The 55,486-nt window shown below is 43.3% G+C and carries 48 protein-coding genes (1 of these 48 cut by a window edge); 22 read left to right on the forward strand and 26 right to left on the reverse strand.

All coding sequences use genetic code 11. The features are described from left to right. On the forward strand, positions 1–499 hold the end of the coding sequence (locus BLS28_RS15370) for an ABC transporter permease (protein WP_091168875.1). Its footprint begins 3,128 nt before the window's first position; only the last 499 of its 3,627 coding nucleotides appear in the window; the start codon falls outside the window, past its left edge; its stop codon occupies positions 497–499. Positions 500–1,286: 787 nt separating this feature from the next. Here the strand turns inward: BLS28_RS15370 and BLS28_RS15380 are convergent. Together BLS28_RS15380 and BLS28_RS15385 are read right to left on the reverse strand one after the other, a co-directional pair. Further along, on the reverse strand, positions 1,287–1,724 hold the full coding sequence (locus tag BLS28_RS15380; RefSeq protein WP_091168882.1) for a nuclear transport factor 2 family protein: 438 nt from the start codon (positions 1,722–1,724) through the stop codon (positions 1,287–1,289). 4 nt (positions 1,725–1,728) lie between these two features. After that, a complete protein-coding gene (locus tag BLS28_RS15385) occupies positions 1,729–2,769 on the reverse strand; it encodes an NADP-dependent oxidoreductase (protein ID WP_091168886.1) in 1,041 nt (346 codons plus the stop codon). Between the two features lie 151 nt (positions 2,770–2,920). On the opposite strand from BLS28_RS15385, the gene BLS28_RS15390 reads away from it, so the two are divergent. The 3 genes from BLS28_RS15390 (at position 2,921) to BLS28_RS15400 (ending at position 5,189) form a co-directional block, all read left to right on the forward strand. After that, the gene (locus tag BLS28_RS15390; protein ID WP_091168890.1) at positions 2,921–3,328 is read left to right on the forward strand and encodes a winged helix-turn-helix transcriptional regulator; all 408 of its coding nucleotides are present in this window, start codon (positions 2,921–2,923) and stop codon (positions 3,326–3,328) included. Between the two features lie 125 nt (positions 3,329–3,453). Further along, positions 3,454–4,350, forward strand: coding sequence for a helix-turn-helix domain-containing protein (locus BLS28_RS15395; protein WP_091168895.1), 897 nt, complete (start codon positions 3,454–3,456; stop codon positions 4,348–4,350). 71 nt (positions 4,351–4,421) lie between these two features. Beyond that, complete coding sequence (locus tag BLS28_RS15400; RefSeq protein WP_091168898.1) at positions 4,422–5,189, forward strand: alpha/beta fold hydrolase; 768 nt, start codon at positions 4,422–4,424, stop codon at positions 5,187–5,189. 433 nt (positions 5,190–5,622) lie between these two features. Here the strand turns inward: BLS28_RS15400 and BLS28_RS15405 are convergent, their stop codons facing one another. Both BLS28_RS15405 and BLS28_RS15410 read right to left on the reverse strand, forming a co-directional pair. Next, complete coding sequence (locus BLS28_RS15405; protein WP_091168902.1) at positions 5,623–6,474, reverse strand: dioxygenase family protein; 852 nt, start codon at positions 6,472–6,474, stop codon at positions 5,623–5,625. Positions 6,475–6,563: 89 nt separating this feature from the next. Then, positions 6,564–7,094, reverse strand: a complete 531-nt coding sequence (locus BLS28_RS15410) for a YceI family protein (protein WP_091169087.1) — start codon at positions 7,092–7,094, stop codon at positions 6,564–6,566. 120 nt (positions 7,095–7,214) lie between these two features. On the opposite strand from BLS28_RS15410, the gene BLS28_RS15415 reads away from it, so the two are divergent. The 6 genes from BLS28_RS15415 to BLS28_RS15440 all read left to right on the forward strand — a co-directional run bounded on the left by BLS28_RS15415 (position 7,215) and on the right by BLS28_RS15440 (position 13,211). Then, the gene (locus tag BLS28_RS15415) at positions 7,215–7,556 is read left to right on the forward strand and encodes a winged helix-turn-helix transcriptional regulator (protein ID WP_091168905.1); all 342 of its coding nucleotides are present in this window, start codon (positions 7,215–7,217) and stop codon (positions 7,554–7,556) included. Positions 7,557–8,020: 464 nt separating this feature from the next. Next, on the forward strand, positions 8,021–9,004 hold the full coding sequence (locus BLS28_RS15420) for a helix-turn-helix domain-containing protein (protein WP_091168909.1): 984 nt from the start codon (positions 8,021–8,023) through the stop codon (positions 9,002–9,004). 95 nt (positions 9,005–9,099) lie between these two features. Then, positions 9,100–10,170, forward strand: coding sequence for an alkene reductase (locus BLS28_RS15425; protein WP_091168913.1), 1,071 nt, complete (start codon positions 9,100–9,102; stop codon positions 10,168–10,170). Positions 10,171–10,192: 22 nt separating this feature from the next. Then, complete coding sequence (locus BLS28_RS15430) at positions 10,193–11,080, forward strand: NmrA family NAD(P)-binding protein (protein WP_091168917.1); 888 nt, start codon at positions 10,193–10,195, stop codon at positions 11,078–11,080. 530 nt (positions 11,081–11,610) lie between these two features. Beyond that, positions 11,611–12,441, forward strand: coding sequence for an SDR family oxidoreductase (locus tag BLS28_RS15435; protein WP_091168922.1), 831 nt, complete (start codon positions 11,611–11,613; stop codon positions 12,439–12,441). Positions 12,442–12,800: 359 nt separating this feature from the next. Further along, a complete protein-coding gene (locus BLS28_RS15440) occupies positions 12,801–13,211 on the forward strand; it encodes a DUF2000 domain-containing protein (protein WP_091168925.1) in 411 nt (136 codons plus the stop codon). Between the two features lie 63 nt (positions 13,212–13,274). Here BLS28_RS15440 and BLS28_RS15445 read toward each other — a convergent pair whose 3' ends face one another. The 3 genes from BLS28_RS15445 to BLS28_RS15455 form a co-directional block, all read right to left on the reverse strand. After that, a complete protein-coding gene (locus BLS28_RS15445; protein WP_091168928.1) occupies positions 13,275–13,871 on the reverse strand; it encodes a short chain dehydrogenase in 597 nt (198 codons plus the stop codon). A gap of 549 nt (positions 13,872–14,420) precedes the next feature. Then, positions 14,421–14,759, reverse strand: a complete 339-nt coding sequence (locus BLS28_RS15450) for a hypothetical protein (protein WP_091168932.1) — start codon at positions 14,757–14,759, stop codon at positions 14,421–14,423. A gap of 93 nt (positions 14,760–14,852) precedes the next feature. Beyond that, positions 14,853–15,785: a helix-turn-helix domain-containing protein gene (locus BLS28_RS15455; protein WP_091168935.1), complete on the reverse strand. Its 933-nt coding sequence runs from the start codon at positions 15,783–15,785 to the stop codon at positions 14,853–14,855. Between the two features lie 303 nt (positions 15,786–16,088). Between BLS28_RS15455 and BLS28_RS15460 the strand changes: the two genes are divergently transcribed. Together BLS28_RS15460 and BLS28_RS15465 are read left to right on the forward strand one after the other, a co-directional pair. Then, a complete protein-coding gene (locus BLS28_RS15460) occupies positions 16,089–16,907 on the forward strand; it encodes an SDR family oxidoreductase (protein ID WP_091168939.1) in 819 nt (272 codons plus the stop codon). A gap of 94 nt (positions 16,908–17,001) precedes the next feature. Continuing rightward, positions 17,002–17,913, forward strand: coding sequence for a helix-turn-helix domain-containing protein (locus BLS28_RS15465; RefSeq protein WP_091168943.1), 912 nt, complete (start codon positions 17,002–17,004; stop codon positions 17,911–17,913). Between the two features lie 360 nt (positions 17,914–18,273). On the opposite strand, the gene BLS28_RS15470 is transcribed toward BLS28_RS15465, so the two are convergent. Continuing rightward, the gene (locus BLS28_RS15470) at positions 18,274–19,818 is read right to left on the reverse strand and encodes an IS630 family transposase (RefSeq protein WP_091168947.1); all 1,545 of its coding nucleotides are present in this window, start codon (positions 19,816–19,818) and stop codon (positions 18,274–18,276) included. Positions 19,819–19,959: 141 nt separating this feature from the next. On the opposite strand from BLS28_RS15470, the gene BLS28_RS15475 reads away from it, so the two are divergent. Beyond that, positions 19,960–20,292 (forward strand): hypothetical protein, encoded by a 333-nt coding sequence (locus BLS28_RS15475; RefSeq protein ID WP_143020780.1) that lies wholly within the window; start codon positions 19,960–19,962, stop codon positions 20,290–20,292. Positions 20,293–20,416: 124 nt separating this feature from the next. Then, positions 20,417–21,094, forward strand: a complete 678-nt coding sequence (locus tag BLS28_RS15480; protein ID WP_176844481.1) for an SGNH/GDSL hydrolase family protein — start codon at positions 20,417–20,419, stop codon at positions 21,092–21,094. 69 nt (positions 21,095–21,163) lie between these two features. Here the strand turns inward: BLS28_RS15480 and BLS28_RS15485 are convergent, their stop codons facing one another. From BLS28_RS15485 to BLS28_RS15500, 4 genes are read right to left on the reverse strand one after another with little or no spacing between them, the layout of a single operon-like run. Beyond that, positions 21,164–21,589, reverse strand: coding sequence for a hypothetical protein (locus tag BLS28_RS15485; RefSeq protein WP_091168958.1), 426 nt, complete (start codon positions 21,587–21,589; stop codon positions 21,164–21,166). Positions 21,590–21,594: 5 nt separating this feature from the next. After that, a complete protein-coding gene (locus BLS28_RS15490) occupies positions 21,595–22,092 on the reverse strand; it encodes a hypothetical protein (RefSeq protein ID WP_091168963.1) in 498 nt (165 codons plus the stop codon). A gap of 15 nt (positions 22,093–22,107) precedes the next feature. Continuing rightward, positions 22,108–23,163, reverse strand: a complete 1,056-nt coding sequence (locus BLS28_RS15495) for a glycoside hydrolase family protein (protein WP_091168967.1) — start codon at positions 23,161–23,163, stop codon at positions 22,108–22,110. A 40-nt stretch (positions 23,164–23,203) separates the two neighbouring features. After that, complete coding sequence (locus BLS28_RS15500) at positions 23,204–24,649, reverse strand: arabinose isomerase (protein ID WP_091168970.1); 1,446 nt, start codon at positions 24,647–24,649, stop codon at positions 23,204–23,206. 355 nt (positions 24,650–25,004) lie between these two features. Between BLS28_RS15500 and BLS28_RS15505 the strand changes: the two genes are divergently transcribed. After that, the gene (locus BLS28_RS15505; protein WP_091168974.1) at positions 25,005–25,889 is read left to right on the forward strand and encodes an AraC family transcriptional regulator; all 885 of its coding nucleotides are present in this window, start codon (positions 25,005–25,007) and stop codon (positions 25,887–25,889) included. A 127-nt stretch (positions 25,890–26,016) separates the two neighbouring features. After that, positions 26,017–27,510: a family 43 glycosylhydrolase gene (locus tag BLS28_RS15510; RefSeq protein WP_091168977.1), complete on the forward strand. Its 1,494-nt coding sequence runs from the start codon at positions 26,017–26,019 to the stop codon at positions 27,508–27,510. Between the two features lie 84 nt (positions 27,511–27,594). Here BLS28_RS15510 and BLS28_RS15515 read toward each other — a convergent pair whose 3' ends face one another. Beyond that, the gene (locus BLS28_RS15515) at positions 27,595–29,139 is read right to left on the reverse strand and encodes a RagB/SusD family nutrient uptake outer membrane protein (RefSeq protein ID WP_091168979.1); all 1,545 of its coding nucleotides are present in this window, start codon (positions 29,137–29,139) and stop codon (positions 27,595–27,597) included. Between the two features lie 26 nt (positions 29,140–29,165). Further along, positions 29,166–32,261 carry a SusC/RagA family TonB-linked outer membrane protein gene (locus BLS28_RS15520; protein ID WP_091168982.1) on the reverse strand — a complete coding sequence of 1,032 codons (3,096 nt, stop codon included), beginning with the start codon at positions 32,259–32,261 and terminating at the stop codon, positions 29,166–29,168. A 552-nt stretch (positions 32,262–32,813) separates the two neighbouring features. Between BLS28_RS15520 and BLS28_RS15525 the strand changes: the two genes are divergently transcribed. From BLS28_RS15525 to BLS28_RS15535, 3 genes are read left to right on the forward strand one after another with little or no spacing between them, the layout of a single operon-like run. After that, entirely contained in the window at positions 32,814–33,629 is an 816-nt protein-coding gene (locus tag BLS28_RS15525) for a phytanoyl-CoA dioxygenase family protein (RefSeq protein WP_091168986.1), read from the forward strand. A 52-nt stretch (positions 33,630–33,681) separates the two neighbouring features. Further along, positions 33,682–36,204, forward strand: coding sequence for an alpha-L-rhamnosidase-related protein (locus BLS28_RS15530; protein WP_091168990.1), 2,523 nt, complete (start codon positions 33,682–33,684; stop codon positions 36,202–36,204). After that, on the forward strand, positions 36,194–37,012 hold the full coding sequence (locus tag BLS28_RS15535; RefSeq protein ID WP_091168993.1) for an apurinic/apyrimidinic endonuclease family protein: 819 nt from the start codon (positions 36,194–36,196) through the stop codon (positions 37,010–37,012). The genes BLS28_RS15530 and BLS28_RS15535 overlap by 11 nt, the downstream gene beginning before the upstream one ends. Here the strand turns inward: BLS28_RS15535 and BLS28_RS15540 are convergent. Continuing rightward, on the reverse strand, positions 37,004–37,894 hold the full coding sequence (locus BLS28_RS15540) for a helix-turn-helix domain-containing protein (protein WP_091168994.1): 891 nt from the start codon (positions 37,892–37,894) through the stop codon (positions 37,004–37,006). The genes BLS28_RS15535 and BLS28_RS15540 overlap by 9 nt on opposite strands. Before the next feature lie 267 nt (positions 37,895–38,161). Beyond that, positions 38,162–38,401 carry a hypothetical protein gene (locus BLS28_RS15545; RefSeq protein WP_091168997.1) on the reverse strand — a complete coding sequence of 80 codons (240 nt, stop codon included), beginning with the start codon at positions 38,399–38,401 and terminating at the stop codon, positions 38,162–38,164. Between the two features lie 167 nt (positions 38,402–38,568). On the opposite strand from BLS28_RS15545, the gene BLS28_RS31685 reads away from it, so the two are divergent. Further along, the gene (locus tag BLS28_RS31685) at positions 38,569–38,871 is read left to right on the forward strand and encodes a hypothetical protein (RefSeq protein ID WP_256337451.1); all 303 of its coding nucleotides are present in this window, start codon (positions 38,569–38,571) and stop codon (positions 38,869–38,871) included. Positions 38,872–39,205: 334 nt separating this feature from the next. On the opposite strand, the gene BLS28_RS15560 is transcribed toward BLS28_RS31685, so the two are convergent. The 9 genes from BLS28_RS15560 to BLS28_RS15605 form a co-directional block, all read right to left on the reverse strand. Beyond that, the gene (locus BLS28_RS15560; RefSeq protein ID WP_091169006.1) at positions 39,206–40,720 is read right to left on the reverse strand and encodes an alpha/beta hydrolase; all 1,515 of its coding nucleotides are present in this window, start codon (positions 40,718–40,720) and stop codon (positions 39,206–39,208) included. Between the two features lie 368 nt (positions 40,721–41,088). Continuing rightward, on the reverse strand, positions 41,089–41,634 hold the full coding sequence (locus BLS28_RS15570) for a hypothetical protein (RefSeq protein WP_143020781.1): 546 nt from the start codon (positions 41,632–41,634) through the stop codon (positions 41,089–41,091). 70 nt (positions 41,635–41,704) lie between these two features. Continuing rightward, the gene (locus tag BLS28_RS15575; RefSeq protein WP_369596628.1) at positions 41,705–42,067 is read right to left on the reverse strand and encodes an nSTAND3 domain-containing NTPase; all 363 of its coding nucleotides are present in this window, start codon (positions 42,065–42,067) and stop codon (positions 41,705–41,707) included. Positions 42,068–42,447: 380 nt separating this feature from the next. Continuing rightward, entirely contained in the window at positions 42,448–43,500 is a 1,053-nt protein-coding gene (locus tag BLS28_RS15580; RefSeq protein ID WP_091169017.1) for a LamG-like jellyroll fold domain-containing protein, read from the reverse strand. Between the two features lie 24 nt (positions 43,501–43,524). Further along, the gene (locus tag BLS28_RS15585; protein WP_091169021.1) at positions 43,525–45,021 is read right to left on the reverse strand and encodes a RagB/SusD family nutrient uptake outer membrane protein; all 1,497 of its coding nucleotides are present in this window, start codon (positions 45,019–45,021) and stop codon (positions 43,525–43,527) included. Between the two features lie 17 nt (positions 45,022–45,038). Next, on the reverse strand, positions 45,039–48,236 hold the full coding sequence (locus BLS28_RS15590; protein WP_091169022.1) for a SusC/RagA family TonB-linked outer membrane protein: 3,198 nt from the start codon (positions 48,234–48,236) through the stop codon (positions 45,039–45,041). A gap of 209 nt (positions 48,237–48,445) precedes the next feature. Continuing rightward, entirely contained in the window at positions 48,446–49,609 is a 1,164-nt protein-coding gene (locus tag BLS28_RS15595) for a beta-1,2-mannosidase (RefSeq protein WP_091169025.1), read from the reverse strand. A 129-nt stretch (positions 49,610–49,738) separates the two neighbouring features. Next, a complete protein-coding gene (gene fucP, locus BLS28_RS15600; protein WP_091169028.1) occupies positions 49,739–50,974 on the reverse strand; it encodes an L-fucose:H+ symporter permease in 1,236 nt (411 codons plus the stop codon). Continuing rightward, a complete protein-coding gene (locus BLS28_RS15605) occupies positions 50,971–51,867 on the reverse strand; it encodes an ROK family protein (RefSeq protein WP_091169030.1) in 897 nt (298 codons plus the stop codon). The genes fucP and BLS28_RS15605 overlap by 4 nt, the downstream gene beginning before the upstream one ends. A gap of 387 nt (positions 51,868–52,254) precedes the next feature. On the opposite strand from BLS28_RS15605, the gene BLS28_RS15610 reads away from it, so the two are divergent. Both BLS28_RS15610 and BLS28_RS15620 read left to right on the forward strand, forming a co-directional pair. Further along, a complete protein-coding gene (locus BLS28_RS15610; RefSeq protein WP_091169089.1) occupies positions 52,255–53,274 on the forward strand; it encodes a LacI family DNA-binding transcriptional regulator in 1,020 nt (339 codons plus the stop codon). A 1,178-nt stretch (positions 53,275–54,452) separates the two neighbouring features. Beyond that, the gene (locus BLS28_RS15620; protein ID WP_091169036.1) at positions 54,453–54,722 is read left to right on the forward strand and encodes a hypothetical protein; all 270 of its coding nucleotides are present in this window, start codon (positions 54,453–54,455) and stop codon (positions 54,720–54,722) included. Between the two features lie 449 nt (positions 54,723–55,171). Here the strand turns inward: BLS28_RS15620 and BLS28_RS15630 are convergent. After that, positions 55,172–55,486, reverse strand: a 315-nt coding sequence (locus BLS28_RS15630; protein ID WP_176844482.1) for a molybdopterin-dependent oxidoreductase, incomplete at its 5' end; no start/stop codon positions are given.

A 55,486-nucleotide genomic window follows, 5' to 3' on the forward strand; every position in this document is an offset into this window, starting at 1 on the left:
TGATCAAACGCTTTCAACTATTGAACGGCTATGGAACAAAACTTATCCTGCTGGAGTCTATGAGTATCAGTTCCTGGACCAGACCATCGCCAATTTTTATAAAAAGGAAAATGCGCTTGCGGTGCTGTATGAGATCTTCGCATCGGTTGCCATTTTTATATCTTGCCTTGGCCTCTATGGTTTGGTTTCGTTCATGGCGGTACAACGAATCAAGGAAGTCGGCATCCGTAAAACACTGGGCGCTTCGGTGATCAATATCGTCTTTTTGTTTTATAAAGAATTCACAGTGCTCATTCTAATTGCCTTTGCCGTCGCTGCGCCGATCGGCTATTACTGCATGGAAAAATGGCTGCAGGATTATACCTACCGCATTCAGATAGGACCCGGCGTATTTGTGATAGCCATCGCCAGCTCCGTTTTTATTGCCTGGGTTACTGTCGGCTCAAAGGCGATCAAGGCGGCGTTGACCAATCCGGTAAAGAGCCTAAAGAGCGAATAATTTTTTAATGTTACCCAGATCAACAGGATTGTAAGAGGCACTATAACCGGCAACATCTAAAGTATATAATGGCCATAGTCATCCCAGCCATCTTTGCTAAATAAAAAGCACGGATATTTTTTAGAAATGTAAGATTCTATCTGTTATCCGAATCAGCAACTTACCCTGCTTTTCAGGGGCGGAGCCAAAGCATGAGGTGAAAAGATCAAAGAGAAAGGCACCAGGATAATGGTTGGGCAAGCTGATGGAATTTTAAGGAAAACTTAGGTTGATAAACAACAAAGCCCGGTCGGCGCCGGGCTTTGTCATTGGAGGCATCAAGAACCGCCTTCCACCTCTCAGTACAATCTTTCCCAGCGTCCTGTGATAAGTGTAATATTCAATTTTCTTTAGTTTTTCATTTTCAAAGACATGCTTAAAACCGCGGCAACGCTGAATTTGGATGTCAGCCTGAATGGTCCGCGCTAAGCGGACCGAAACTTTGTTCAGCACTTTTACTGATCACTGCAGGATCAGTAAAGAAAAATGAACAGGGTATTAAATTGGGGTTATTTGACACAGATAAGGTATTTCAATTTGATATAGATGGTTGGCCAATGATAGCCGCGCCTGTCCGGCACCTACCGGCTGGGCTTCGGCTACCCGCAATCGTTCAATAAGCTATTCAAGAACAAGACCAAGTTATCGCCCCTGGAATTCCGGGCGATGTTTAATTAAGCGATTGACCGGATCAATATATCTTCGCAACCTGGTATGTGAAATAGATCTGAAGGAATATCCGGTAACGTCAACTCAAAGCCCTTTTGTCCTGCCAAACAAAATCCCCCTTCCTTTCGCATAACAACCATTTGCCATTTACCCGTATATATTTATCATGGTAAATGGCCCCGATGGTCGACTTTATCTTGACTCCGTTTTCAATGCTGATCGTAGTTATCTGACTATACAACGTACCCTCGGCATCTTCGTTCTTTATAAAAACCGTATGCTGCCCGTTGAGATGGAAAGCAACCTCAAAATTCCTGTTGAATTCTTTGAACGCTTCCGCCATGGCTTGCCGCCCCTGTAATTGCATGATGATTTTTCCGTCAACGGTCATCTCCGTAATGGCATCCTCGGTAAATTGCTGAACTTGCGAAGAAAAATCCTTTTTATCTGCCAGTATAGAAATCTGATCAACCAGTGCGCTAAGCTCGAGGCGATCTGCTAATTCTTGTATATCCATGATGTTAGGCTACCGTGAGTACAATCTTTCCCTGGATATGACCTTTAGCAGCACGTTCATGTGCTTCGCGAGCTGCTGACAACGGGAATGTACTGTCTATGAGCACACTAATACTTCCGTCATTCAATAATTCAGCCAGCTTTGCGAGTTGTACCCCGCTGGAACGGACTTGTACCGATGATACGGTGATACCAAGCTTTTCTGCTTCATCATAATCCGCAAAACCCAAAGGATAAACCGGGAATAATGCACCCCCACGTTTTAACGTTTTCAAGAACCGGCCTGATGATGCCCCGCCAATGGTATCCACCACCAAATCTATATCCCGTACCACTTCGTCAGCGGGTGTTTGCGTATAGTCGATGAATTCGTCTGCACCCAGATTTCGTACAATTGTTTCATGCTGCCCGGCCGCTACTGCTATTACCTTAGCTCCGTGAAGCTTGGCTACCTGGACTGCAAAGTGACCAACACCCCCTGCCGCGCCATTGACCAATACCGTCTTGCCTTTCAACGGTACCGGAACATGCGGATGAGGTTGTAATGGGTTGGGGTGATTATGGCCAACCTCCACCAAGAATTGCCAGGCAGTCAACAGCGACATTGGCGCTCCCGCAGTATGTACATGATCAATACTGGCAGGTTTAATTGCAAGATCAGATACAGGTACGCTCACATATTGAGCATATCCCTTACTTTCCCCGATGCTGAAAAAGCGGACCATAGCATAAACCTCATCGCCTATCTTAAAGTCTTTCACGTCGTTTGCAACAGCGGCTACAACCCCTGATATATCAGTACCGAGGATCATTGGAAAATCACCTTTTGGTTGCCACTCGGGCGGCAGCGAATGATAGCCATCGCGCAGATACCAGTCGGGAGGGTTCAGGGCAGATGCGAAAACTTTTACCAACACCTCACCGGTTTTTAGCTTGGGCATTGGTGCATCCTCGTAACGAAGTACTTCCGGCCCGCCAAATTCATGTAACCTTACTGCTTTCATCAGCCTCCCGGTATGATCATTTGTATTTACTAACTCTTCCATTATTAATTTAATTTCATGTCTATTAATGACTTGTTAATGATGATACAATTGTCGGATAAATAGGTACTTTTGACAAGTATGTACTTTTAAGTATCTTATATACCAAAAAGTATGCAATGCTGAATACCAGAATTTTATACAATTGCAAGAAATGAAAAATGATCAAATGGTGACGAATGAAACCCAACTATGTGCTGTAGATTATGCATTCAAACGGATAGGTGGAAAGTATAAAGCCCGTATCTTATGGTACCTGGACATGAAAAAAGTACTTCGCTACGGAGAACTGACCCGGACGCTTCCTGACATTACTACAAAAATGCTAACGCAGACCCTGCGCGAGCTTGAGCAGGATAAATTGATCATCCGGCAGATGTACCACGAGGTTCCTCCTAAAGTGGAGTATTCGCTTAGCGAGACCGGACAGGAATTGATACCTTTCATCGCTCATTTGCATAATTGGGGGAAAAAGCAAATCGAGCTGGAGATGCATAGCAGCGGTAAACAAAATGACGAACGAACAGCAAGTGTGTGCCGCACGGTATGCAATACCGACTAATCAGGTTCGGTTTCCAGTAATCTAACTAGTCGTACAATAGCTAATTGTATAATAACTATCCCTCATTGGCTTTTCGCTTCAGGCACCGAAATGTAGCTTAAAGCAATAATGTTTAAAATTTATAAATGAAGCTGCCGATCAGAAAAGTAGTTTTTGATGAAAAAATCCCCTTTGGATTTGAAATTCTTTCGTTAGACAGTGCGGATGCCAGGTCCAAAGAGAATTTAAGAGCGCCGCACCGGGCATCCTTCTACCTGATTATTTGGTTTCAGAAGGGAACCCCAGTCCATATAGTCGATTTTAATCCGGTAGCCGTTAAACCAGGTTCTTTTTTATTCATCAGAAAAGATGCGGTTCAGTTTTTTGACCAAACGAACGACTTTACCTCGCGGATAATACTTTTTACGGAGGATTTTTATGGTTCAACAGAACAGGACCATCAGGCGCTAAACACAAGCCCGTTGTTCATCGATCTCTTGGGTAATGGGGGGCATATTAACATAGCTGCCACGCCCAGGCTAAAAGAGTTATGGACGTTACTGGAAAATGAAGTTATCGTGGAAGCAGACAGTATACAGCCTGCGCTGTTGCAAAAACTTTTAAGCAGCTTTTTGCTGCTGTCAGAAAGGGAGCGTCTAAAGCAGGGGATCCCTGTCATCTCCCGCGGTGCGCAGGCAGATCTTTTCATGGCATTTAAAAGCCTCCTGGAAATTGATTTTAAAACAGAGAAAACCGTCGGCTATTATACCGAAAAGCTCTTTGTTTCAGACAAGGTGCTGACCCATGCCCTAAATGCAATGATCGGCAAAACGCCTAAACAGGTGATTGATGAACGGGTAATCCTTGAAGCCAAAAGACTGCTGGTTCATAACCGGATAGCAGTGAAATCCATTGCACTGTCCCTGGGCTTTGAAGAACCTACCAATTTCAATAAGTTTTTCAAAAAACATTGCGGTAAGACACCTGTCGAATTCCGCCTTGGATATAGCGAACCCCCAAAAGGCGCAAAAGTATCATCATAAGTCGGTAATCTACCTTTACGCTTATTGATTAGTCACCGAATTTTGTGCCATACATCAAAAAAGGAGTGACTATGTATTATGCTGTTAATAACATCAATCTATATGTAAAGGAAGAAGGCCACGGTAAACCTGCGTTACTGTTCCTTCACTTTTGGGGAGGCTCAGCCGATACCTGGAACGGCGTAACCGGTATATTGAAGCATGATTTCAAGTGCATCAGTTATGACCACCGGGGATGGGGCAGGTCAGATAAGCCGGCGGGCGGCTACAGTATTCCGGAACTGGCACAGGATACCCTTGCACTTGTTAAAGCGCTCGATCTTCAAAATTATATCCTCATCGGGCATTCCATGGGCGGTAAGGTTGCCCAATATATTGCGGCACAAAAACCGGATGGTTTGCAAAAACTGGTTCTGGTTGCGCCGTCTCCATCTTTACCCACTATTCCGCCTGCGGAAATACTGGAAGGTATGAGAAGCGCCTATACCTCATTAGAAAACATCAACGCTACAATTGACCATGTTTTCAAGGCCGGAGATATTGGCCCCGATATCAGGGAACAACTGATCAAAGACATCCAAAGCCACAATGAATCATCGCGTTTAGGCTGGACAGACACCGCCCTGCAGGAAGACGTTTCAGCCGGGGTAGCGCAAATCGCCGTTCCAACCCTGATCATTGCCGGGGAGAATGATCTTGTTGATCCACCGCAACGCCTGGAAGCAGAAGTGAAAGCACTGATACCCCGGTCGGAAATGACAATTATTAACGGTGCAGGTCACTTAATTATGCTGCAGAAACCCGGGCAGGTGGCAGCCTTAATTAAAGACTTTATATAGGCGCTGAGTCACGTCGCCTCCAACCTTTATTGTTTGAACAGGGGCATGAACAGGCGCGTTCAAGACCTGCACTGTAAAGTTTACACCCAATATCGGGAATACAGTAAAGCCCTTCCGACTTCGCGACAGGGCTTTACCCAATCTGTTAAGCATCAATGAATTGTTTATCTCGCTGCGTTTCTTTTTTACTCACCTACCGGCAATATTGAATTGCAATTTTCTAATTGACTGTAAATGATGTTAATTGGGTCGGCGTGCTTACAAAAGCATCGAACCCTTTCATGTTACTGGTATCAAGCTGAATCGCCTTTTATAATGCAAATTTGCGTTGCGATCATAAAATGCACGTATCCAGATTAATGCTTCTTGTATCCAAATCTTTTATTTGAAAGCAGCGGCTAATTTTAGACCCACTTTGTTTATCTTATTTATCTCAATTATCACTGATAATAAAACTGCGATCACTGAAGGCAGGCAGTTTTGATGCAGTTTCATAGAAATATTTTACTTCGTCCCTGTTATCCATTAGCCCTAAACTATAAAGTGCAGGAACGAAATGATCCGGAGTCGGTGCGGCCAGTTTTCCAAGCTGATGGCTTGTTTCATAATTTATAAAAGACGCCATTTTTCTTTCGTCAATTTGTTTTTTCAGCCAGCGATCGTATTCCGCTTCCCAACCGAAAGGGGTCATATCGCCTGTTTGAAATTTCTGACGCACTAATGGCAAATTATGAATGAGCGATCCGCTTCCGATGATCAATACCCCTTTCTCCCGTAAAGATTTTAATTGCTTACCCAATTCATAATGATAAACCGGCTTGGCATAATAATCAATGCTCATTTGAAAAACAGGAATGTTCGCATCAGGAATCAGATGCATGAGCATTGGCCATGCACCATGATCCAGCCCCCAGTCGGTTGTTTCGGTAACTGATGGAACAATCTTCGTTATTTCATGTGCAATTTCCGGCGCTCCATGTGCGTGATATTTTACATCGTAATATTTTTTTGGAAATCCATAATAATCATAGATCTGTTCCTGTTCCCTGGAGATATTTACAAATGTTCCTCTTGTACACCAATGAGCGGAGACCACAACCACTGCTTTTACATCGTAACGCTGTTGCAGCGTATTGCCTAATTCAAAGAGCGAATTCCAAAAGGGGTTTTCATCCCTTGACATCGGTATATTCATTGGATTGCCATGTGAAGTAAATAAAACCGGCAGTTTTTTTCCCTGACCAGGCAATCCGTCAGTATATTTTTCAAATTCCCGTAGATCCATCGCATTTAGAGATAAGGGAGCTAAGGCTAATAATTTGAATAAACCTTAGCACTCCATAATTATTGGTTTGATAATAAAATGGAAAGATCTTATTGTTTCACAAATTGAACGTTCGCAATCAATTTCACCTCGTTGCTCACCACGGCACTTGTCGCTTCGCTAAGCAGGCCAAAACTGACATCGAAATCTTTCCTGTTGATCTTTCCGGTTAACGAAAATCCCATCCGGGTGTTACCCCTTTGATCCTGGTTAATACCACCGAATTCGGCATTAAGTGTGATTTTCTTGCTTACACCCCGTAAAGTGAAAGTCCCGTGCACTTTATAATTCTCGTCATCTGCCTGCTCTACGCTTTCAGTGACAAACGTTAGTTTGGGATGGTTAGCTGCATCAAAAAAATCAGCACTATTCAAATGCCCGTCACGTTGTTCATTGAAAGTTGTTATGGAATTTATGTCTGCTGAAAAACTTCCTTTTGCTGTTGCAAAATTATCGTCCTCTGTTTCCAATGTAGCCTCAAACTTTTTAATATTTCCGGTTACAGTTGAGATCATCAGGTGTTTTACTTTGAATTGAATTTCCGAATGCATCGGGTCAATTATCCATTTTGTTGTTGCCATTTTGTTTATCGATTTAAGAATCATTTAGGGTACAAAATTACCTATCTTTGCTAACTAATATATAGTAGTTACCTAAAGGGAAGTAGTTACCGTTGGGTAAGTACCAAATAAATTGACATTATGAGCCAAAAGGAAAAAGTTTGCCAGCAAAAACTGATTGTCACGAGAGATGCACTGGAGGTGATCCAGGGTAAGTGGCGGATTCCCATTGTTCTTGCCCTGACTTTTGGCGATAAAAGGTTCGGTGAAATACAAAGGGACATTGTGGATATATCGCCTAAAATGCTGTCACAGGAGTTAAAGTCACTGGAGACCAACAAAATTATCACCAGAACACTTTATGACAGCATGCCGGTTACTGTTGAGTATTCTTTAACCCCGCTGGGGCATTCCATGAAGAAGCTGTTGGATGAGTTGTTAAACTGGGGCGTCACATTCCGTAAAGAAGTTGTGGGGAGGTAGAAATATTGCCGGGGATTTTAAAAAAAGTGAGTCCCGGCACTGATTTTTCAGCAACCGGAACTCGCTTTTTAGTTATTGTTACTGCAATTGTCAGCTGCCTGGTATTTACCAGATATTCGTATGGGCAATTAGGCTTTAGAATATGATCACTCTGCTAAATTAACGTTAATCAGCTGGTAACAGACTTCTTCATTAGTGTCTTTAATTAAAGATCGTTGCGCAATGCCCGTATTATTGGCAGTCGATCAGGTGAAACTCTAAAAAAATGGCATAGTACCCGCGCAAAACTGAGTTCTTTTCTGCAGCATCAATATCTTTGTCTACGCCTAACAGCGCCGAGATTATTCCATCTACTAAGAATGAAACGGCTAGGCATGATCCATAAATCGCATCAGTAAGTCGGTTACCAACTCGTAAAAATTGCCGGAAATAATTTAATTTAGGCATCACAAGCTACTTGTTACATGTTGTTTACTTTTTCTGCCGGCCCTGATTTCGATTTTATGACGCATTTCGCCCGGCATATCGGAGAAAAGGTGGAAAATGGTCTGCTGAATATTCCAGATAGCCTCGGGCAGGGATATATACGCAAAATATCCTTCGGGCCGGACTTCAAGATTACCTTGCATAGTTATACATTAAAAGAAGAACTGGTTATCAAACGTAAAAATGGCGGAACAGGACATGACCTGCTGACCGTCTTTTTTTACAATAATGAACAAGTACTTGAGATCGCTTTCGACGATAAGCCTCAGGTGCGTTTTTCGCAACGTGATGATTCTGCTATTCAGGTGACTTCCAATGACCTTAGTTCCACCATCCGTTTTCCCGCGCACCATGTTGTTCATTATGTGGTGGTTGCTATCAAGCCGCCTTATTTGAAATCATTGCTTGCCTTGCAGCAGCCTAAAGCCATTTTTGATACTATCACAGGCCAGGGCAATTCCTTCCTTTTTTTTGAAAGCATGACTGGTGAGACTAAACAAATACTCAAAAACATTGCAGCCGTTAACGTGAATGAACCTTTGGGCCATTTCTCCATGCACATCAAAGTACAGGAATTACTGTATCTGCTTTTCCACCAGTTGTCGGCACGTGAAAGTAACACTCACCTCAGTATTAACAGCGTCGATGCCGAACGGCTGTTACATATCCGTAATGAAGTGATCAGTGATCTGAGCGTACCGCCTATCTTGAGCGAACTTTCGCAAATCGCGATGATGAGCGAAACTAAACTCAAGCAATTGTTCAAGCAAACCTTCGGCAGCACTATCTACAATTACTTTCAGCAGGCGCGGATGGAAGAAGCCGCTTTCCTGTTAAAACAGGGAACACATTCGGTTGCCGAGGTGGGCTATGAACTTGGATTTACCAATCTCAGTCACTTTAGCCGGCTGTTTGAAAAGTACTATGGCCTCAACCCCAAAAAATACTCTTACCTGTCTTAGCTCCGTCGCATCGGACTATTTTAATGTCATATCGCGCTATTTTACGCTACTAAATCGGGGCAATTTTGTGATGTCAATCAAAACAGACATTCAAAATGAAAAAGATATTTGAACCATTTAGTAAAGGCACATTACAATTAAAAAACCACGTAGTGATGGCTCCTATGACCCGTAGCCGGGCCATAAACAATATCCCCAATAATCTGATGGCAACTTATTACGGGCAACGCTCCGGTGCTGGGTTGATCATTACCGAAGGTACCGCACCAACACCGGAAGCTTTAGGATACCCGCGAATCCCCGGCATTTTTTCTGTAGCCCAAATTCAAGCCTGGCAAGCAGTGACCAAAGCTGTACACGATGGCGGATCAAAAATATTCCTGCAACTGATGCATACGGGCCGCATCGCTCATTCTGCAAATTTGCCAGAAGGATATCAGCCGGTAGGCCTATCAGACATCCCTGCAGCCGGTGAGATTTTTACTGACAGCCTGGGCATGCAGCCACATTCTGTACCTGTTGCTTTGAACCAACAAGGCATCAAGCGGGTGATCGAAGGTTTTGTAAAAGCTGCCAAAAACGCCATTACAGCTGGCTTTGACGGCGTGGAACTGCATGGTGCCAACGGCTATTTATTGGAACAATCCCTGAATCCACAGGTCAATAACCGAAATGATGATTACGGAGGATCTATTATTAACCGCAGCCGGTTAACGCTGGAAGTGGCTCAAAAGATTGCCGACGCTATTGGCAGCGAGAAAGTTGGTCTGCGCATCTCGCCCTATTCAACCCTAAGTGATATGCCGGTTTATGACGAAAGTGAGGTTCATGACACCTACGTTTACCTGGCCAAAGAGCTAAACCGCATCGATATAGCTTACCTGCATATCTCGGACAATCCTACAATCCCGATTAAAACTCATGAGGAAATACGGAAGGCATTCAATAACACGCTGATCTATTGCAATGGATTAACGGCAGACACTGCAGAGGAAAAATTACAGAACGGCTCGGCTGATTTAATAGCTTTTGGTCGCAGTTTTTTGGCTAACCCGGATTTTATCGAAAGGGTTGCGCAAAACGCAACCCTGAATGAAGTTGATTATGCGACACTTTACACTCCCGGTGAACAAGGCTACACCGATTATCAAACTTTGAAATCGTAAACACTCAAAACATAAAACCATTATGAAAATAACTACTACGGGCTCATTAGGAAATGTAGCCAAACCACTTGTACAAAAATTAATAGCGGCTGGTCATCAAATAACCGTCATCACCACCAAAACAGACCGCAAAGCAGAAATCGAAGCCTTAGGCGCGAAAGCTGCCGTCGGCTCAATCAGCGATCAAGGTTTTCTGACCGCGGCATTTAAAGATGCAGATGCTGTTTACACCATGCTGCCACCAGCCATGGGGCCGGGCAATATGATCCAAAACATTGCAGATGCAGGACAAGCCTACGTAGAAGCTATTGAAGCAGCCGGTGTAAAACGCGTGGTGATGCTCAGCAGCGTCGGTGCCGATGCAAATGAAGGCACCGGACCCGTGCAAGGCGTACATCGCGTCGAACAGATATTTCAGCACTTAACTGATGTGAACATTACTGTCCTTCGCTCCGGCTTTTTTTTCGTCAACTTTTTCAGGGATATCCCGTTAATCAAAAGCAGGGGTTTATTTGGCAACAATTACAGCGGCGATGAAAAACTGGCCTTTACCCATCATGAAGATCTTTCCTCGGCTATTGCTAAAGCATTACAACAAAAAGGCAACGGCTTTGAAGTTAAATACCTCATTAGCGATATCTCCACCGGCAACCAGATTTCAGCACTTTTTGGGCAGGCCATAGGTAAACCGGAATTAAGCTGGACAGAAATTCCTGACGAACAACTCAGGCAAGGGATGCTTTCGGGTGGACTGCCAGTGGAATTAGTTGGTCTGATCGTCGAAATGGGACAAGCCGTAAGGGCCGGGAAGATTACCAAAGATTTGTTTGCCACCGGCGCTCCAGTGACCGGCCAACATAAACTCTCCCAATTTGCTAGCGAATTCAAAACCAAATATGAGCAAGCTTAAAACCCTTTCAACAAGCAATATTTATCGGTTAAATCTGACAATTAGTAAAGAGAAACCATTATCACAATAAAAAAGAAGTATCTAACCGGCTGAGCATTGAGCCGGTTTCCATTATTAATTTTAAATAACGTTTAAATTTTTTATTAAATCTACATTACCGCCATCCAGACACGTCTAACGCAGAAATGATTTGCGGTAAATGGACGGCATAACCCCGCTGATCTTTTTAAATATTTTGATAAAATGACTGTGAATTAAATTATTCAATTGCATTTGAGTGTTTGGACTCCATCACTGGCATTGCACCTGCTCGTGCTCCGCATTTCCCATAGCAGATTGCCTGGAGACAATGCGCTTTCCTGTCCCCTGCTACCACTTTTGATTTGAATTTACCATAACGTTCGTGTTTGACTTTTTTACATAAAAGTTAAAACGTCCCTAAATAATATTTGTTAACCTCCTGTACTAAACACCCACAGTTGCGACCGGTATTTAAATCAACTTTTTAAACACATTAATAATGATCAATTATGAAAAATAAAACATGGTTCATAACAGGCTCATCACGCGGGTTTGGGAATGAATGGGCGACTGCCGCACTGCAACGCGGGGACAACGTTGCAGCCACCGCCCGCAATGTGGATGACTTAGCCGATCTGAAAAGCCGGTTTGGGCATCAGGTACTGCCGTTACAATTAGATGTCACTGACCGCGCTGCTTGTTTCGAGGCTGTTGAACAGGCAAGGGCTCATTTTGGGAGACTGGATATTGTTGTCAATAATGCGGGGTACGGCCTCTTCGGTATGGTGGAGGAAATCAGTGAGAAAGAAGCCCGTGATCAGATGGAAACAAACTTCTTCGGGGCATTGTGGGTAACCCAGGCCGCGCTTCCGATTATGCGCGAGCAACAAAGCGGCCGGATCCTGCAGGTATCCAGTATCGGCGGGATTATCGCCAATATCAGTTTGGGCTTATACCATGCCTCTAAATGGGCGCTGGAAGCTTTTTCTGAATCTTTAAGCAAAGAAGTAGCCGGAATGGGGGTTTTCGTTACCCTGATTGAACCGGGCGGTTATGGTACGGATTGGAGTGGGAGTTCTGCTATACATGCGTCAGCCAATCCCGCTTATGATGCCCTAAGAGCCGAACGCGCCAAACTTCGCGGAACCTTTAAACCGGGCGATCCCGTCGCGACAAGGGAAGCCATACTGCAAATAGCAGATGCGGACGAACCACCTTTAAGAATTTTCTTAGGCGAACAACCCCTCGGTTGGGCTAAAGACGCGTATCAAAAACGCCTGGAAACATGGGAAAAATGGCAGGATGTTTCTGAAAAGGCGCAGGGTAATAACAATGCCTGAACACCGCTTATTTAGCGCCTTACAGCTGTCAGCAGTATAGCATTACCGGCATTTCATTCCGGTGATGCTTTGCAACTTTTGATAACCCGGCCGGGTTAGTTATTCGAATGCGCACCGGAGTTGCTGTTCACTTGACCAGGCGCCGGCTGGCTCCCTGGGAGACACGCGCTGGACAAAGCCCGGGAACTGGGTGGGAAAAAAGTATATCTGGAAAGTCATACGATATGAAAACCGGCGATCCCCTTGTACTACAAATTGGGATTTCGTAAATCGTGCCCCCCCCTTTTTTAGGTGTAATATCCAAATGGCCGTTGATATCAGTCAGGGCCTGAATCATTAAACGATTAATTACTTAGCTCATGTATGAAAATAAAATAGCTGTTGTCATCCTGAAAGACCTTGATGACTGGCAGAAATTAAATGTTACGGCTTTTTTGGCGAGTTCCGTAGCGATCGCTTTTCCTGAAACGCACGGCGCGGCATTGGTCAGCGCAACCGGTACGGCGTATCTGCCCTTTTTAAAACATCCGATACTGGTTTACGCGGCTCAATCCGGGGAACAGATCAGGCGGGCTTTCAACCGGGCATCAGAAAGGCAGTTGCACCTCGGTATTTACACCAGTGGCCTGTTTGCAACAAAAAACGAACAAGGGAACCTCACGGAAATCGCCGGGCATGCGGACGCTGATTTGGACCTCGTAGGTATCGTCATTTACGGTGAAAATAAAAAGGTTGATAAAGCGGTCGACAAACTGAAGTTTCACTCCTGAAAAAAACCGGCCTTTTCATTTAAAAAGGCCGGTTTCTTAACCTTTGCATATATTATGCGAAATCTATAATACCTTGTAGGTTTGACCGGTTTGCGCCCCAAGTACACTTTTTACATAGGCTTGAGCTACCCTGTTCATGGAGACCGGTATATGGCCGGGGAAGTACGGGAAATAATCAGGTGATTCTTCAACTACATCCGGGCTGACGGCATTAATGCGAACACCGTTTTCCAGTTCTATGGCTGCTGCTTTGACAAAAGCATCAAGTGCGCCATTGATCGCGCTTACCGAAGCCCCGAATACGACCGGATCTTCACCTAAACTGCCCGATGTCAGTGTGAACGAACCTTTCGGGTTAATGTAGTGCTGGCCTATCAAAACCAGGTTGATCTGTCCCATTAACTTACTGTTCAATCCAGCCCTGAAATTGGCATCGCTCATCTCCCTGAGCGGGCCGAAATGTGCATCTCCTGTTGTACTGATCAATGCGTCAAAGCTGCCCACCTTTTCGAATAAATTTTTGATCGAGCCGTTATCACTGATATTTACCTGTAAATCGCCGCTTTTAGAACCTGCTTTTATGATCTCATTGCCGGGTTCCAGCGCTTTTACAACGTGTTTTCCAATGGTGCCGGTAGCACCGATGATGATTATTTTCATTGTTTATATGTTTAATTTTTTGTTAAAGTTATTCCTAAATACCCGCTTAGCCGGAAGGGGGAATTGCTGGGCTGGGTCATAAGCCGGATTTCTGAACAGCGCCGTGAGCAGATCCTGAGAGAATTCTTATACACCACAAAGCTTTTAAGTTTGTCCATTTGCATGCCGCCCCAACTTACAACCCCGCTGTCTTATGGTTCCTGGCGATCATCCCATCTACCTTATAGGAATTGTACATCCGCCCGAAGAACAGTAATAACACCAGGAACGCGGTGTGTAACTACTGCGAAGGGATCGCTTCCCATTGATGTATACTTGTAGGTCCAAGGATCAGGGAAATCATGATGATATATACGCCTGTCTCGTAAATAAGCCTGTGAGCACCAATAGTCCTGTAGTCAGTTCAAGGTCGGGAAGCACATAGCTGAATATATGTACCAAACAGGACTTGGCGAATTGTTCGACCATCCACTTACTGAAATTATCCGGGACCAGCATGCTGACAGGTATGCTTGCTTTGCTTCTTTTGTCATGATTTTTTATATTAAATTAACCCTTACCGGCGTTGAGGGCGATAACCTTTCCGCCCGAAATAGTAAATATCATTTTCGCCTTCAGCTCACCGGCTGTTGAAGAGTGTATGGATGCCAAAATGGTGTGCCCGTCGGCCGATTCTTCAAGCACGGCGATGGATACTTCGCTGTCACCAAAAAAGAAGGCATCGGCCCATTGAAGGATATTTTCAGGCTGACCGTTGTGTATGAAGGTGGCATCCGTACTCACTAATTTTGCGAAGTTATCCCGCTCTCTGTTATGCAGGGCGATCAGTGCAGCGCTTACCACCCGATCGCTAAGTTTTTCCAGCTTCTTTTGATTTAATGTTTTCATGATCCTTTGTTTTATTGTCGATGATCGACAGCACAAAGGTCAGGTTTGCCGGACGGCCGGCGTTGCGCGGTTCTAAGGAGGTGTTGTAAAAATCTAAGACCCAACGGCCGTTTTATCCATCCGGTAGGCAGCAGGGGAAAGTTTGGCGTGTTTTTTAAAAAAATTGCTAAAGTGCGCGGTTTCGCTGAATCCCAGCCGGTAGGCTATTTCTTTTACGCTAAGGTTTGTATTCTGTAACAGGGATTTTGATTCTGAAACCGTCTTATCAGCGATCCAGGCACTGATAGACCTGCCGGTTTTGGATTTGATAACGGTGCTGAGGTAATTAGGGTGCAGATACTGTGCGTCCGCATAATCCTGAACGCGAAATACCTGGCTTGCCCTGCCCTCACCCAGCTGGCGGTAATGATGTTCCAACTGACGTTTAAAGTTTTTTACGATCAGCGAACTCCTGTTCCCCTCATAGATCGGGTTATAATCCAGCCAGAAATATTCTTTTAGCTTAAGCAGCAGGGCCACGAAAAGGGCGGCGATGATACGCATACGAAAAAGCGAGCGCTGTGTGTACTCGTCATAAATCTGTTCATAGATGCGCTCGATACCCAGGAAGGCATCAGAAGGAAGTACCCTGCCCGGAAATGTTTCCGACAATAAAAAAGGGAACTCTTCAAAAACGTCGGCATTTACGTTTTCCTTGAGGAATGATTCTCCAAGCGTGATCAGGTAAACTTCATCTGTATTTTCCCAAACGTAGGAACGCAGGTGGCCGGGATTGGTAAAATATACGGTACCCGGTTCCAGCGGGAAAGTATGTTCGTCAATGGTATACCTGCCCTTACCCTGCTTCACGAAAAGGAACACGAAAAAATTCAAACGATGTACGGGCGAAACAAATGGCAACCTGTCGCCAAAAGCGTCGGCCAGCCTGAAAATCGTAAAATCTGCATCGGCGTCCATGAGATCTGTTGAGAGTCCCATTTCCCGGTACTGATCACGCAACGTCTCAAATGCTTTGATCTCACTCATTTTTACATCTTACTTTGATTCGTTAAATATACGGCTCTTCAACGAATACAGTGGCAGGCGCACGGCCACAGCAGGTATCTCTTGAATTACGCCAGCGAAGTTTGTCGCCTGGAAAATAAATCCGTGACAGGATTTTTAGTGATGTCGATATCAGCTTCCCCAATAAACAACAAGCTAAAGGCGATCAACCCCAGCGAGTTTAGCAGCTAAATCCGCAAAAAGTATACAACTATCCCTGATTCGTATTATCTGCTGCCCCGTTTTCAGGATGACCTTTACATCATCATTTAAAACGCAGAAAACATGAACAATACAATTTTAATTACCGGTGCCAGCAGCGGCATCGGTAAAGCAACCGCAAAACTATTCCAGGAGAAAGGATGGAACGTTATCGCTACCATGCGTAATCCTGAAGGCGAAACAGAGCTTGCCGGTCTCAACAACATCTTACTGGCTAAGCTGGACGTGCTTGACCCCGATGCTATCGAAAAAGCGATTGAAGCCGGGATTGACAGGTTCGGAAAGATTGACGTAGTCCTTAACAACGCCGGCTACGGCGCCTTCGGCCCGCTGGAAGCTTTCACCCGTGACAATATCATCCGGCAGTTCAATACCAATGTGATTGGACTACTCGATGTTACAAGGGCTGTCCTGCCGCATTTCCGCAGCCATAAAGGCGGCACAATTATCAATATATCCTCCATTGGCGGCAAGATGTCCTTCCCTTTGGGCGCCTTATACCATGGAACCAAGTTTGCCGTAGAAGGTATCTCGGAAGCGCTGAGCTATGAGCTGGAGCAGTTCGGCGCCAAAATAAAAATCGTTGAACCAGGTGCCATCGCCACCGACTTCGCCGGCCGCTCGCTTGACTTCAGTAACGATGAATCCCTGACCGAATACCAGTGGCTGGTCGGCAAAATCAACGAAGGCATGCCTGCCTTTTTTGAAAATGCTTCTCCGGCCAGCCTGGTTGCTGAGGTCATCTATCAGGCTGCCACAGACGGTACCATCAAATTACGCTATACTGCGGGTGACGACGCCAAAGCGATCATAGACCAGCGTCAGCAGAGCGATGACGATACGTTTATCCATGAGATTAAAAAACAGTTTAAGCTGGTTTAATTATGCTGATGGTACAGGGCCGCTGATAATCCGGTCCTGTACCTTTTGTCGTTAAATCATTTAACTTTATACAATAAATTGTTAACAGCTAATTATGAGTGTATTTCTTCATATGCCGGCCATTGCTGATCTCTTTAGGTTTTTCAGCCTGGAACAGCCGCTGAAGCACCCGCTGGTTGCGGTAGTAGATTTCAGCCAGGTCGATGAACAGGTGGAAGATAACACCCAGATATCGGCTGATTTTTATTGTCTGCTGTTTAAGAACTATAACCGGAATAACGTGAGATATGGCCGCAAGGTAGTAGACTTCAACAATGGCAGCCTTATCTGTATGGCGCCGAACCAGGTTATCGAAATGGAAAAAGAGGGCGATGAAACGGTCGTACTGGAAGGCCGGGGCCTCTTCTTTCATCCTGACCTGATCCGCGGAACCTCACTCTATGATAAAATGAAGGATTACAGCTTTTTCTCCTACGAGGTGTCGGAAGCGCTTCATATGTCGGAGAAGGAAAAGCAGATATTTACCGATTGTGTGCTTCAGATCGAAGCCGAACTGGATGAAAATATTGACGTCCATAGCCAGGCGATCATCGTCTCCAAAATCGAATTATTACTGAACTACTGCTCACGCTTCTACGGACGGCAGTTTATTACCCGGAAAACGGCTAACAGTTCGGTAGTCATGCAGGTTGAAAAGCTGCTGAGGGATTTTTTCAACCATGGCGGGCTTGAAGAGCAGGGCTTGCCCACGGTGAAGAGTATCGCAGACAAAGTGTTTTTATCACCCGGCTATCTGAGTGATCTGCTCAAGAAAGAAACCGGTAAAAATACCCAAGATCATATTCATTTCTATCTGATCGAAGAAGCCAAGAACCTGCTCATTAGTACAGATAAGTCCGTCGGTGAAATAGCCTACGCTCTGGGATTTGAATATCCTCAGTACTTCAACAAGCTGTTTAAGCAAAAAACCGGCAAAACTCCGGTGGCGTTCCGAAACCTGAACTAAACACCCGCTCCGCTCATCGACGCGCCCAATGGCATCTGCCTGTGTGTGGATATTCGGGAGCCATTGATCAACACGTTCCGGAAAAGAGTTCAGGGTGTTCCGTCAATGAATATTGGCCTCCTGTCCTTTTTTTTGCTTAACAATTTTGCCCCGGTGTATTTGAGGTTATTGATCAATTCTTTCACTTTCTCCTCAGCATAGGCGAAAAACGTAATAAGATTTTTAAATGTACCACTGATGTCAATAGCTGGCACCGGCGCTTTAAATTGGACTAAGGCACTGCCAGTAGTGTTTATCGCCGGTCAGTTAAATCGGAGGAGGTAGCGCAGCTGCGTTAAAATTACAATTTTCACAGGCTTATTACTTTTGATCAGCACCGCGCATCGCTCTTCTGTCCCGGCACTTCTGCGTCTCACAAAACCTCGGCGCAACGGGCTCTTTACCCCATATTTTATTACCCGCACGTTTCGGGTGGTTTTTAAAATATTCATTTCGTTCCATAAAATGCCTGTCAATGGCGGCCTTGCAATCTTCAAGGCCCTCATAGTTGCTGTTGTGTATAACAGCCCTTGCGAGGCCGCCAAAAACAGATTCGATCACGTTCAGGAACTGGGCACTGGAGGGTAAGGGCATCGGCACTACCAGCGGACGACTTTCGTTATTATGTTCTTTGATAAAGGCGAGCAGGATATTTGACCGGTGCCAACTTACGTTATCCCAACAAAGAAAAATACGTCTTTGATCCGAATATTTAGATATCAGCACCTCGACGAGCTTCATGGTTTCGAAGGTATTTTTCCTGGTGGAATAAAAATGGGTTACCTGATTAGTAGATAACTCGAGTGCGGCGGTACATATCACCACGCCCTTGTGTTTCTGCTTATCCGGTATTTGATAGTCTTCGTTCTTTTTCTTTAGCATTCGTCCACCTTTGATTTTAACGCCAACAGGGCCATATTCATCGATAGAGAAGAATTTTTCATCTTTCTTCAAACGCCTCAGGACGTTTTGCAATCTGTTGATTTTTTCGCGGAACTTAGGGTCTTGACTAGTGAGCATGTCCCGCGACTTTTTAAAACGGTACCCGTTTTGTTTGAGCGTATAAGATATTTGACCCCAGGAGATTTTCTCAGCGTATGCCTTTTCGTAAGTCTCTGCCAAAGCAGTTATAGTCCAGCTGGTACGGTTCAACCCGTGCATTTTCGGAGATTCATGAAGCAATTTGATGACTTTGCCGGCACGCAACTTCATCCGCTTGATTACGGTAGGGAAGATTTTGTGCTTAGACAACGCAAATGCACTTAAGCCCTTCTCTTCGTAGGTACTGATCCAGCTTTTTATCGTTTGAAATGTTGCCTCTGTTTTATCAGTGATATCCTTGTAACAGGAAGTTTCCAGCGCCATGAGAAGCGTAGTAGCGATTTGCCAATTCCTTCGAATTGCCGAATGCTTCCATTTTTTCAAAACCTTCAGGTCTTTCTCCGGTAAGGATTGAATTATCTTAGGTTTTCCCGGCACATCGTTTTCTTTAATCCATATGTAAAATAATTCAGTGAACGGTAAATAGGCATAGCCTTCAGGGTATAACTTTCGGTATTTCCGCCAAACGGGTTTCGCTTTCACTCCAGGTACCTCGTCCGCTAATAGACGTGGTAAAACTCTGAGGAATTGGACATACAATGGAGTCATTCTATGCTGCTTAGGTTCTTCAGGCATAAAAAACTTCATATTGTTTAGTTTTTCCGGGTAAGCTGCTTTGATACGCTTAAACTCAGTCATGTATCTCCAGGAAGTAACCGTCGAAATGCCCAGTTTTTTTGCGATCCGGTAGCCTGTTTCATCGCCTCGTATGAACTGCCTCCGCATAATGTCAATTTGCTTTTGAGGAATCTGGTGCCGTCTCATGGCCGTTAGCCGTTGATTATATTAATTTGAACCAAACGGCTAAACAATTATGTGACTGGCGAAACGATGTCTATCCTAAAAAAAAGCGTTCAATTTTGGAAGGGTAGAAATATACAACGAAGCGAGGCAAGTTATAAATCGATGACAGAAGGTTTAGCAGAAGCTGATGCCCGGCTAAAACAAATGAATGTCGCTAACTGGAGGCATAACCTTATCGGGCTTTACTTCGATGTCACTTTATCCTATGATGAACTGATTGCCGCCAATAATAAATCTCATGAGTTGTATTTGAAGATATTGGATATCGGGAGTAAATTACGGGCCGCAGATAGCGAAGAAGACAGCGATAGGTATCTTGGTCAATACAGCGTAGGCATATTTGATTTGTGCAATCAGTATGATAAAATATACGATATCCTGGCAAGCGATATGCACAAAGTTAAAACAGCGTTGCATCAAAGCTTTCAGGTATAAGTACAGGAGGTAACTTTCAAATGCCCGCGTTAACGGTGACAGCGTCGAACGTCTTACATATAATAGCGATTAGATGCATGAAAATGTAATAAGTTATATCTTCGTTTATAATAATATACCATTAATGTTTAATAATAGATTCAAACGAGGTCTGCTAACAGTTTCTTTATCACTCAATATCATATTTGTACTGTTTTTTATCGGCAAGCGGTTTTATTACAGTCATCAATCGCTTTTTCATCACGTTATAACCAAAGATGAACGTTGGGCTGATTTTCTGAAGTCAAAAGCGGGTACAGGAGAAATAATATTTTTAGGCACGAGCATCACGGAAGGCTTTAATGTTCAATATGAGTTCGGTAATCCACTTGTTAAAAACATGGGCTTTGCCGGGAGTATATCTGAAAACGGCATCCAGGCGATAAACAAACTGATATACCGTAAACCTAAAAAGCTATTTATTGAGTTTGGTGTAAATGACTTTAAATACGGTATAAGCATGGATACGGTAAAAGCCCACCTGGTTTCAATGCTATATCTGATAAAGGACAAGTCTCCCAATACGGTTGTTTATGTACAGTCTGTTTTGCCAACCAATATTGACAGTTTGAATAATAAGATCGTCAGGTACAATAAAGAAACGAAAAATATCTGTTTAATGAGAGATGTAACTTTTATCGACCTTTATTCCGAATTTTTAAGAGGTAACAAGATAGATGCTGATTTAACAATTGACGGCACTCATTTATCAGACGCTGGGTATTTCAACTGGCGGCGGCTTATAAATAAATATGTTAATTAGTTAATTATCAATCTAAAATCTTATAGTTATCTCCATTTACCGGCGAGGCAACCAAATGCTTTTAATAAATCATGGTTTAGAAATCTTATCAATAATGAATAAAGGTTGGGTGCCACTGAAATAGCCTTCGAAAATAATACATCTGAATTTGAGTATTGTTTTCTCGTCCGGTTTCATTAGTGAAATGCCGTTCTTTCCAAGACTTTTCAGGTATGCCGCGACCAAATATTCTTTACCGCAATTGACCGGTTGAATAACAATACCAGTATTATAGTCTTTAATGTCCGTGTTTGTCTTCTTTGCGACCTTCATCAAATCCCCGTAGATATTAACCTTACTCAGCTCGGTCAACTTACCTAAAACAGTAACGGTATCGGAGCCATTTTTATATTGCGGGTTTTTTAGGAAATCGCACCCTTCTTTAAATTCTCTTTGCTGCCCAAATGAATTTATTGAACAAAAAGCACATACGATTATCAAAATTATCTTTTTCATACTTTTTATTTATGAATACTTTTCCTATAAGCATGCCCGGACGGGTCATTTCCATAAGCCGTTTGACTTCTTCCCGAAATAACACCAGTGGTCGCGTGATCATATAATTTGTTTTCTGAACTGGTTGCTGCAGACAGGCGGCTTGTCGAGTTATCGACAAACCGGATAAAATTTCCGTTTGAATCATTGCCGGTCTCTACCAATACTATAAAATGGTCGGTTATATTGTCAATATTCGGATTTGTTACGGAATTATAGGCATCCACCCCTGCTATACCTGGAATTCCGTTCGCTAAAGCGCCATCCTCGCCGCCGTGAGCGCTGAGGTATATGTAATCATATTTTATTCCCCTGTTCAGGAGATCAATCAACTCTTTTGTTGTCTTTGGACATTCATCACACACTTGTATGTCATATAATTCAGCTTGTGTTTTGATATTTAGGCACTCTGCCTGTTCAGTCGGGAATATTATGGCATTTTGGACAGTATTTTTGAGAATCAAGCAGGTATAATCTTTTTATTGAATTTTTAATGGTAATTGAATCCAGGCCAAGCCTATATCCCTGCCCATGTGGCTTGTGCTGGGTCCTTCAACCCCATCATATAGCATTGCCAGCCTATTCCCTACTTTAATTACAGTGGGCATTCCTATGGCTCCTTTAGCCCATGTGCAATTCGATCTATCTAATACAATGGCTTTACTTTTCTTATTCCAATGGTAAATATCTTTTGTCCAGTATACCCATATGGCATCGGTGTATTCTCCATTTTCCTTTGTTATTCCGATATGGTTTGTAAATAAATACCATGTTTTAGTAGCCTGATCAAAAAATACAGATGAATTTTCTACCTGCTCAGTGGGCGGGTATAATGGTTTTGGATCAATATTCCAGCTACCGTTTAAATTTTTAGTTCTTGCCAGTCCAAGTGTTCTTTTAGTTCCGTTGGCATCTTCGGAAGCACCACTGAAGAACTGTAGAAACTCTCCATTTACCTTAACAATAAACCCCGGACTGGAGGTTACTGTATAAAAGCTATTTGCTTTTTCAACAAAAGGAGTAACATCATATTGTTTAACCCATGGGCCTTTAATAGATTTGGCCTGCGCTTTCATAGTTAGATAAGGGAAAGCGGGTATCCTGTCCGGAGCGGGTGTTGTATGCGGAGTACCCAGGTAGAACATGTGCCATACACCATCACTTTTAATTACCCAGGGAGCAGATGCACTTTTTGAATCGCTTTTTCCAGGATCCCCCAGGGCAAGAATAGCTCCTTTTTTGTTCCAGTTTTTGAGATCATCACTTTCGGCTAAACAAGCTCTCCATCCATCTTTTCCGGCACCGTCATAAAACAAGTAATATTTATTGTCAACCTCGTTAACAATAGCTTCCCTCGCGCCAAATGTGTCACAACTGTCGGCTCCGTTTCCGTGCCTCAACACAACGCCTTCATCAGTGCATTGTAAACGTAATGATGCGGAAGGTCTTCCGTCTATATAGTGTTGAGCATATAGCTTCAATGAACCGAAACAACAGATAACCAATATCGCTAAAGTAATTTTTCTTTGCTTCATGTATATTTAATAAAGTTTTAACCAGTTAATTATAGCATTATCAGCATACTTTGATCGTCTGCAAACCCAAAAGATCACCGAGCTTTTTTATTTTAGAAGCAATATGCCCTTTCCCCACGGCGCAATGATGTGACGGGCCTTGTGCATTCCAGGTCTCCACAAAATTTCTCGCTCCTATCGGGAACCTGTACCTGCTGTTGGTATTACCTATTTCAAGAATTGGCCCGGTAACTGATTCCGCTTCGGCCACCAGGAACATAATTTTGCCATCGGCTGTTTCCACTACCGAAAGCAAAGTAACCGGCCCATGGCTAACAGACATTTCTACAGATAAGCCTTTACCCACTTTACCGTGGTAAACCTGAAGCGGCTTAACCTTAATCTTTCCTTGGGCAATAGCCGGATGGCACGGACCATCATGCCCCATGAGTACTACGTCATCTGTGAAGTCCATTGCATAATATTCAGTAAAAGAGCCGCCCGCGCCAAAGCACTCCATAATTTTCATAGCTTGCGCGTTTTTAACTTCATACTCACCCGCCACTGGGATACCGCCAGCTGTAAGCAGGGAGTTACCTACAATTACAGAGCTCATGGTATCTTCGTTAACTGCATTACCGGTTCCTTTATGGTAATAAGCAAGGGAGCCTAAATTATGCTTTTGAACAAGCTTGTCTAAGGCGACGGCTGTTAAGGCGGCCCGTTCTATTTCATCTACAGAACAATCATCCTGAACATCAAAACATTTATGAATCGCATCAACTTTAAGCTTAACTTCATCAGCCGATACTTTCGTTCTTAATGCTGATAGTTCATCAACCTCAATAATTTCTATATGACCGCCAAATGTTGCGCAGTGTAAAGTGAGATTTGAATATATATCCAACATACCCGAATAATAACTACCCATAAGTCCAAGCGTATTATAATACATCTGACCGGCTACTTTGGCAGCGCCTATCCACTCCCCCGCTTCATGCCAAACATGATCATCGCCATGCAGCATACCTGTTATCTGGTAAAACGGAATGTTGGAGCGTTTAAAAACGTTAGCTATTTCGGGCACCGGACAGGCCGAACAATAAGCCAGCCACTCCCCCGTCATGGCGGTACGGTCTTTTAAATTATTAAAGGCAGTATAATCAATTGCCGCCTCGGGCGACAGGTTAAGTACAATTACAGGCACTTTAGCTTTTTTAACCACAGGCAACACCGTTGAAGATAAAGCGTAAGTGGTAACGTATAAAAATATAATATCCACTCCTTCGGTTCTGAAACGATCGCCCGCTTCAAACGCTTTTTGGGGCGTATCTATCAGGCCAAGGTTTACAACTACTGCACCGGAGGCTTTGAGCTTATCGGCTACTACATCGGTATACCCTGACAGTCTCTTTTCTAACCCCTTAAATTGTTCCCAGTAAACGTTTAAACCAATTCCAAAAAGTCCGACCTTAACCTCTGGGGCAATTATTGTTTTTGTTAACATGTTATTTACGGTATGGTATAAAAATCAGGCCGGTTGACCACCATATTAAACTATAAGGGCAAGGGCTTTTTATAAACTGGCTAATTGCTGATATCTCAAAGTTATCTTGCCAGCCCCCTTTTTACAATGTATGTTTTGATATTTGATTTGTAGTTTTTGATTTAAACAGGCAACAGACCTGTTATAAACTATTTGATATTTTGTTTGTATTTTTTGGCATTAAGGTTTAACATGTAAAATCTGCATATATTTTTACTTAAAAGTTTAATATTTTTATAGATTGTAAATCAAACATCCGTGGATTAATGCGCCAATAAGAATTTATACCAGGTAGTCGGATTTAATTTATATCTGAATGATCAATTACTATAAATACCTGCCGGTAAGTAAAGAAGATGAAAACTGGGGTTTATGTGTTTTAAATGCCGGTTGCACGCGTATTGAAGCATCTGGCTTATATCCTTTTAAAAGCCATCCGGCCCACCATTATTTTAACTGGAACGCAGGCCGTGTTTTAAATGAATACCAGATCATATATATCACTAAAGGCAAAGGCGTTTTTGAGTCGGACAGTTGCAGCCAAACCGAAGTTAAAGCAGGTACTATCATTATTCTTTTCCCCGGCGAAAGACACCGCTATAAACCCAATGGCGAAACCGGATGGGACGAATATTGGATAGGCGTTAAAGGTGAGATCATGGACAATCTGGCTAAAAGGAGTTTTTTCAAGCCCGATAACCCTTGTTTATATATTGGGTTTAATGAAAATACATTTGACATTTTTAACTGCATCATCGAAAAAACGAAACTGGAAGGTCCAGGCTACCAGCCCCTCATATCCGGTGCCGCATTGCATTTGCTTGGCAGCTTCCATTCTATTATAAAACAAAACGCAGTCGAATCTGAAGACAAAGAAGTGATTATTAACAAGGCACGTCTATTGTTTAGGTCTAACATAGCCGAGGATTTTTCGCCAGAAATAGCCGCCGAGCAATTGCAGGTTGGTTATTCCTGGTTTCGTAAAGTGTTTAAAACCCACACAGGCCTTTCACCTGGTCAGTATTATATTCAATTAAAAATTGAGCGTGCCAAAAGTTTGCTTAATGACCCAGGCATACCCATTAAACAGATTTCAAGTGATCTTCGGTTTGATTCTTATTTTTACTTTTCAAAACTCTTTAAAAAAAGAACCGGCTTAACCCCTTCAGAATATAGGAAACGAACCCGGGGTACTTTGTAACACCTGCCATAAACAACAAATAAATTATCAAATAATGTAAGTATAATCTGGTTCTACTAAAATAATTTTGGAAAGCTACAGCTCTATGCTATACAACATATAAGCTTCCAAATAAACTTTAAGACCAATGAAAACAATCATTATCACCACCATTCTAAGTTTTCTGCTATTTACACAAATTACCTTCGCACAAACCATAAAAAACTTTAGCAGCAACGGGAAACAGCTAACCAGGTTTGATAACCTTAGCAATGCCATCGATGCTCATGATGGCGAAATAGCATTGTTTAATGGCATATATTATCTATATGGCACCAGTTATGATTGTGGCTTTGAATGGGGCAATAAGTCGGCCCCATTTTGTGGTTTTAAAGTATATTCATCTAAAGATCTTACCCATTGGACGGATAAGGGCTTTTTATTTAACGCTAAAACACCAGTATGGCAAACCCGATGCGATGGCAAAACTTATGGCTGTTTTCGCCCCCATGTTATTTACAATCAGAAAACCCGACTGTATGTACTTTGGATAAATGTATATGATAATCGCGTTGGGTATCGCGTTTTCATGAGCAAAAAGCCAACAGGCCCATTTACCGAAGCTAAGGAACCAACCCTTGCGGTTAACAGTGAAATGCCCGTAGCAGGCCTGAATAATGGCGACCATGATACGTTTGTTGATGATGACGGAACGGCTTATCTTGCTTATACCGACTGGCGTACAAAAGGCAGCATCGTGATTGAAAAGTTAAGTGCTGATTATCTTACTGGTACAGGTCAGCATGTTAAATCAGTTACCGATGGCAAAACAGAAGCGCCCGCATTGTTTAAGCGAAAAGGCATTTACTATGTGGTTTACTCGGATCCTAACTGTGGGTATTGCTCGGGCACAGGCGCTTCTTATCGCACCGCCAGATCACCTTTGGGGCCATGGTCTGAAGGTAAAAAGATCAGCGACAATTCCTGCGGTGGACAACCCTCTTTTGTATCAACCTTTAAATTAAATTCAGAAACAGTTTTTCTTTTTGGCAGCGACTTATGGAACAACGCAGCCAAAAATGAGGCGCAAGCCAATTTTTACTGGGCTCCGCTTACTTTTGCTCCAGATGGCTCAATCAATCCATTGGTTTGTGGTGAAACTAATGTCCTTTCAAATTACAGTGCTGGCAAATCAACTCAGATTAATGATGATTTTACTACCGCGTGTGATATCAATAAAACCAGGCATCGGGGACAATCATTTACCGCCGACCGCAACGGTACTTTATACCAGCTTGATTTTACCACATTTAAAAGCGGCTATCCGAATGCAGACCTTATGATAGAGTTATACAATACCGATAATGAATCAAATCCCACAGGTCCTGCAATTGCAGCTATAAGTCTAAAACAGGATACACTATCGTGGGCGCCTAAAAATTATACGATTAAATTTAAAGCGGCTGTTATTAAAGGAAATCATTACCTCGCGGTTATCAAATCAACCACTACAACCGGTTGTTATGGTTTTGAATATAAAGAGTCTCAGGCTGGCGATTTTGCGGCAATGAGTAATGATGGAAGTGGCCAGTTTACCCAGGAAAAACAAAAGGAGATCAAACTAAAAGTTTACATTAAATAATTTTCTGATTTCATTTTCTGATATTACAAAAAAGCAGGTAAACTATGGCTTACCTGCTTTTTTGTTTGGTAGCTTTCAGATAACTTAATAACCTGGGTTTTGGGTCAGTTTATTATTTATTTGCAACTCGCGGAAAGGGATAGCATAAATGAGTCTGTTTTGGGTAACGTTAAAGGTAGATGGCAATAAAAATCCGTACAATTTTTTCATCGTTACGCCTTTAGCGTTAAGGACATCAATTGCCATGTTATTGCGGATAAGGTCTGTCCATCTGTGGTTCTCAAATGCCAGTTCATGACGCATTTCGTCGGAAACGTTTTGCTTGGTGGCCTGTGCCAGATCTGGCAATCCCGCTCTTTTTCTAACCCTGTTAAGATATTGTAATGCATCACCGCTTTTGCCTTCATCTACCAAACATTCGGCTAATAGCAACAATGCACCCGAATAGCGGAATACCGGCCAGTTATCATCTGTATTATATTCAACCTGATATGGTGGGTGCAGGTACTTTTTAATAAAGTAATAATAACCTAAACCGGGGGTTGGTTTATAACCTACCGGGCTTTTAACCGCAGTAGTCGTAAGTACCTCATTAGCTACCGTTCCTTCGGCTACTGCAATAGAGGCAGGCAACCGGAGATCCCCCTGCTCATAGGAGTCAACCATTTCCTGGGTCGGAACGTTCCAACCGCCGCTGGTTAAGCCTCCACGTGCGTTGGTGCCACGTAAACCTAAAATAAATTCAGAATTTGTTGTTTTTGGGATAAACCTCCAAATAAAATCACTTTGTTGCCCATCATTGCCTATTTTATATTGTACCTCAAAAATCGATTCCTGATTGTTTTTCTTCGTCGGATCAAATACACTGGCATAATCAGGCAAAAGTGCGTAATTCATTTTAGTAATATCCAGCAAGGCGGTTTCTGCTTTCCCATACTCCTTTGTCGGTTTTGACATATAGGTGTAAGCAAGTAGCATTTTGGCTGCGCCCTGTGTTGCCCTACCCGATTGTGGGAAGGTTTTTACAACAGGTAAAAGTGGTATAGCAGCAGTAAGGTCTTTCACTATCTGGTTATAAACATCATCTACCGAATTTCTGGGTAAAAAAGCGCCGTCTATATTGGTAACTTCTTCCAGTTGCAATGGTACACCACCATAATGCTGAACCAGATCATAATAGTAAAACGCTCTTAAAAATAGAGCTTCGCCGGATATCTGGTCTTTATCTGCTTGTGCAAGGTTTGATTTGGCCAGGCGCGACAGCACTATGTTTACAGATGAAATGCCCGAATAATCATTACCGTATCGGTTACCGGGTGTATTTGGTTCCTGGCTGGATATATTGTTGTCAATAAACTCGGCCATTGCCTCGGCACTGGTTGAGGTGCCCCTATCTGCAGAGTAAATGGTAAAAAAGGTATTGTCAGATCGCATTTCATCCATATAAATACCGATAAAGGCAACACCACGAAGGTTCGTGTAGGCTCCGGTTAGTGCCTGATTAAACTCAGCCGCGTTTTTAAAAAACGACGACGAACTTAGTGAGGTTTGCGGAACAAGATTGAGTGTATCCTTTTTACAGGAAACCATGCCCAACGTCATTAATATTACATATGATAACTTTTTCATTTTTGTTTTGCTTAATAGATATTACATTAAAAACCCGCATTTATACCCACTGATAATACCCGGGGGATAGGATAACCGGTAAAATCGCGGCCCTGGTTTAGCCCGTTTAAGCCTGCAAGTCCGGCCTCGGGGTTAAGCCCTGGATATTTAGAGAAAATGAATGCATTTTGCGCGCTCAGATAAGCTCTGAAACTTCTGAAATATTTGGTCTTTTTAACTGGCAAGGTATAGCCCAGCGTAATATTTTTAACAGCAAGATATGTTGCCTTAAATACCTGCCGGCTGGTAAAGTTTCTGAAATCGGCAGTGGTTCCGCTTCTTGTTCTTGGATATATGCCGTCACCGGGATCTTCTTCGGACCGCCAGCGATTGGCCACACCTTTTCTTACATTGAATACGCCATCAAGATTTTCTGTCGACTGAAACGCATCATCGGCAATATCGTTCCCGACTGAACCGGCCATTACTACACTTAGATCAAAGTTTTTGTAGGAGAAGCTGTTGGTAATACCATAAACAAAGGTTGGGTTCGGGTTACCGATATAGGTTCTGTCATAACTGTCAATTTTACCATCAGGAACACCATCTGGTCCGCTAACGTCTTTAAAACGGGCTGTACCAACCATGGCTGTAGCATTATGTGGTTGTGTATCAAACTCCTGCTGGGTCATGTAAACACCGGTGTTGATATAGCCGTAAAACAAGCCTATTGGATGGCCAACAGCTGTCCTGTTATCATCCCAGTATTCATTGTAACCGCCAATAGGTGCATCATTGGTGCCCAGTTTTTTAACAAGGTTCCTGTCAAATGAAATATTGAAATTAGTATTCCATTTAAACGCCCCTACAAGGTTTTTTGATCCAATGGTAAATTCATGCCCCCAGAAATCAAACCTGCCCACATTGGATGTGATGGTTGTAAACCCTGATTGAACGGGAATGTCTATCCCATATAACAGACCATCGGTTTTTTTCCAGTAATAATCATAGGTAAATGACAACCTACTGTTAAACATTTCAAGATCTAAACCTAAGTCATAGCTGGTGGTGGTTTCCCAGGTTAAATCGTTATTGCCTATGCCACTAAGCGTTTTTCCAGGCGTAACCTGATTACTGAAAACATAATTGCTTGTATTAACCGAAGCCAGGTAGGTGTAGTTGCCAATATTATTGTTACCAACCTTACCGTAACTGGCCCTTAGTTTTAAAAAGTTTATAGGCTTTACATTCTTCAAAAATGCTTCGTCAGAGGCAACCCACCCTAATGATACCGAAGGGAAATTACCGTATTTGTTATTAGCCCCAAATTTTGAAGAGCCGTCTCGCCTGAAAGCAAAGGAAACAAGATATTTACTGTCGTAATTGTAATTAAAACGACCGATATACGACAATAACGACCATTGTCCGAAGTTATTGGGATCAATATTCCCTATCCGGGTTGTTGCCGCGTTAATCCACTGAATGTTATCATCAGGGAATTGACTGGCATCAATGTAACTGTTCTCGCTCGAGTATCGCTGATAGGTGTAACCTGCCAACACATCAAAATTATGTTTGCCTGCTAAAGTTTTTTGATATTTCAGCGTATTTTCACTTAGCCAGGTAGTAAAGCTGCTGCTGCCATAACGCCCCGTAGCCGGTTGCGGCGGCGCGCTGCCTAGTCCTCCTTGTGCCGTAGATGGTGTAAATTGCCGGTTAGTAGTATTGTCGGTGTTTACATTTATGGTTGTCTTAAACTTTAAACCATCAATAATTTTCATTTCGGCAAATCCGTTGGCAATTACTCTTGTTGCTTTGGTTTTGTTAACTATTTGTGTTAACACCAGGTAATAGTTGGGGTTTGGGAACATACCGGGTTGCGAAAACGACAACGGATAGGAACCATCGGGGTTTTTATAGTTTAGTGTAGGATCCATTAAAAAGGCATTTTCTATGATATTACGTCCGTTATCCAAACCAGGCACCACCTGGTTATTACCATAGGATACCTCCAAGTTAACTCCGATTGTTAATCTGTCAGATGCTGTGTAAATATTATTAGTCCTGGCAGTAAAGCGTTCATCATACGAATTGAGCATTACGCCTTCCTGCTTGTTGTAGTTCAAGTTGACAACCGATTTCAGATCTGTTGTGCCCGAGGCAAAAGCCAGGTTATAATTTTGAGTAACTGCATTACGTAATAAAATATCAAACCAGTTTGTACCAGGTTTACCGGCGTACTGAGCAGGGTTTTGATAAACCGTAGGTACTCCTCCAGTGTAGCCTTCGTATCTGGCGGCATCCTCATAATACTCCTTTTTATACTGTGCAAATTCCTGGGGGTTCATAAGGTCGGGCTTGCCCCTGTCCGGGACTGACTGTACACCTGTATAAGCGCTAAAGTCCAGGCTTTTCTGACCAGTTTTAGCTTGCTTCGTGTTTACCAAAATAACGCCGTTGGCTGCACGTGAACCATACAACGAAGAAGCCGATGCATCCTTTAATACCGAAATAGTTTCAATTTCATCAGGACTTAGGGTTTGAAGCCCGCTTTCGGATGGAAAACCATCAATAACAACCAGTGGGTTATTGCCCGCGTTAATGGATGCCGCACCACGGATGCGGAACGTCATTTCTGCACCCGGGGTTCCTGAATTTTGATTGATCTGCACACCGGCGAGCTTACCTTGTAATTTTTGGCCAATATTAGGTACCGGCATATCTTTAACCTCGGTAGCTTTTAGCTGACTTATGGCGCCGGTTACTTCACGCTTATTTTGCGTACCATAGCTCACAACCACTACTTCTTTTAAATTTTGTGATATAGCGGCTAACCGCACATTAATCATATCGGAGTTTTGCACCGTAACCTGTTGTTCTTTATAACCTATATACCTGAATATTAACACGCTGCCAACCGGTGCACTAATTTTAAACCTACCATTGAGATCTGTTTGGGTGCCTGTTGTTGTACCTTTTAAGGAAACAGAAACACCTACGGCCGGCTCGGAACTTACCGAATCTTTTACAGTGCCGGTAACTGCAACCTGGCCCTGCGACCGTAAAGGAAGGTACATGAGTAGCGCCAACATGAGTAGCGCGCTGTACTTCCACGGTTTAAAAAGTAAAAGTTTTTTTTTCATGAGATTTAATTAATTGGTTATTGTTTGCTTAAATTTTGGCATAGCAAAGCCAGGCCATGTATTGATGGCATTTTTTTTATTGGCTTTCAGAATTTTGGATTTTTTGGGTTGCTCAGTTCATAGCAAACCGGATCACTCAATATTAGATTTCCGGATTATTAAAAGATTTAGAACAATCTTCTTTACCTGTTAAGGAGGACTACCTGAGAACCAAAAATGACTTACTGTTGCAGTAATGCTTTGTTTCATAATCAGTTTTATTAGTAATTTATTCTTATCGCGGCTGGTTAGATGGTTCGGCCGGATGAATTGGTATATAATTGTTACATCAAAATTATTCGATAGTTTAAATTTTTAAATACATTATTTGGACATTAATTTGTACTTTTTGATAATTATGCAATAAGTAGTTTTTTATAAGATCGTTATAAGATCACTATCAGTTACCTAAAAACAGATATATCAAAAAGTACAAAAAAAAGCCCTTCATGTAATAACTGCTGAAATAGCTTTCATTATAATTTTGATTTCATAAACCAATTTTAGAACTAAATGAAAAATGAGCTATCGCCGCAGGACATTGCGCAATACCGCCATAATGGCTTTTTAGTAGTAGAAGATTTCCTTTCACCAGATGAGCTTGATTTTTGGCGAACAGCCCTTGATGAGGCAGTTGCAAACCGAAACGGCAACAAAATGCCCGATCGCAAAGAGGTTTATGGCAAAGGAGATGATGCCGACAAATCCTATTATGACAACGTTTTTGACCAGTTAATTAACCTATGGCAGGATAATGATAAAATTAAACAGATTATGGTCGACGAACGGTTGGGCAAAATGGCAGCACAATTATCGGGCGCTGACGGTATAAGGATATGGCATGATCAGGCACTCATTAAAAAACCATGGGCCAACCCTACATCATGGCACCTGGATACCCCCTACTGGTCATTTAGCGACCGCCGGGCATTATCTATCTGGGTGGCACTTGATGACGCAACGTATGAAAACGGCTGCCTCTTCTTCATACCAGGCTCCTATCTGCAAACAACTTTTGAAAACCCTGGTATCGGCAAAAACATGGGTGCCATTTTCACAACCTATCCCGAATTTAAAACAACTAAAGCTGTGGCTGCACCAATTAAAGCTGGCAGTTGTTCGTTTCACAACGGGCTTACCATACACGGAGCCCATGCAAATATGACACCAGGTTACAGACGAGCCATGACCTGCGCCTATATGCCTGATGGAAGTACTTTTAATGGTATTCAAAATATTTTAAATGATGACGCATTTTCTAGTTTAAAAATAGGTGATGTATTAAACAACAATGACCAAAACCCCTTAATTTACCACAAGAACCAATAAACCCTTAACTTTATCTTTTACGATTCCTTATCTCCCATTAAATAACCAACCTATGTTTATCAAAAGAGTATATATCAAGCTGATATTTATTTTAGCGATGCTGGAGCCATTAACCGGATCTGCAAAATCAACTCACAAAATAATAACCGACGAGCCTAAAACAATTACGATAAGTACACCAAAGCTTAGCATGGTGCTTAATTATAATAACAAAGCGAGCGTCACATCGCTGGTAATTAACGGCAAAAAGGTGATTAGCAGTGCAAATGGTATCTATACTTCAATAAAAGCAGGTGGTATAACTTATTCTTCATTGCATTTAAAAAGTAATCCAATGCTAATAAAAACCGCTGATAGTTACAAGATTGACGGTATCAGTTACGGCGATAAGGATTTAACTATTAATGAGAGCTGGACTTTTATAAAAAAAGACAAATCCATAAAATGGCTTATTGAAAGAAAGCTCTCAAAACAAGTTAAGGTAGATGAAGCGGCCATGCCCGTTTTTAATTTTGACGACATCAATACCTGGAACGGGGCGTATCAGGGTTACGGTGGCTTGGCCTGGTTTTATTTATTTAATGAGCCACTATGCACTTACGGTGTTCACACCCGGTCATCCAGCTTTTGGAACAGCAAAAATGGTATAGGTTTAAACATAACGGTTGATGCACCGGGCAAAGAGGTAGCGATGAAATATACCCGTACAAATGAAAATAAACTGGCTTATACAGTTACTGTTTCTAACCAGGAAATGCTACCACACACAGACAGTGGCACTAACAGGCGCCGTTTTATACGGAAAGCCACTGATGTATGGTCTGCTTTTAATATACCAGCCGGTAAAAGTTCGCAAAGTTTAACATTCAGCTATTTTGATTATAATGACAAATATGGCCGCGGTAAACTGGCGGGGATAAATGGAGATCAGGTAAATGCTGTGTTAAGTACAATTGCCCGAATTGGCGTAATTGATTCGCTGCATTTTGGCGGCAACAGCTGGCATACCCCTTACGGACCTGTGTGCTTGCACGAACAGTATATTGCTCAGCTTGGCTTAGGCATCAATGACCCTAATTATTTGAAAGGTTATAAGAGCTGTCTTGATTTTTATCGTGACCATGCGATAAAACCCGACGGGCGGGTGTACCCGCGATGGGCTTATACCAATGAGGATGCCATGCCTGGGGAATTTAATAAATATGGTTTTTACGAAGCACAATGGGGAATACTCGTGGATTCGAACCCCGATTTCGTAACCAACGTTGCCGAGCTGTATGATATGACTGGGGATAAAGCGTGGGTAAAAACCCATCAACTATCATGCGAGAAAGCTTTAGACTGGATACTTAAACGAGACAGCAATAATAACGGCCTTGTCGAAATGATGACAGATAACCAGGCGCAAAAACAAAGCAGCGATTGGATAGACATTATCTGGGCATCGTATGAAAATGCCTTTGTCAACGCCAATCTTTATCACGCGCTCGTAAAATGGGCTGATATTGAAAACCAGCTAAATAATCACACTAAAGCACAGTACTATGAAAACTTTGCCGCCAAATTAAAAACAAGCTTTAACAAATCAACCAGCCAGGGTGGTTTCTGGGACGACGAAAACAAATGTTATATTCACTGGCGAGACAAAGACCAAACCATTCACGGCCGCAACATGGTTACTCCGGTTAATTTTATGGCCATTGCCTATGATATTTGCGATGATGATAGCCGGAAAAAGCTTATCCTTGATAATATTGAGAATCAAATGCAAAAGGAAAATCTTTTCTTTTGGCCGCTTGCTATGACGTCATATGCTCCCGGCGAAGGTAAGGACTGGCAATGGCCTTTCCCCGGATATGAAAATGGCGATTTGTTTTTGTCATGGGGAGCCGTTGGGGTTAAAGCCTATGCAAGTTATAACCCGGCATTGGCAGTTAAGTATGTGAAAAACGTGCTGGATCGGTATAGTAAAGATGGCCTTGCATTTCAACGATATGGCCGTCTGAAACAGGATGGCCTGGGCGATGATATTTTGTCTGGCAACAGCCTTTCTATAGTAGGGTTATATCAAGCTATCTACGGCGTAAATCCATTGTATAATCGCTTTTATCTTGACCCGCATATTACACCGGAACTTGAAGGTACTGCGCTGAAATATAATTTCAGAGATCAGCGCTTAACTGTTAACCTTGATAATGATAGCTATGCGGTATCGAATCAACGGTTTAAGGTTATTTGTAATAAAAACTTTGGCTTTAACGCCACCAAAAATCAACTGAGCTATTTTAACGGCAGCAATCCCGTAGCTTCTTTACAAATCACAACAGACAAGCCGTTAACTATCAGCGTAAGCCAATGGAGCAATGTTAAAATGGAATGGCAGCAGACAGCAACCAAACCGTCGGCAAAAGCGCTCACTTATCTTATTAAGCAATTGAAACCGAATGCAAATTATATAGTTTCTATTAATGGAAAAGCGGTTCAAAAGGTAAAGAGTGATGATAAAGGCGATATTTCAATAACCCATCGCATTAGCGGAGCTTCAGAAAAGATGAGCATCGGCTATGGAAATTAAGATACTTAGTCCGCTATGGGGACATGAGCAACTGGAGTTAAAGACATTTCTGGATAAGATAAGAACAGCGAGATATGATGGAATAGATACCTGGATACCGAATAACCTGGATGATAAGCGCGTTCTGTTTGATTATTTGCAACAGCACGAAATGTATATGGTAAGCCATCAACATAGCGCTGAAGGGAGTACTTTTAAAAAGCTTAAACAATCATTTATTAAAAACCTCTATCAATGCGCAGAGCCAGGTCCGCTGCTGATCAACTCTCATACCGGCCGGGATTATTTTTCATTACGGCAAAACCTGGAGCTTGTGGATGCAGCACAGGAGTTTTCAGAAAAAACAGGGATCACTATCGCGCACGAAACGCACCGTGGGCGGTTGGGATATTCTCCACAAATGATCAATACAATATTTGAACTGCGTAATGATTTTAATATAACAGCAGATTTTTCGCACTGGGTATGCGTTACAGAAAGTATGCTGGAAAACTTTGCAACCATTGTTGATGAAGCTATTAAACGAAGCCGTCATATTCATGCGCGTGTTGGTTTTGAACAGGGGCCGCAGGTTGCAGATCCCCGGGCACCGGAATGGAAGTATGCCTTGGATAAGTTTCTTGGCTGGTGGGATAAAATTGTAGCTATCAACAAACAAGTTAATACTAAGGTATTACCTGTTACAACAGAATTTGGCCCTGTGCCATACATGCCTGCCATTCCTTTTACCGGTAAGCCAGTAGTAGATCAGTTCACGATCAATAACTTTATGAAAGATTTATTGAATGACAGGTATAGTTTAAAATGATTGATCGATGTTTTTTCGAAAGGCATTTGGAGAAACGCCATTTTTCTTTTTAAACAATTTTGAAAAATAAAAAACAGATTCAAACCCGGTTTGATAGGCTATTTCGTTGATATTTAAAACTGTAGATGTAAGCAGATCTTTAGCCCTTGAAAGCCGTAAATTTAAATGGTATTGATTGGGCGATTCACCAGTAATTTGTTTAAAAGCCTTACGAAAAGAAGAATACCCCATAGGCAGCTCCATGGCCAGTTTTTCCATATCCAGGGCATCTTCAAATGATTCCTGGATAATAAATTTTGCCTTTGATATTAATTTCCCGACCGGGTCATTATTATATTCCTGATGATGATGGGCTACATTATTGATGAGTCCTAAAATTTGCATGGTAATACCGGCAATATACTGAGGATAACCGGTTAAAGAAGCCTGAACAGCTTCAATTAAGTTACGGAACATGATCAGTATATCTTTATTTAAGTCTAAAAAAACAAAGGGGGTTTGCTTGTCAAAAAAACCATTGGCCATTAATTGCTCTATATAAAAGCCATTAAACCCAACCCAATATTCTTCCCAGCCCGATTTAGGGTCTGGTTTATACCGGTGCCATACCTCTGGATACAGGAAAAAACATGTACCAGCAGTTACATCAGTTGGTTCGGTTAACGCCGAACCATAGACGCCCTTACCTTTTGAAATAAAAACAATATAATAATCATTTAATATACGCCCCCTGTTCCAGGTTAAATGATGACTTTGCGGGTGTATTTGGTTAGGATAATTATCATTAGGTTCAACTTTTGAATAACCCACAGCTGTAACAAACATACCCCAACGCTCCTCAATAGGCGTAATGTTTAAATATTTAAAGTAATTATGTAACATTCGTGTTTTGTCAGAAGTTTACCTCAGCCATGAGTGCATCCTCCATTTTTCAACAATTAATTATCCGGATTAAAATAGCTAATAAAAAGAAAATAAAGTAATATTGGTTCTGAGCTTGTACAGCTTATTGGTATCGAAGTTATCTAACTTATTTTTTTGGAGGTTTCACATACCCATCTGTAAAGTTTAAACATAGCATTGTCGAGGGTGATTAAAGAGACCTATTTAACAGACCAGCTTTCTTTAAAACCTACATTTTGTTTATAGTTAAAATCGTTTTTCGAGATCGCTGCCGCTTTCACCTGACCCATGAAGAAACATCACCAAGTGATGCCGCTTTGCCGAATCCAGATCGTAGTCCTTGGGAAAATACAGAAGGTAAGGGATCTTGCGGATCATTTCCTGATGTGTTTGCATACCGCTTTTCTTCATTCCAGCAAGATGCTGTGCGGTCACAAACGTCCCATTTGCTAAAAGGATCAGAATATGTATCAATCGTTTTGTCATGGAATCAGGGTAATAGTGTTGGGTGTTGTTGATGGAAACTGGTTGCCTGCTGGTATATTTTTGCCGGTTCAAGCATCTTTCCTTCGCCGAACAGTTGCCCATTGAAAGTTATGCTGGCGCGGTACCGGGGCCCGATCTTGCCGTTAGGAACTACGATCGTAAACCGCTTGCTTTCTTCACGTGGTCAGCCTGCAACTGCTGCTAGTTGCTCTTTCCCGCAGATTCGGAAAGATGCGGGTGATGCGGGAAGTATGATTGGTCAGGTCCCTGATCCTTATCGGCGTGGCCTGATGGACAAGGTTCGGGTAATCGCCTTTCAGGTACTTACGGATATCATCGTCCAACGCTATTTTTTTGTCGATTACGGCTTGCGCCAGCAAAATCCCCGTAAAGCTTTTGGTCATGGAACCGATCTCATGAAGGTCATTTCTGACGGTAAGCAGCTGTTTCCCGCCCGGGTCTCACCGTAGTTGTAATATGACGCGTTTCCGTTTATAACGATGCCCAATGAAAGGCCTACAGCCCGTTTATCTTTAAAATGAGCCCTACCCCGTTGGTCAACCAGGGAGTCCAGATGGCTTTTCAAAGGATTTTCTGTCAGAAACCCAGTATGGAACGGCTGATTATTTTGCGCAAAGCAGTCGGTAGGGGTTCGAACATGATAAAAAAACAGAATCGATAGTATAAAATAGTTTTTCATTGACATGATATTTGGCAGTAACAAAAAAGGTAAATTTCAGGAGGCAGTTTAAAAACCTTGCCATCGGCTCTATGCGCCTTTGCTGCATGTATAGGCAATTCCAGTTATTCACCGTCAGTGCCTGGATACCCGAGGCGCTTTAAAAACTCTTTTCGCCAGGCAAAGACGGACGGGGTATATGCAGGATGGTCAAAAATAAAGTGGCCGCCTTGTTCGAGCGTTTTCAGTTCAGGAGCGTTCCCGGCTGCTTTCATCAAGTCAACGAACTTCAACGCTGAGGGGTAAGGAACATTCTGATCCGCCATACTATGGATCAGCAAAGTTGGCGGCAAGTTTTTTCTGATCAACTCATTGGGCGAGATCCCTTTAACGAGGTCTTTATTTTTGAGGTCCTTCCTGATCCAGGCGGTCTTATCATCTGTAAGATCATACACACCAGAGTTGACCAAAAGCACATTTGGCACAGGGCTGAAATTCAGATGGTCGGTTTTTTCATTCCAGCCGCTAGCTAATGCCGTAGCCAGGACCAAATGCCCGCCCGCTGAATTACCTGTAGCCACGATCCGCCCGGTGTCTATACCAAGTTCATTGCCATGTTCCCTGAGCCAGCGGATCGCGGATCGGGCATCCATCACCGCTGCGAATGGCAGGGTGCCCTGGGATCCATAAATACGATACTCTACCGAACAGGCTACCCATCCTTTCGCTGCATATCTGCGGCAGGCCTCAAAGTGCCAGGACGGTTGTCCTTCCGACCAACTGCCGCCGTGAAAGAAAACGATGACCGGCTTTTGATTAGTTGTTGTCCCGCCGCGATTATCAAAAACGTGGATGTCCAGGCCATAATTACCAATTCGCTTGTATTCCCGCACGAGGTGATCTTCCTGATCATGCCGCGCGTCACGGTATACCTGTTCCAGCTTTGATCTGAAAGATGTATCCCCGCATTGTTCTTTGAACAGCTCATAAAGCTTCTCTGTATGCTTGAAACCGTTGTGCGTGATATGGTCCAGCAAAAGGTGGTATTGATGGAACGCTAAACATTGTCTGTTCTTGAAATACTTCGGCAGCAGGCTCCACATAGCATAAAGCCGCTTATTATAAAGTCCCTGATACCTGGATTTGTTGAGTTCCGAGTTGATCTTGTACCCTAGGAAACTTTGAATGAAGGGTTCCAGGTCTGAATTACCGAGCAAAGCAGGATCGTTAAAAACCGCCAGATCGCCCTGGACCTTTTTGTCGATCATAGAGTAGCTGCCCGGGCGCTGATTGGTATATATCTCATGATTGTTGGGATATTCGATCAGTATTTTATCAAAGTATAGCTTGATCTCGAATCGCTGGGCGGCTGCATAAGCAGGCTGCAGCAATGATTGATAGGTATCGAGCAGCGCATTAAAACTTTTGGCCGCAGAATCGATCTTCGCGGCAAAGGCCTTTTCGTCAAGCTGATGCAAGCGCACATAATTAGGATAAAACCTATCTGAAAATCTCGTGCCAAGTTTTTTTTGTGCCGTCAGGTAGCGCGTCTCTATCGAATCCTTTGGCATAATATCCTGCGCCTTCAATCCGGTTGTTAAGCCAAGTCCAAAAAGTAATAGCGCTGCTGATTTTTTCATTATGCGGTTTTGTTAAAGACGAAAGTTAATTGAAAATGTTGCAAAAACGGTCTGCTATTCCCCAAAAAAGCACCAGCGTGTTCCGGATACTTTTGGAAAATGTTGTCAACTGGTCCCCGGACTTTTGTACTGCATGCATCTTTTAATCCTCCGTTATTTCAGCGTTTCAAATTTAGAGGTGAGCTCTCTGCCTAGTCAGAGATATTTTCGTATTCAGTTGTTATACAGGTCTTGCTTACGCTGATGTAAAAAATCTAAAAAGATCAGATATCAAAACTGGTATAGATGGGAAGGAATGGATATTTATAAATCGTCAGAAAACGAATTCAACTTCTCACCTACCCTTATTAGCTCAGGCACATAAAATATTATCGCCATATAGTGATCAGGTGGTCAACATCTCCATAACATACAGAATATAACTGTTCAAAGTAGGTTGCCGAATAGAGGATCCTTTTTTGCTCTGAAGGGCTCTCGTTCAAATAGTTGATCAGGAAGTCATTAACCGATGGGTTAATGAAACTGTAAACCGTGCCTTCTGAATCGGCATGGCCGGTGATCAAACCATCTAAAAGTCTCTTCAGTGTTGTTTTGAAATCATTTGTTCCGGCCTTATGTCCATTATGAAGGATCTCGTATCTGAAGCGGTTTTCAAAAGCGTTCTCCAGTACTTTGCTGGGTATCCGGCTGCCGCCAAAACTAAAAAGGGTAGTAAGTAAAAACCGGTCGGTGTCACGAAGTTGCTTTTCAAAAACAGACTCCCATATCTGGTCGGGATGATCCAGCTTTGAAAAAATAAATTCAACAAGTCTTTTACCTGTATAGCCTTCCAGATTTACAGAGGTGGTGATAAACTCGATCAATCTCGGAAAATAATTATCGTGCTCGATGATCTTCATATAGTTCCTTTCCACAAAGAACACTTTCAATTGCTCGTTGGGTAAATCGGAATGATACAGGTGGTTATACAGTATCCTTGCTTTATCAAATTTCGAATAGGCTTTGTACTTCGTAATTGGAGACTGCACCGAGACGCGACCTGGCAAACTTATCGTAGTTGTACTCGGCCTGTTTCAGAATAGTGGTGCGGCTGGTGAGGATCAGGTATTTGTTTTTCAGACTGCGAACCCGTTCTATCAAACTGATGAGCGCGCTTTCTGAATTTCTTGGGTTGAGGATTTCGTAAATGTTCGAACCGAAAAAGTCATCAAAGAAAACAACCTGTTTGAGTTCGGGATCATCGGCGATGAGGTTGTGGGCATCGGGTATCTTGTCGTCGATAAAGACAAGTTTGAAACCCTTGGCCAGCAATCCGCATATCAGCAAATAAGATAATCTTTTTTTGATCCCTTTAAATTAACCAACATTGAAAAAATCTCAAATATTAAAGGGGTTATCGCAGCTGCAGATGGATAAACCAACTTCGTTGACCACCCTTTACCAAATAGTTCTTTAGTGTAAAAACCTGAAGGCTAATGCCAAAAGTGGTCATTTAAAAATTGCAACAGGGTCCAATCAGGTTTGGTTTATCCAGTAATACGCCAATTTCGGGTTGGCGCTGGGTTTAGGCTGCGTAATTTCAATCATTGACCTATAAGATGCCTTTTGGGTATAGCAAATGGACCATTCTGAATGCTGCTGATCAAAAACAAAAGGCTGCCTGAAACAGGCAACCTTTTATCCGCGCTATTAACAGGGGCAGTGATTAGTCAGGGGTAAAATACGTTTTACGGTTGCTCCATAGTATAAAGGGACTTGACTTCGTTATCGCTTAAAACTTTGTTGTAAAGGTGCAGATCATCTATAGCGCCTATAAAATAGTTACCGCCATAATAGGCGTTCGGACTGTTTGGATCCGTAAAGTTATAAGCTGTTTTAGGCATTTCGTTCCCGATAGATACCGGTGGCGGGTTGACCAGTGCGGTTGGATCGCCGGTAACATTAGCCGTTTTTACCAGTACACCATCAATATAAAACTTCGCGGTACCATTGGTAAAACTTACCACCAGGTGCGACCACTTATCAAGTTGGACCGAAGCCCCACCGTCGTCCTGGTCATGATCCCCGGTTGTGGTCATCACGGTCAGGAAAGGCAGGTTACCGCCCTGTAGCTGAAATTTATAACCATTCCAGCGATCAAGAGAAAAAATATAATTACCGTTACTGGCTTCATGCGGTTTGATCCACGCACAAATGGTAAAACTTGCCGGGCGTAAAGCCGCCTGATAAGGCACCTCGATGTAAGCCCCCTTGTTGAAATCATAGGCACTGTTGGCTGCGCCGTAACGGTCTGTTGTAAGCACAGGCAAGGTCCCACCGTCGGTAGCCGGCACCCCGTATGCCCCAACCCACCCGGTTTTCAGAACGCCGTCGTTACCGTTTCCGGATACATCCTTGGCGTTACCATTAAAAGTCCAGGAGGCGATCAGGTTGGCTGCCGAGATCTGCTGGATTAGGTTAACTTCAAATTGTACACCAGCACGGTTAAGGTTGGCCAGCGCGTTGTTAACCTGCTGTTGCGTAAAAGTGCCGTTCTTTACTTCTGTAGCCAGCTTAAGCGCGGTTTGAAGTTCGGCTTTTGCTCCCGGCGAATAATCACCGGCCTGCTTACCCTCAAGAGCTGCATTGTAAACCACTGTAAGCGAATCTATTTTAGTATTGAGCTTTGATTTATCACTGTTGTAATCCGGCTTTTCGCTGTTCTTTTTGCAGGACGGAGCCAGGCTCAACGCGATGATGAGCACCAGGAATCCGGCTATGGAATTTTTTATCTGTTTCATGATGAAGAATTTAACGAGTGATCATTATTTACCCAGTTTAAAATTAGTCTGCCTTTCGCTTTCAGGTATCGGGAAAAACTGGTTAGTGGTGTAACTGAAATTCGGTTTATTTTTCAGGGCAGAAGAGGCATAAGCCGTCCCGTAACGGATAATATCGAAGAACCTATGAAACTCCAATGCCAGTTCCGAACGCCGTTCCCGGCGAATAGCATCCCTGAGCTGCGACTGATCTGTAATAGTTACATCCGGTAGCAAACCTGCCGGAACCGTACCGAAGCCACGGAGCGAAGAATCATACAAATAGCTTTCACGGGCCCGTTTCCTAACTTTGTTCAACGGCACCAATGCGGCCGCGCTATTACCAGCTTCGTTTAATGCCTCGGCCTCGATTAATAAAACCTCGGAAAAGCGGATGGCCTGGTAATTCAGGTTTCCGTCGCCGCGGGTGCTCACCGGAACTTCTGATAAAGGTTGGGTATGTTTTTTACTTACATAGCCCGTAGTGGTCCATACCGGATCAAAAGCACTGTCAAAATAAGGGTGTCCTGCCCTGCCGATACTGTAATCCAAACGAGGGTCAACAGCGCCGGTGGTACCTGTTTCAAAGTTATCTACAAGGCTTTGAGTTGGTAAATAAAAGCCGTAACCATTAAGAGGACGAGGCGCGAACCAAGCGTTCAGATTATTGCCCTGAAAAGGCACAAGACCCGCGGTATGCAATACAGAAAACACCGCTTCTGAATTATTTTTGGTAGCAGCCCTGAAATTATCAGCAAAAACAGGCAATAAGCTATAAACGCCTAAATCTTCTACCGCTTTTGCTGTAGAGGCAGCAAGCGCCCATTTCTTTTCAAACAAATAGGTTTTGGCCAATAAGGCCAGTGCTGCCCCTTTGGTAGCGCGGCCTATATCGGCACCGGTACGGCTGGCAGGTAAAACAGCGATTGCCGCTGTGCAATCTTTCTCAATCTGCGCGTAAATTTGTGCCTGGGGTAATGCGGGACTTTGCAACTCCTCTGGTGTTTCCACTTTAAGGTGCAACGGAATATCGCCGTAAACAACAGTTAAGTTAAAATAGTAATAAGCGCGCAGAAATTCAGCTTGCCCTACCACGTCATTTTTAACCGCGTCAGATACTGCTTTATTACTTGCCGGTAAGCCGTCGGTTACTACATTGCATTTGAAAACGCCGTCATAATATCTTTTCCAAAGGCCTTCCACTGCCGAATTTGCCGGATTGATATTAAAATTCTGAATACTAAGGAAATCTCCCTGGTCACCGTCGCTACTACCCTTAATGGCATCGTCTGATGCCAGGTCGCCCAAAACCCAAAGCGTGTTGGAAGATGGATCGGTAAAAGTAAGTGGTGCGTAGGCCGCATTTACCCCAAGTTTGGCATTGGCATCATTGGTGAAAAAATTATCGCCCTGGTATTGGCCAAGCACCGGCTGATCGAGCGCCTTTTTACACCCGCTGGCCATTAACAAAGCGGCACTTAAATAGATATATATATGTTTCATCGCTATATATTTTCAGGTTAAAAATTAGCATTAATACCAAATGTGATAGTTCGTGCCGATGGGTATGTTCCCCAGTCGATACCTACCGCGGTTACGGTACTGCCGTTGTTGCTGTTGTTATACTGCTCCGGATCAAGGCCGGTATATTTAGTAAACGTTAACAGGTTTTGAGCGCTTGCATAAACACGTACTGCCGATAAGCCCAGGCTGCTTAGTGCGCCTTTGCTTAGGCGATAGCCCAACTGCACATTCTTAAGCTTCATGTACGAACCGCTTTCCAGGAAACGGGTAGATGGCATCTTGTTATTATTGCCGTCAGACCATGATAACAATGGGAATTTATTAGTTGATCCCGCTCCTGTCCAGCTTTGCGTAGCTGCGCGTTCTGTAATGTTGAATGGACGGTAAAAACCCTCAATATCGGTGAGTACCTGATTATAGATCTTGTTGCCATGCACGCCCTGAAAAAACAGGCTCAGGTCAAAGTCCTTGAAAGAAACATTAGCCGTAAGCCCATAAGTAAACTTAGGTATCGGGCTTCCTACAAAGGTCTTATCCTTATCATCAATTACACCGTCTCCATTCAAATCCTTATACATTACATCTCCCGGCCTAATGCCCGGCCCCTGGTAGGCGTGCGTAAATACCTGTTGTGCATTTTGGAAAATCCCCTCCTGTTGCAACAGGTAAAATTCACCGATAGGGTGCCCTACTGCCGTTAACGTTCCGTAATAATTGTTATCGATACGGCCTGCCGCTATAGGTGTGCCGTTGGCCAGCGCGGTTACTTTGTTGTTTACTGTTGCAAAGTTCCCCGTTACGCTGAAACTCCAGTTGGCATTTAAAGTCTTTTTGTAAGTCAGCTCAAGTTCCAGGCCCTTGTTGCTTACATTACCCGCATTCACAGCAGGGTTGCCGCCGTTTCCCGCACTACTTGGCAGCGGAAGGAACAATAACATATTGGATGTTTTTTTGATATAATAGTCCGCACCTAACAATAAAGCGTTATCAAAAAAACCGATGTCCAAACCAACGTCCTGTTGTGTGCTCGATTCCCAGCGGATTTTGGGGTTACCTTTGGTTGTGATGCTATAACCCTGATTGGTCACACCGCCAAAAGGATAATAAAACCCATTGCCAAAGGTTGAGGTATATGGGTAAGTGCCGATACTCGCGTTACCTAACTGGCCAATGCTCGCGCGCAGTTTCAATGTTGATATCGGCTTAATCCCTTTCATAAAATCTTCCTGGTCAATTCGCCATCCCAAAGATCCCGAAGTGAAACTCTGGTACCGGTTAGAAGGATCCAATTGCGAAGAACCGTCCCTGCGGTAGCTGATACTGGCCAGGTATTTATTATCATATTGGTAATGTAAACTTCCGAACAGTGAGAACAAAGCCATATGCGATTCGCCACCACCATTTAGTGCGGTTGATAAAGTGCCGGCATCCAAATATTGGAAAGTTGGAGTTTGGTTAATAAAACCTGTCCGCGATGCGGAAATACCCTGCTGGTCTTGCTTGATCAATTCGGAGCCAGCCAAAACATTGATCACATTTTTACCCAGGGTAAGGTCATAAGTAGCAGTATTGGTCCAGTTATAATTGAGGTTATTATTATGCGACTGCGCGAGTGAGTTAGGTGAATTGAAAAAGCGGTCGATACCAAAAGTTTCAAAAAACTGCTTATAGTCGGTCAGGATCAGGTTTAAACCAACATCGGATTTGAGCTTCAACCCTTTAACGGGGGTAATTTCCATAAAAGCATCGCCCAGTACCGAGTAATTATAGTTGTTGTTATTGCTGTACTGCGCAAGGGCAACCGGGTTGATACCGTCACCTAAAAAGTTGCCATTAACAGTAGCGCTCTGTTTCGGCAAGTCCACTAATTGGCCATTCTCGTTATAAACGGGCGTGCCGGGAGTACGGAACAAAGCATACCTTACAATACTTGCGGCCGCCCCGCTGTAGCCATCACCAGACGTGCCCACAACCCTTGTTTTAGCATAACTTAGGTTTACGTTAGTTCCCAACCTCAGGTATTTGGTAACATTGCTGTTTACAGCAGTGCGAAGGTTAAACCTGTTGAAAGATGAGTTTTTGATCAAACCATTCTGGCTGAAATAATTGGCAGACACAATATATTGCGAATTTTCATTCCCACCACTAACCGATAGTGAACCATTGCTTACCCGCGCCGGTTTCAGGATCTCCTTCAACCAGTTTACATCAGATAATGTACGGGCAAGGCTGTCTGAGATCATAGCGCGTCCGTCATTGGCGGCGGCGGCATTGAACGCTTTCACATATTGCGCGTTATTGGCCATCTTGATCAGGTGTTGTGCTGTCTGCACACCGGTGTAAGCACTAACATTCAATTTGGCTTTGCCAGAAGCCCCTTTTTTAGTAGTAACCACCACCACACCATTTGAAGCCCTGGCGCCGTAAATTGCCGCGGATGAAGCATCTTTAAGAATATTAATGCTCTCGATATCATTAGGCGAAATTTCATTGATGCCCGTTGTGGTTGGAACTCCATCCACAATGTAAAGCGGATCGTTATTGTTGATCGTACCTACACCACGGATCCGGATATTGATCCCGTCGCCTGGCGCCCCTGTATTTTGTGTCACGGCAACACCAGCAGCTTTTCCCTGTAATATCTGGTCAACGCCGCCCACAGGCAAGCCATTAATATCTTTATTGCTTACCAGGGAAACCGCGCCGGTCAGATCCTTTTTGCGCTGGGTGGTGTAACCAACCACAACAACTTCATTTAAGTTGCCGGCAGCTTCTTTCAATACGATATTGATCTGCGTTTTACCCGCCACCGCAATTTCCTGCGTTTGGTAACCTATATAAGATACCACGAGTGTAGCGTTATCCGGAACGGACAAACTAAAATTTCCATTCACATCCGTCACGGCCTGGCCCTTGCCATTTTTTATACTGATTGTAGCGCCTATAAGTGCCTGGCCCGACGCATCAGTAACTTTACCACTTATCTTGCTATCGGCAATAACAGCTCCGGATGCTGAAAAGTCGATGGAACGGATATGGCCGGATAAAGTATTATTATGATTTTTGTTTGGCACAGCGCTGTTTGCCGGAACATTCGCCAGCGCAACCAGTACTATAGCCAAGGCGAAACCGGAACCTGCTCCCCTCCCTTTTGGGTACAGGCATTTCATGAAACAACAGTAAGTTTTTTTCATATACTTAATTACTAAGGTTTATTATTTAATACTTGCCCGGTTTTGCCGGGGATTTTTTACTGATCATTTGTTCATCTGCTCATTTCATAATTTTCCCTTTCTTCTATTTAGGTTTTGGTCATCTTTATCTGGTGACGAAACAAAGGTCAATACATACCCTGCCCGTGTATTACGGGTGCATTTTAGGTTTAAAAATCAGGTTGCCGGCGTTATAAAGCCGGTATCGGGTCGGGTGGTGACGGGTGCGCCGGATCAAATACGGCTACACCCACCTTCGAGTCGGCGCAACCATAATAAAGCAGCCACTTTTTCCTGAAATACACCAGGCCTTCAATAAAAACGGTTCCGTTAACGTATTGGCCGCTTTTCTCGAACGGCTCCATCGGTCTCAAAAACGGCACATCAAGACGGGCGATGGCTTTGGTTGGATCGGCATTGGAAAACATAACCTGGCCGGCGCAATAAGAATTGCCGTTAAAGCGCTTGTCGCCGCCATCGCCAGGGTGATTTTTCCCGTTATAAAATAAAATAATGCCTTTGGGCGTCACAATAGCAGGTGGGCCGCATTCGGTCAGGTCACTATCAAAATAACCTTTTCGGGGAGAGATCAACTGTTTCAATTCGCCTTTGTTATCCACAACAGGATCCCAGTCTTTCAGGTTAGTTGATGTGGCAGCAAATACATGCAGCTCGCCCCAGTACATCCAATATTTTCCATTAATCTTTGCAATGACTTGTTTACCGCCTTCCAGTTTAGTGAGGATAGATGCCGATTTATGCGGAATATTAAAAAACTTACCACCATAAGCCTTTCTGAAAATAGGCCCGTGTTTTACCCAGGTTATCAAATCTTTAGACGTTGCTACGCCTAAACGAGGTACTTTACGGTTCCATTGCGTATAAAACATTACGTAAGTTCCGCCTGCCGTAACGGCCACTCTCGGGTCTTCACAACCACCGGGCCACTCAAATTCTTGCTGACTGTCTTTACCAGGAAACATTACTGGCTTGCTGTTCCGTTTTAAAGCGAGCCCATCTTTACTTTCCGCATAACCTATACGGGATGTCCGGGTGCCTATTTCAACACCGGTCAGGTCTTCCGAACGGTAAAGCACCACAATTTTACCGTCTTTCACGGTAGCTGCGGGGTTAAATGTATAATTAGCTTCCCATTTAACTTTTTTGTGCAGCATAGGATCATAAAATGTAGCTACAGTATCTGGCGAGATAATCGGATTGATATGCTGCGGGCGTACAAAACCACCAAATGCCCATGCAGGAAGCTGCTGCTGGCTCATACTTTGAGCATATGAACCATTAAAAACCAACAGACAAGCGAATGCGCCCATCAGCCTCAGGAGTAACTTATTCATCAAATTATTTATTCTTAGTTAGACAATTGGTTATTGCTGATTTAGAAAACCGGTTTTGCAATAATAAACAATAGTAACTAATAAAACCGGTTTTGCAAACTTAATTTGAAAATTTCTGATCCATCAGGACTATCCCTGCTTCACGCGATAAAGCCGATAGCCATATAAAAAGATTATTAGGTAGCACACAATCGGCAAATAGTAGGCTTTGGCCACGTCATGGTTAGCTATCGTACCCATAATCAACGGAAAAAATGCTCCGCCAACCACGCCCATCGAAATAAACGAGGAAGCCTGCTGCGTATGCGCCCCGAGATTTTTTAAACCCAGGCTAAAAATGGTTGGGAACATAATGCTGAAGAAAAAATTGATCATCATTAAAGCGATGTACGACGTCCATCCTAAACCCTGTGCTACGATCAAGCACATCAAAATATTTCCGAATGCAAAGGCGGTGAGCAGTTTATTTGGCGCCATAAAACGCATAAGGTAAGTACCCACAAAGCGGCCCGCCATCATCATCGCCATAAAAATACTCATATACCTTCCCGCCGACAAATCGCTAAAACCCATTACTTCGTGCCCGTAGTTAATAAAAAATGCCCAGGTGCCGGCCTGAGCTGCCACGTTAAAAAACTGAGCCACAGCCGCCCATACAAAATGACTATGCTGATATAATTTCTTTGCCGGGGCGATATCTACGTTCAAGGCACCGGGGTCTCTTCCGGCAACAACTTTATGGGGATCATCAAGCACCGGCACGCGTAGCAAGGCAAAAGCTATTATGAGGAGGATCAATACGCCGCCGATACTCACATACAATAATTTAACGGTTGACATGTCGGCTGTATCAGACGCCGCGGTGCCAAACAAAAACCAAGAGGCGATAAAAGGGCCCGCGGTGGCCCCGAGCGCGTTAAAGGATTGAGCAAAATTGATGCGCCTATCGCTGCTGCGCTGATCCCCAAGTGCCGCTGCAAAAGGGTGTGCCACGGTTTCAAGCGTGGCCATTCCGCACCCCATCACAAATAATGCTATCCGGAAAAAGCCGAAGGAAGCGGCGTTTGCGGCCGGCACAAACAAAAAAGTCCCTGTAGCAAATAAAGCAAGACCAAGCAACACCCCAGGCTTATAGCCAAATTTTTTCAGGAAATAGCCTGCAGGAATGCTCATGACAAAATACGCACCAAAAACCGAAAGCTGAATCAGCCCCGATTGGGATTTGGAAACATTTAAAGCTCCCTGAAAAAACTTGTTCAGCACATCACTCATCGCGTGCAGAACACCCCACATCAGGAACAGGGCAGTAACGAAAATAAAGTTGAGCACAAATTTTTTTTCGATAAAAGGTACTTTTTGCATCATATGATTTTATTATAATTGGTTTTAAATAAAGCAGCCGCGCCTATCAATGCCGCCTGCTCATCAAGTTGCGCCGTTTTAATTTCAAGCGGGGCTAAATACTCCTGGAGCTGAGGCCAAAACAAGGCCCCTGCTTTGGCTATGTTTCCGCAAATGATCAACACCTCAGGTTGATGAACAGCAACATGAGCCGATAAGAAACCGGCCATATTCTGTGCATACTCGCTGAAGATTTTACCGACTGCTAAATCGCTGTTTGCCAATGAGGCAAGCTCCCTCACCCCGTCGTTCAGCGGCCTGCCAGTGAGCTCACGATAGCGTTTTTTGAACCACCGGGTCGAAAAGTAATCATCAGCAACGCTCTCTTTGTAAGGATTACTACCGAGGTTGATATCCCTTGTTATTCCATTTTCACTAACGGCCGAACCAAAACCGGTACCGAGGGTTACCCCCATCACACGCTGATAACCCCGCCCGGCGACGGCAGTCGCCTCTCCTGCAATGGTTGATTCAGCATCATTTCTGAATCGGATCTGCGATCCCGCTAACTGAAGTTTATCTGCGAGGTATGCTTTTATATCTCTCCCGTACAATGCCTCATATTTATCCAGCCCAGTAATGAATGATACTCCGTTAAGGTAATCAAACGGGCCAGGCATGGCTATGCTTAAGCCGTCCGGCTTCAATGCGGAGTGTTGGTTCATCGCGTTTTTCAGCGCCGCCGTCCAGGAACTTAAAATCGCCTCGGCCGGGGCTTTACTATCCACATCAGCCCGCACCATTGTTTCGGGTAAAATCAAGGCCCGCTGCAGATCGCAAATGCCGGCAGTGATATGCGAACCTCCAATATCAGCCGTCAGGATATGGCCTGAACTAAAAACAGGATTGTTTATCATTATATTTTATTTAAGATATTAGCAGGTAGATTAAAATAGCAAAACCGGTTTCATAATCAGCCAACTAACCAACTTAGGCACTCCAAAAAGTAGCTATTATCAGCTTAAATCTTGTATTTTTTGAATAATCGGTTTAAAATATCGACAAAATTCGGTTATGATATAACATAACTCACTTTTGACTACTTGCTTGCAATTATAGTTAATAAAACCGGTTTTGCAAATCAAAATAAATCTTTTAATTAATCAGATAAAGCGTGATTCGGTTAAAAAAACATGCTGCCGCTATATTTTCTCTTAAAAAATTTTAGACAGATTATAACCGGTTTTGCATTTGTTTACTTAGGTTTACTTTATTTAGCAGCAAAAATTAAAAAGGAGCCTTCAATGAATAAGAAATTATCGATTAACGATATTGCTAATGAGTTGCATGTTGCCAAATCAACTGTTTCGTTTATTTTAAACGGAAAAGCAAAAGAAAAGCGCATCAGCGATGAGTTAACAGAAAAGGTACTACAATTTGTAAAAGAGAAAGGTTACCAACCCAACCAGCTGGCCAAAAGCCTAAGCACCGGTAAAACCAAAATGATATGCCTGATGGTCGAAAAAATATCGGATTACTTTTTTTCGCATATCGCTTTCCACCTGGAAGCTCTGGCGTACAAAAACGGCTACAAGATAATTTATTGCAGTACCGAAAACGACCCAGAAAAAACAAAAGAGCTGATCACCTTATTGCGTGCCCGCCATGTTGACGGCTATATCATTACCCCCCCGGTAGGGATTGAAAAGGAAATCAGGGCATTGATCAGCGATAACCTGCCGGTTGTGCTTTTTGACCGTTATTTACCGAACATTACTACCGATTATGTAGGCCTTGATAATTACAACGGCACATTTGATGCTGTGGAGTATTTAGTAAAAGGCTCCAGAAAAAAAATAGCCTTGGTGACACTATCGTCTGATCAGACGCAAATGACCGAACGCCAGGCAGGTTATCTCGCTGCAATGGAAGAACACGGGCTCAGCCCGCTTGTATTAAGAGTATCTTTTGAAAATGATACTGAGACAACCGTTGAACAATGTGTGCGGTTTATTAAGGATCATTCCGAACTAGATGCTATCATATTCGCTACTAACTATCTGGCCCTAAGCGGCATCAAGGCAATCAGTGATCTAAGTTTGAAAATCCCTACTGATATTTCACTGATAGCCTTTGACGATCATGACGTATTTAAAATTTACAACCCCACTATCAGCGCCATATCCCAGCCGCTTGATGAACTGGCCAAACAACTATTCAAAACGCTGCTTGATAAACTGGAAAATAAAGTTAGGCTTAAAGATGTAAGCAAGGTGATCATTCAGCCGGAACTTATTTTAAGAGGGTCGACGCATTCCCCTTAATGATCCATTTTACACAGAGGGCACCCGGGATATTTTTCAGAAATATTTAGGGCATTAAGGAAAGCAATTGCATAGAACTCATCCTGAATGGTGCGGTGGAAATGTTCTTTGTATATTTCATGTTATTTCAGCTTAATTGGTAGCCCTGTATCGAAATTGACGGGAAACGGTCGTTTCATACCCTCCAATTTATATTCGCCGGTTATTCTTTTTCCTTATCAAATTCTTGTCCCATCCCTTGTTTTTTTGCGTCTTTAGAAGTTTCGCAGGCAGTCTCCGTTGATATAAGCGGCGAATAGATAGACGCTGAATTAAGTTGTTTTTAGCAGTAAACCGACATCTGAACGAATTGCCTTAGCCGGTGAGGCCCCTTAGCGCCTGACGCGTTTATCCCATATATATCGACCCGACATACAGCTTACACAAAAAAACTTACGAACAGGATGAAACCTGTTCACTAACCTGTAAAACCAAGCCATTTCAATTTCATAGATGAGCGCTCGCCCACAGGATGGGCAGCGGGGCTTGGATTGTATATCGGTCCCGGTATTAGGTTTCATAGCAGGTGTTGTGCGTAAATTGTCCTCCGCGAAATTCACGAGAGTAACGTAAATTTCGTTACACTATTTTGAATTTACAATATTACTAATTAATTTAGTAACGTTATTTATTCGCGTTAATCTTTATCTTTAACATGGCGGCAATACAGGAATTTGAAATAACGTATGAGGGTTTAGCAGCATACGTTGCTGAACATAGCTCCGGCGGGTCCGATCATGTCGGCCTCGGGCCGCTCGAAGCAGCGTTCCCCCATAAGGTTTTCCGACAGGGGCCATTCATGAATTCATCAGCGGAAGGCCCGTTGAAACGGCGGCATGCGGTGGTGTCATCGCAGGCATACTCCGTGTGCTGTTGGAAAAAGGAGGGGTTTGTGTATGGGTAAGTTACACAAGGCGGATCTATCCGCCGGTTCCGTTACCTGCTGACGGATTGGAAAGCGGTCCGCCAGCCGGAGCTCAGGGGAAAGCCCTTTAGGCCAGGATATCCTGCCTGAGTTTGTCGATGATTGCCTGTTTCTCGCCTATCATAGCATTTCAATTTGGGGACTACAAAACTATGCTAATATTTTTAGCAAATCACTATACTTTTTTACAATTTTTTATTGACCTTTGTTTTACATGAGGAGTAAGTTATTCAACGGGAAGGTCGTCAGCGTAAAAACAGGCTCAGGACGCTGGGTACAGCTCGTTCCGGACAGTACGGGCGGCTATTGGCTGTATGAACCATTACCGGAGCTGGCATTGGGAAGATTATTGTTCGACCAGGAGGATCACTGGATTTATGACGGGGATTTGTTGAGTATAAGCGAGCAGGAAGATGCCGCTGCGGTCATTACCGGCTGCCAGCGTGAAATGAATGAGTTACTGGAAAGTATAAAGCGCATTTGACCGACCAATACCTTATTTTTTAGCGGACACCGGGATCTCCTTAAGGTTATTACACCTGCACAAAGGGTTTCGCGCGAAGCCAGCAAAACCGGGGTATTCGAAACTGCGGGGAATTATATCAGGGTGATCATCAATGACCTTAACCTGCCGGATGCCTTATTTCCGAATACGGCAGTGAACCCGAAAGCTTTACGGTATACGACGTCATTATTATTGATGATGGCCCGCTCATTAGCCGGTTTACGGGTTGCATGAGCAGGTGTTGTGACAAATCAAGGTGATTATTTAATTTTACGGCTGAATTAATTACAGGCAGTCGTAACTCAATCATTCGGATTTCATCCATTGTTTATAAACTTTGAAATCCTGGGTACGATGCTCAAGTGGTGGAAGACGCCTTCTTTTGCGGTGCTGCTGCTGCTCGTCATGGACGGCGGCGTGAGCCTGGCTTAATCGCTGTAACGGTCGTTACGCCAGGGATAAGCCGTGTTGGAATAACCACGCTCTTCCCAGAAACCCAGCTTGTTCTCCGTCAGGAACTGGATGCGTTTGATCCATTTGGCGCCTTTCCAGGCATAGAGCTGCGGCGTGATCATGCGGCAAGGGCCGCCATGTTCCTGGGGCAGCGGCTGACCGTCGAACGTGTGGACTAATAGTACATCCGGCTTCAGCGCTTCTTCCAAAGCGATATTGGTGGTATAAGTGTCGTAACCATAACAAAGCAGGTGCGTCGCTTCGGGCTTGGGCTGCACCAACGCGGCCAG

It is taken from the genome of Mucilaginibacter gossypii, from assembly GCF_900100945.1.
GTDB lineage: Bacteria > Bacteroidota > Bacteroidia > Sphingobacteriales > Sphingobacteriaceae > Mucilaginibacter > Mucilaginibacter gossypii.

Coding starts and splice junctions, on each gene's coding strand:
- BLS28_RS15510 (WP_091168977.1), top strand. CDS start 26,017: ATGAAAACAATCATTATCACCACCATTCTAAGTTTTCTGCTATTTACA.
- BLS28_RS15450 (WP_091168932.1), bottom strand. CDS start 14,759: ATGAAAACATTAAATCAAAAGAAGCTGGAAAAACTTAGCGATCGGGTG.
- BLS28_RS15520 (WP_091168982.1), bottom strand. CDS start 32,261: ATGAAAAAAAAACTTTTACTTTTTAAACCGTGGAAGTACAGCGCGCTA.
- BLS28_RS15495 (WP_091168967.1), bottom strand. CDS start 23,163: ATGAAGCAAAGAAAAATTACTTTAGCGATATTGGTTATCTGTTGTTTC.
- BLS28_RS15535 (WP_091168993.1), top strand. CDS start 36,194: ATGGAAATTAAGATACTTAGTCCGCTATGGGGACATGAGCAACTGGAG.
- BLS28_RS15505 (WP_091168974.1), top strand. CDS start 25,005: ATGATCAATTACTATAAATACCTGCCGGTAAGTAAAGAAGATGAAAAC.
- BLS28_RS15610 (WP_091169089.1), top strand. CDS start 52,255: ATGAATAAGAAATTATCGATTAACGATATTGCTAATGAGTTGCATGTT.
- BLS28_RS15460 (WP_091168939.1), top strand. CDS start 16,089: ATGAACAATACAATTTTAATTACCGGTGCCAGCAGCGGCATCGGTAAA.
- BLS28_RS15390 (WP_091168890.1), top strand. CDS start 2,921: ATGAAAAATGATCAAATGGTGACGAATGAAACCCAACTATGTGCTGTA.
- BLS28_RS15590 (WP_091169022.1), bottom strand. CDS start 48,236: ATGAAAAAAACTTACTGTTGTTTCATGAAATGCCTGTACCCAAAAGGG.
- BLS28_RS15500 (WP_091168970.1), bottom strand. CDS start 24,649: ATGTTAACAAAAACAATAATTGCCCCAGAGGTTAAGGTCGGACTTTTT.
- BLS28_RS15400 (WP_091168898.1), top strand. CDS start 4,422: ATGTATTATGCTGTTAATAACATCAATCTATATGTAAAGGAAGAAGGC.
- BLS28_RS15385 (WP_091168886.1), bottom strand. CDS start 2,769: ATGGAAGAGTTAGTAAATACAAATGATCATACCGGGAGGCTGATGAAA.
- BLS28_RS15585 (WP_091169021.1), bottom strand. CDS start 45,021: ATGAAACATATATATATCTATTTAAGTGCCGCTTTGTTAATGGCCAGC.
- BLS28_RS15595 (WP_091169025.1), bottom strand. CDS start 49,609: ATGAATAAGTTACTCCTGAGGCTGATGGGCGCATTCGCTTGTCTGTTG.
- BLS28_RS15440 (WP_091168925.1), top strand. CDS start 12,801: ATGTATGAAAATAAAATAGCTGTTGTCATCCTGAAAGACCTTGATGAC.
- BLS28_RS15515 (WP_091168979.1), bottom strand. CDS start 29,139: ATGAAAAAGTTATCATATGTAATATTAATGACGTTGGGCATGGTTTCC.
- BLS28_RS15470 (WP_091168947.1), bottom strand. CDS start 19,818: ATGAGACGGCACCAGATTCCTCAAAAGCAAATTGACATTATGCGGAGG.
- fucP (WP_091169028.1), bottom strand. CDS start 50,974: ATGATGCAAAAAGTACCTTTTATCGAAAAAAAATTTGTGCTCAACTTT.
- BLS28_RS15455 (WP_091168935.1), bottom strand. CDS start 15,785: ATGAGTGAGATCAAAGCATTTGAGACGTTGCGTGATCAGTACCGGGAA.
- BLS28_RS15540 (WP_091168994.1), bottom strand. CDS start 37,894: ATGTTACATAATTACTTTAAATATTTAAACATTACGCCTATTGAGGAG.
- BLS28_RS15410 (WP_091169087.1), bottom strand. CDS start 7,094: ATGGCAACAACAAAATGGATAATTGACCCGATGCATTCGGAAATTCAA.
- BLS28_RS15525 (WP_091168986.1), top strand. CDS start 32,814: ATGAAAAATGAGCTATCGCCGCAGGACATTGCGCAATACCGCCATAAT.
- BLS28_RS15420 (WP_091168909.1), top strand. CDS start 8,021: ATGTTGTTTACTTTTTCTGCCGGCCCTGATTTCGATTTTATGACGCAT.
- BLS28_RS15435 (WP_091168922.1), top strand. CDS start 11,611: ATGAAAAATAAAACATGGTTCATAACAGGCTCATCACGCGGGTTTGGG.
- BLS28_RS15380 (WP_091168882.1), bottom strand. CDS start 1,724: ATGGATATACAAGAATTAGCAGATCGCCTCGAGCTTAGCGCACTGGTT.
- BLS28_RS15560 (WP_091169006.1), bottom strand. CDS start 40,720: ATGAAAAAATCAGCAGCGCTATTACTTTTTGGACTTGGCTTAACAACC.
- BLS28_RS15405 (WP_091168902.1), bottom strand. CDS start 6,474: ATGGATCTACGGGAATTTGAAAAATATACTGACGGATTGCCTGGTCAG.
- BLS28_RS15475 (WP_143020780.1), top strand. CDS start 19,960: ATGACAGAAGGTTTAGCAGAAGCTGATGCCCGGCTAAAACAAATGAAT.
- BLS28_RS15580 (WP_091169017.1), bottom strand. CDS start 43,500: ATGAAACAGATAAAAAATTCCATAGCCGGATTCCTGGTGCTCATCATC.
- BLS28_RS15545 (WP_091168997.1), bottom strand. CDS start 38,401: ATGACAAAACGATTGATACATATTCTGATCCTTTTAGCAAATGGGACG.
- BLS28_RS15480 (WP_176844481.1), top strand. CDS start 20,417: ATGTTTAATAATAGATTCAAACGAGGTCTGCTAACAGTTTCTTTATCA.
- BLS28_RS15465 (WP_091168943.1), top strand. CDS start 17,002: ATGAGTGTATTTCTTCATATGCCGGCCATTGCTGATCTCTTTAGGTTT.
- BLS28_RS15445 (WP_091168928.1), bottom strand. CDS start 13,871: ATGAAAATAATCATCATCGGTGCTACCGGCACCATTGGAAAACACGTT.
- BLS28_RS15395 (WP_091168895.1), top strand. CDS start 3,454: ATGAAGCTGCCGATCAGAAAAGTAGTTTTTGATGAAAAAATCCCCTTT.
- BLS28_RS15605 (WP_091169030.1), bottom strand. CDS start 51,867: ATGATAAACAATCCTGTTTTTAGTTCAGGCCATATCCTGACGGCTGAT.
- BLS28_RS15425 (WP_091168913.1), top strand. CDS start 9,100: ATGAAAAAGATATTTGAACCATTTAGTAAAGGCACATTACAATTAAAA.
- BLS28_RS15485 (WP_091168958.1), bottom strand. CDS start 21,589: ATGAAAAAGATAATTTTGATAATCGTATGTGCTTTTTGTTCAATAAAT.
- BLS28_RS15415 (WP_091168905.1), top strand. CDS start 7,215: ATGAGCCAAAAGGAAAAAGTTTGCCAGCAAAAACTGATTGTCACGAGA.
- BLS28_RS15530 (WP_091168990.1), top strand. CDS start 33,682: ATGTTTATCAAAAGAGTATATATCAAGCTGATATTTATTTTAGCGATG.
- BLS28_RS15620 (WP_091169036.1), top strand. CDS start 54,453: ATGAGGAGTAAGTTATTCAACGGGAAGGTCGTCAGCGTAAAAACAGGC.
- BLS28_RS15430 (WP_091168917.1), top strand. CDS start 10,193: ATGAAAATAACTACTACGGGCTCATTAGGAAATGTAGCCAAACCACTT.